This is a genomic window from Pseudoalteromonas sp. NS-SX12, from assembly GCF_057367955.1.
On sequence record NZ_CM170635.1, the window covers coordinates 1,384,117 to 1,441,787 of the forward strand.

Here is a 57,671-nt window from a genome sequence, read left to right on the forward strand (position 1 = left end):
GCCATCACCGTAATTGTGCCTATTCTGGCAATCGCTATGCTTGCACTCTCGCAGGCGAAAAGTGATGGTTTCACTCGGTTTTTAGCAACCACCCATGCTGAGATCCGTCAAGTAGAAAAAGGCTTTAACCTATTTTTTCAACAAGTTAAACATAATGCTGACTTTTTAGCACAGGCCAATGTTGTAAAAAGTGTGCCAACAGATGTCACCACATATATGGGCGCTGAAAAGTCGATGGATCCGCTGGCAGCAGTGGCCGGCGAGGCGGACATATTTACTCTGTATGAAACCTTTGGTAAAACCCATCAAGAGTTGCTGTTTGTTTATTTGGGCACAGAGCAAGGCGGGTTTATTCAATACCCAGCAGAACCACTTGGAAATTACGACCCACGCCAACGCCCGTGGTATAAATTAGCACAAAGCGCCCGAGGCAAAACCGTTATTACCGAACCTTATCAAGGTGTAACAGGGCAAGCCATGGTGTCAGTAGCTAAAGCGATTAGTAACGACAATGGACAATTTGTTGGTGTGCAATCCCTTGATGTGACCTTAGCCACACTGACCGATATTGTATCGAGCATTAATATTGGGGAAACAGGCTATTTAATTTTGGTTGATGGCTCGGGCACTGTGCTTGCTGACCCTAAAAATGCTGATAACAATTTTAAAGCTATTTCTGAATTGTCGTCACCGATTTATACATCGCTCGCGGATAACCTATCAAGCAAATCATTTACCATAGAAACCAGTAACAACACGTTAGAAGCAACCACGTATTTTTCAGATGATCTAAATTGGCGTTTTGTGGCTGTCATAGAGCAAGATGAAATTCTGCAATCTGCATCAGAAATGAAAGTATTTATAGGCATTATCGCATTGATAATGATTGCACTATTTGTCGTGGTTGGCGTTATTTTAGCTAATCGCATTGTTTACCCAATCGAAAAAGTATCCGAAGGTCTTAAAGAAATAGCGCAAGGTGAAGGGGATTTATCGAAACGCCTTGATGTGATTGGCAACGATGAAATTAGCCAGTTAGCAAAGTGGTTTAATCAATTCCTATCTACAATTAACGATCTTGTTAAAGATATAAATCATAAATCACAAATTCTAAATGATGCCGCCACTGTGTCGGGCGCAAAAGTCACAGAGATTATGAACGCAAGTCACGAACAAGAAGGCAGCAGTGAAGAAGCTGCAAAAGGCACGGCGACACTTGCTGACGTAGCAAAACAAGTCTCTGATGATTGCACTATTGCTATGAGTGATATTGTGCAAGCAGAAAACTTTGCTGATGAAGGTAATAATGATGTTAGGCTCGCGGTGAATGAAGTAACTAGTTTAAACGACTCGTTAAGCGAATCATCACAGGCCATGACTCAGCTTGAAAAAGAAAGTGAAAACATCACCAAGATACTTGATGTGATCCGTGGAATTGCAGAACAAACCAACTTGTTGGCACTGAATGCGGCGATTGAAGCGGCGCGTGCAGGTGAACAAGGGCGTGGCTTTGCGGTGGTCGCTGATGAAGTCCGTACACTGGCAAAACGTTCACACGAATCAACCGAAGAAATCGATAAAGTTCTCAACAGCTTAATTGAGCAAACCCGCTTGATGTCAGATAAAATGGCAAGCAGTGTTACGCGCTCACAAGGCGCCATCGAAAAGGCAGAAAAAGCACATAACTCGTTTGATGACATTAGTAGTGCGGTGAGCAAAGTCAAGCAACTGATTTCACAAATTTCAGATGCTGCGCAGTCTCAATATGATGCTGCCGATGAGATTAACCGAGACATCACGGGTATTAGTGATTCGGTAAAATACACTGCTGGCTCTGCCGATGAATTAGCGGAAGGCTCTCAGCAACTCGTTGCATTGTCGGAAGATTTACGCAGTCTAGTAAATCGCTTTCATGTGAAGTAACACGGCTATTGGGCTTGGCAAATACACAGTTGCCAAGCCCTTATCTCCCTTCTAAAAAACCGTCAATCTACCTCTATACTTTACCTTTGTGCACATCATAGGGTGAAAAAGTGGTCTACACTTTAGATGGATCAGCCGTAGGTTAATGCTATGTCACGTTGTGTATTATGGTTTTTTATTATGTGTTGCTTAGCGTTTTTTGTGCATGCCAACGAGGTTTTGCTGCCAAAAAATAACGCCGATATTTCTGACGTGATCCATTTTCTTAAAAAGAATTCCATCAACAGTCCAAAAATAGTCATAAGTTATATAGAAGACAACAAGCTAACGCAAAAAGCGTTTAGCAATGAAGAGAAAATTAAAGTATTAAGCTATTACGCTCAGGCGAATCAATTTATAGGCGAAATTGAAAAAGCCAATGCCCTGCTAGCAGAAGCATTTACCATAATCAGTAATGGCTCAGTATCAGCTGACACACAGGCAATTGCCTTGTTTGTGCGCGCTGTTATTAGCAGTGAAACGACAAAATATACACAAGCACTCAATGATTTAAATGCAGTTATTGCACTTTATCCCAAAGACAGTAATAACAAAAATATTGGTAAGGCTTATCAAACCCTCGCAGATACGTATCTACTGATAAATGACTACAAAAATACCTTTGATGCGCTATACAAAAGCCAATTTGTTTTTAAGGCAATGAAAGATCAAACCATGCTCGCAGTGAGCTATGGTCGCCTTGGTTCGGTGTATCGTTCAATTGGGGATTTCGATAAAGCCCTTGAAAATATGCTTAAATCACTTAAAGCATTAGAAGGTACTCAGGCTGAAAGGCGAGTTGCAATTACTTACAACAATACCGCAATTATCTATAAAGACTTAGGCCGCTATGATGAAGCGATTAACTTACACAAACGATCGCTCAATCTTAAAGAAAAAATTGGTTATCAGCGTGGCATGGTGTATTCCTACAATAACTTGGGCGAAACATATCGACTAAAAGGCGATAAAGTACAAGCGCAGCGCTACTTAGATGAAGCACAAGCCCTTGCGGTAAAGCTTAATAACACTATGTTACTTGGTTCTACTTATTTATATCGAGCACGCATAGCTAAACAAAACAAGCAGTTAGAGCAAGCGTTAACGCATCTAGACAATGCCATGACGATTTACCAAAAACGAAATTCAAAAGCACGTATATCGGAAGCATGGGTTGAATATGGCGATATTTACTTCGCGCAAGGCGATTTTGTAAAAGCTGAAAATAGCTATCAACAAGCGATTGAATTAAGTCAGGCTGTGCAAAAAAATGTCGTGACCTTTGCCGCCTATGAGGGCTTAGTGAACGCGTTAAAACAACAGCAAAATTACCAAAAAGCACTTAACGCGTTAATTGTCTATCAAGGGTTAAAATCGGCCTTATTTGATAAGCAAAGCCAACAACGACTTGAATCATTAATTGTAGAAAATCAATTATTTAATGCCCAGCAGAAACTAAAGTTTGCTCAGCAAGAGGGCAAGTTAAAGCAGGCCGAGTTAGAGCGGGTAGAAACACACCGAAACTGGAGCGCTTTTACCCTGGTTGTTATTTTTGTTATTAGCTGGTTAATTTATCGAAAAGTGCAGCAGCATAATCGTATAAAAGTAGAGATTGAAGCGCGCAAAGCATTAGAAGAAAGCGAACGAAGACTCAACCTTGCACTTTGGGGCAGCGGCGATACGCTCTGGGACTGGGACTTAACTAGTGGCGAAATTACGCGCGAAAACTTACCGACTTACTCGCGCTTTTCATCAAATGCATCCGGGCTTGATGCAAAAGCACTGAAAGAATTTGTGCACCCCGACGACTATTCATCACTTACCGATGCGTTTGACGCCCATATTCGCAATAAAACGCCGTTTTTTGAAGCGAGTTATCGGGTGCTAGACAAACAAGGTGAATGGCGCTGGCTGCTTGATAGGGGTAAAGTAGTTGATACCGATGAGCATGGTAAAGCATTGCGCATTACCGGAACACAACGAGATATTACCAAACTAAAGCAACAAGAAGTTGCGCTATTAGAGTTGAACAGCGAGCTTGAGCAGCGCGTTGCGCAAAGAACGACTGAACTTGCAACTATGAATCAGCAACTGATGCATACAATTGAAAAATTAGAAGTTGCTCAAGAGTACATTATTGAAGCCGAAAAACACGCAGCACTAGGCAGTATGGTTGCGGGGCTTGCCCATGAAATAAATACGCCGCTCGGCACTGCGATCACCGCAGTAAGCCATCTTAAAATGCAAACAGTGACCACAGAGTCGCAATTTAAAAGTAAAACCTTATCAAGCCAAGCGTTTGAGAGTTTCTTAAATGATGTAAATAACAGTAGCGAATTGATTGAAAGTGGGGTTGGTAAGGCGGGCGAACTGGTAGAGCGCTTTAAACTACTTGCCGGTAAAAATAGCGCACAAAAGCCGACTGTGATAAACCTTGCGACCCTACTATTAGAAAGCTTTAAAGTGGCGTTAAACACGTTGCAACGTGACCCCGAAACTGCCAACTTAACCATCAGTGGTGATGTGGAGTTAGTTAGTTTTACGGCAACATTAGCGCAAGTATTTAATATTCTAGTAGAAAATGCGTTACTGCATGCTGAGGTACCGTATGTAGAAATAACCTGTGAACTATCTAAAGTAGGCTCAGGTGCTGAAATAAATTTTTATGATAACGGTAAAAACATTCAGGTTGGCGATGAAAAACGGATATTTGAGCCTTTCTATACACGAAAACGGCAGTGCGGATATGCAGGACTTGGTTTGCACATTGCCTACAATAACGTAACCCAAGACCTTAATGGCAGTATTGAGTGTTACCGCGATGCAAGCAAAGGGCTCGGTTATAAAATAAAGTTACCCTCTATTGAAAGTTAAAAATTTAACTGGCTAGATGTTGAGATTTAATGATGTCTGGACGTCTTTATTGTTTGCCTTAAGTACAAATTGAAACGCGATAATACAAGTAACTTAAACAAAGAATAAATAGTTAAGTTTTAACTTATCAAATGCTTACACCAAAGTTAATGAGGTGCTTTTATCATTTTTAAGCGTCATTATTTACGTTTAAATATCGACAATTTACAACTAACGTTTAATTGCGTTTTAAGCCTTACGCTTTCCTAGTATAAAGTTGCTAATTTACCTCAATATGAAAAGAATTTTAGTACCCGTTTTAATTACATATTGTTATAACTTATTGTTTTACTTGCGGTGTAAAATCACATAATCTGGAGATGGCATTCTTATGACAATTAACTAAAGGACGTTATAAGTGACAAGGACGAAATCTCAAGTTTACTTACAAGTTGCCGCTAATGCGCAACAACAAAACACAACGGAAATTCTACTTAAAGTACTCGAAACATTGTGCTTAAACGTAAAAGTAGAGTCGTTTTTTCCAGCAATAATCGATTCATCGGACAGTGCAGAACTGTATTTAATTTGCGCTAAAGATGCGCCGTGGAATGATATGTTGCCTAGCGCACTTATTAATCTGGCGCGTCATCATAAAGTAGTGATTTATGACGCGCATAAAGATAATATTTGCGAACAATTACTACTGCTCGCTAATGTTAAAGGTGTTTTTTACCAAAACGATACACCCGATGTATTGTTTAAAGGCATACAAAAAGTACTGAACAGCGAGTTGTGGTTTCAACGCGGTGCAATTTGTGATGCATTTTCAAACCTCTTGGCGCTACAGTTACAACGGCAAGATAGCTGCGGGCATAACGAAGCGTTAGATAAGCTTACCAACCGCGAACGCACAATTATTCGCTTGGTGTCGCAAGGCGCACAAAATAAAGACGTTGCTGAGCAGCTGCATATTAGTGATCATACGGTAAAAACCCACCTTTACAGTGCGTTTCGTAAAACTAAAGCGCGAAACCGCATTGAATTGGTTAACTGGGCACAACAGTTTTTGCCTTCGCTGGTTAAAAGCGGCATTGATATTAGTCACCAAAGTTAAATCCAAGAAATAGCGCTTTTGGATAGCTATGGCAATCGCTTAAGTGATTGACATTTAGCATAAAACGAGCAAAATCCGATGTTCTAATGGCATCGGATTTTTTTATGCATATTTCTAGGGCAATACACCAACTTCATGATGTTAAAATTATTACTTAGAAACAAAAAAAGTGTTTAACGGAGGATAGATGAGGTTATTTAAAATAGCGATGACCGTTACAGGTGTTTTGTTACTGTCATCTATGCTTTTTTACAATAAGCATGGGATTGCATGCGAGGCCGCGCCGCTGCTTGGGTTTGAGCAAATTGATGCGGAAATTTATGTTGATGCAACAGTAAGTCAAACAGAACGAGACGCCCTGATAACCTTTGTTGATAAAGCGAAAGAAAGAGTGAGTGCAGCTTTTGGTGATATGAGTTCAACACCTCGTTATATAGTGACAAAAAAGAGTGCTCAATTTGGCTTTAACCCAACAGGCATGGCCAGAAGCTCATTAACACGAGAGTGTGTTTTTATTGGTCCTAAAGGCTTCAATGTCGATGTTATTGCCCACGAAACGTCTCATGCAGAAGTGTTTTATCGCGCAAATTTTATAACTCAAACGTTCAAAATAAAACCATGGTTGCTGGAAGGGGCTGGCACATACGTTGATTACAGAGCCGCCCTAAAGTTAGAAAATATTGCGATCGATAATGCGATAGTTGAAAAAATAACAATGTTATCCGATTTTTCGCCAAGCGACACAAGGGCTTATCAAGCATCACGCGTTGCATTTGAAAGCGTAGACCCTAAAACGTTTTACAAAGGCATTGAGCGGTTAAACGAAGGTGAAAGTTTCGAATCGGTTTTTGGTTATTCCAACTAGCGCGTATTTAGGTCAAGTCAAAAAAGTAGTCATGCCAACTCTTTACCTTGTTTAAGTCGGCATGATGCGTGTTAATTTTCGCCTCGCGCAATTAGCTTGACTTTAAATTTATAATCACACGTCTGTCAAAAAACAAACCTTCGTTATCTGCTGTGTCGTACTGCGCATCATCATCACCACGGGCCATAATGCTGACACGCTCTTTGGCAATGCCGTTAGTAATGAGGTAGTTGGCGATGGCGTTTGAACGAGCAAGCGAGAGCGCATGATTGCTCTGGTCGTCACCACGTTTGTCGGCGTAACCAAATAGTTCAACGTGAGCAGATTTTTGCTGTGATAATAACGCTAATACCTGTTCTAATTGGGTGTTATATAGCGGCTCGATTTCAGCGGTTGCCGTTCTAAATTGCACCATAAATGAAATGCTTGGTGCGACGTTACGTTTTGCACTTTGTGCTTTTTGCTGTTTTGCTTTTAACGCGGCAAGTTGCAGCTGTTTTTGCTGACGGGCTTTAGCAAGGGCAATGCTTTGCTGTTTAGTTGTCCACACCCCTTTATCAATACCTTTATGCACCAATTCAGAGAGTGCTTTTTCAATCGCCTGTTTGACACAAATATGCATTGGTTCGTTTTCACTGAAGCCTGCTTCCGCTTCGGCTAAACGTTTGTAGCTTACATAACGGAAAAAACCTGCACGCATTTCTACGCTGAGTACCTTTTTGGTGGTTGCAACGGAAAGCAACACTTGCCCGGTACGTACATCAACCGCGCGCAGGTAAATTGAAATAATGTCTTCGCGGTATAACTCAGATGCACCAATACCAAAATATTCGGCACCTAAACCACCGGTTTTTACGTTTGAGTCATAGCTAATCACACCGCCTTCAAGAATAATTTTTGCTGTGGTAAGTGGCGGTAATTGTGCTGCTTCATCTTCTTTGTTTGATAGCGCTGCACGCACAATTTTTCGTTCGGTGAGAATGTTTTGCAGGCCCTCACGCTCAACCGGAATAAACCAGTCTGACTCGTGCAGTGCTTGCACTAAAATCGAGTTCGCCCCTTGCGTTACTGCAGTAGAAAATGAACTGACATTGGTTTGCGGTTTGTATTGTCCGGTTTGGTCGCGAAAAGAATAAACCGATACGGGAATGCTGCCAGCAGGTGCAGGAAGACCACTCAGTTCACTAAAAGTTTTTGTTTGAGCAAGCTGCTGTGCCACCTCAAGCTCGGGTGGTAAGGTTTTTTTGATGGTGCTGCAACCTGCTAATAACACCAACACAATACTAATAAATACACGCCAAATCATTCGCCAAACCTCGGTACTTCAACAACCACAACTTCGCCCGTAACCATATTGGTGATTTGCACCGTGATGGTGTCGCTACCACTGGTTAAGATTTGAATTTCATAGTCACCGCTGGTGAAAATGGAGTCTTGATTGAACATGCTGTCTTCTACACCTTCACCAAACGCGAGATCGGTGATTTCACGCACCATGCGGTTAATATAAGAACGCTCTAATGATTCTTGAAATTTTTCGGCGTAGGTTTTTTCGTTGATGGGCGCACGGTGTTTGTTTTGTGATTGTGCTTTGTTCAGCAGCATTGCGCCGTTGAGCGGGCTGCCACCAAAACTTGGATTAACCGGCGTATACACTAACTCGGTGCTGACAACACAGCTTGAAAATACCAATAAAACGCTGCTTACTATTATTTTATTTATCATTTTTATGGTTACCATCCACTGCTTGCTAAGTCTTCACTTTGCTCAGAAAACTTAGATTTAGCGATTGCGTCAATTGTCGCGAAAATCGCTTGTTCTACTTTATCTTTAACTGGCTCGATACGACGACCCATGTAAGTGGCATAAATTGCTTTGCTATTAACTTCAACAAACAATTTAGTACCAGCGCGCGGTACAACCGCTTCTTTTATTACGACATTAATGCCAGTAGTGCTTGGCATGTCTTGCCATAACAAACTGTACGAGTGGTAAAACTCTTTACCCGAGCGACTTAATGTTCTGTCGAGTAACAGGCCACTAATTTCAATATCTTCGCCATTTGCTTGCGGGCTAAAAGAGGCGCCTAAAAGCGTTAGCGTTATGATTAGTTTTATAATTGAATGCATTAGAAAAGGGCCGCGAACGGCCCAACCATTTTGTTACTGCTGAATAATCGTAGCAGTATTGTAATCACCCGTTTGGGTTACAGTTACGCTACCTGATGCACTGTAAATACCACCATCCACTAAGTTGCCATCGCCAACTTGTGATATTGATAGTTCAACATCAGAGCCTTGCACTACAAATCCGCCGGTACCCATACCGCCAATCATGTTGTAGTTACCTGTTTGCGCGATATTAAGCGTGTTGCCACTGCCTTCAATTAGTAGATCAAGCGAGTTGATTTCGCCGTTTTGGGCAATATCAAGCGTGTTGTCATTGCTGTCTACCGCTGTGCTAAATGTCACTGCTGATTCGTTTTGATTACCTAGCTGCTGCACGTTAATGTCGTTGTTGTAGCTAGTAAGTGATTGATCAGGGTAAGACGATTGAACATAGCTGCTATTTTCGTTACCCACTTGCGTGATGTTAACGTCATTATCGCTACCATTGAAATGTGCTAGGTGACTTGCGTTAGCGTCACCGTCTTGGTGTACGATTAGTTCGTTGTTATCGCCAATTGCACCAACATACGAACTATTGTCATTGCCAAGTTGTGTTACTTGGAAATCATTGTTGTCACCAACAATGTCACTGCTTGATTCGTTGCCGTCACCATTTTGCTCAACGATTAATTCGTTATCAGAACCAATAATGTAAGTGCTATCAAACTTGTTGCCTGTGCCTTCTTGGTCGATTGAAACAGTGTTATCTGAACCTTCAACAATGGCTGCTGTGAAATCATTCTCAGCACCTTCTTGTACAATGCTGATGTCGTTATCGTCGCCAGTAACTGAGCCAATTGCAACGCGCTGCACATCGCCTTGTTGATTAACGCTTAGCTCGTTATTGTGGCCAACCAATTCTTGAACGCCAAGCACATTCCAAAAACCAGATTGTTCAACTTCAATATCGTTTACATCGCCTTGCACGCTTTCTAGGTTTGTTTCATTCCACACGCCCGACTGGTTAATGTAAACCGTATTGTCGTTGCCTTCCATTGCTTGGTTATAAGCCCAATGACCACCGTCACCTTGCTCAATTGTGATATCGTTATTATCACCTGTCACAATGTTTACCGCTTCATTAGAAATACCAAAAAAGCCTGCGCCAGATTGATTTACCGTAATTTGGTTTGCGTCGCCTGTTAGCTCAGTTAGCGCAATGTGTGATGAGCCATTTTGGTCGTACGATTCAAGGTTGTCGTTACCTTGTGTGTTTAACAGCAAGATATTAGAAGTGCCCACCTGCGTGGTTTGCGTGCTGTTCGCGCTACCTTGCGTTTCAGTTTTAAGGTAGTTTAAATCGCCTTCTTGCAGTGCAACCAAATCGTTACCAAATGCAGCACCGGTTTCAGATGTTTGGTTTACAACCATAGTGTTTGCGACATTTTGCACAGTGTTATTTGCTTTAACCGATTTACTGTCGTCTTTTGTACTTGCCATTGCCGAAGTAGAGCCAACAGCCAGTGCTACAGCTAAGGCTAATAAAGATTTATTCTTATTCACGGAGTATCTCCTGTAAAATTATTGCTTGTAAAACGTCACATTCACTTCAATACCGTTACCTATTTGCTGAACTGTAAAGGTTTGTTCGCCAGCTTGAGAGATATTGGCGGTATTGCCGTCGCCTTGTTGCAGTATGTGTGCTTGGTTGTTATTTCCTTGTTGTAACAGGTTTACAACGTTATTTGCGCCATACTGAAACAACGCAGCTTCGTTGTTAGTACCGTATTGGGTAACATGCGCTTGATTGGACGTTTCGTTTATTTGATTAACTGTTGCTTTGTTTAAAATCCCGTACTGAGTGATAACCACTTGATGCTGTTGCGCACCTACTCGGTATTGCAGGGAAGTATTTAGACTGAGAGAAAGAGGAGATTCTTGTAGGTCCTTCGCTAATGCTAAGTGAGAATTACTAAGCGCCGCTAAGTAAAATACAGAGGTGCGCAAAACCGTACCTAACGATTTGCATATACCAGATTGAGTTTTACAGAGTTTTGCTTTCATCACAGAATTTTAGAGTAAGAACACGACAGCGATTAAATTACTATTTTTACGAAAGCGAGCGCTATCAGCCAAATTTGTGCTTCTTGAATTTCAGCTAATAAACAATAGCTTATGTTGTTTTTTACGGTGGCGTTAAATATTTGTGAAAGGCCAGCTACCAAAAAAGTGCTAGTCATAAAAAAGTCATATTTAATTGATTAAAAACACCCCAAAGAAATTAATTCCAATAAAAATCAGCTTGTTAAAGGTTTTGTTGATTTTTATTTATATTAACGCTTGCGCCTTTGTTGGGAACTGTGTTTGATAAAAAGGTTGCTTAAAAATTTAGATTGATGAGTTGTTGAGATAGGTGCTCGATTGTCGAGCGTACATTTTATAAAAAATGGAATTTCAATAATGAAAGCGAAACTTTCTGCAATTTCACTTGCTTTGCTTCCTTTGGTGGCAAGCGCATCAGCAACAACGACACCAGCGGTTAAAAGCGCTGACGGTTACAAAAATAATTCAGTTATTGTTGTGTACAAACAACATGCTCGCGCAGCTGATAAAGCAGCTGCACGTAAGCTTGTAGCTGCGACTATTTCAGATGCAAACCTTGATGAAATAGATGACCGTTATAACCACATTCTTAAAGGTCGTATGGCGCAATACACGTTGAACGATAACGATGTAAAAGGCGCAATATCAAAACTGCAAAACCACCCAGCAGTAGAATATGTAGAGCCTGATCATATTGTGTCGATTAATGCACAACCTGATGATCCACAGTTCAGTGATTTATGGGGCCTTCACAACACAGGTCAAACCGGTGGCACCAATGATGCCGATATTGATGCACCAGAAGCGTGGGATATCTCAACCGGTAGTCGCGACGTTGTCGTAGGCATTATCGATACGGGTGTTGACCATACACACGAAGACATTCAAGCAAATGCGTGGGTTAACCCAAATGAAATCGCAGGCGATGGCATCGATAACGATGGCAATGGCTACATTGACGATATTCACGGTATTAATGCAATCACCGATGTGGGCGACCCAATGGACGACCAAGGTCACGGTACCCACGTTGCTGGCACAATTGGTGCAACGGGTAACAATAGCCAAGGTGTGGTGGGTGTTAACCACACTGTCTCTATGGTTGGTTGTAAGTTCTTATCAGCACAAGGCACGGGTTCAACTTCAGATGCAATTAAATGTATTAACTACATGGTTGGCTTAAAAAATGCTGGTGTCGATATCAAGGTACTAAACAACAGCTGGGGTGGCGGTGGCTTTAGCCAAGCGCTATCTGACGCGATCACTGCATCTGAACAAGCTGATATCTTATTTGTTGCCGCGGCAGGTAACGACGCGGTAGATAACGACGCAAACCCTCATTACCCTTCTAGTTACGAGCATGACAGCGTATTAGCTGTAGCAAGTACTGATCACTCAGACAATATGTCGAATTTCTCACAATGGGGTTTAACAAGCGTTGATATGGGTGCACCAGGTTCAAGTATTTTGTCTACTGTGCCAGGCAATGGCTATGCAACTTACTCAGGTACGTCAATGGCAACACCACATGTTGCAGGTGCTGCAGCATTAGTATTATCGTTAAACCCAACGCTGAGCGCATTACAGTTAAAAGAGTTATTAATGAACTCAGGTGATGCAAACGCGGCACTGCAAGGTAAAACAGTTGCTGGTACACGACTAAACGTATACAGCGCACTTGAACAGTCTAATCCAGAGCCTGGATTTAGATTGATCACCAGCCCAACATCACAAACCGTAACAGCAGGTCAAACAGCAACGTATGAGTTTGAAATTGCGTCTGTTGCGAATTGGGATGATGTAGTAACACTTACTTTAGACTCATCAATTGCTGGTGCAGCACTGTCAACTGACACAGCAACACCGGGTCAGATTGTTACGCTAACTGTACCTACTGCCGCTGATACGCAGTGGGGTGATTATAGTTTCATAGTAACAGGTCAAAGTGGCGCGTTAGAGAAATCAAGTACAGTTGGTTTATATGTTAACCCACAAGGGCTCGCTGATTTCACTTACGACAACAGCGACGCAGTATCAATTCCAGACAATGACCCTGCGGGTGTATCGTCTGTCATTACTGTGCCAGATGAAATCACCATCTTTAACACACTCGCGACGGTTAATATTACTCACACCTACATTGGTGATTTAATTGTTACCCTTACTTCACCGACAGGCACTGTGACAACACTGCACAATAAATCGGGCGGTTCGAGTGACAATATTAATCAAACGTATGAAGCGGTTATTTTCAATGGTGAAAATGCAGCTGGCGATTGGACCCTACATGTTGAAGATACCTACAGCGCAGACACAGGCTCATTAGACAGCTGGTCATTAACCTTCAGTGCAATTGGCGATGTTGCGCCAGTAGCACCGGTTGCTGATTTTACCTTTGAGCGTGATGGCTACAATGTGATGTTCACTAACGCAAGTAGTGATCGCAACAATGATATTGTGTCGTATCTGTGGGACTTCGGTGATGGCAATACATCAACTGAAGCAAACCCAGTTCATGCGTATGCGGCGGCGGGCAATTACAGCGTATCGTTAACCACAACTGATGCAGAAGGCTTAAGTGATACTGCGAATAAAGATGTTCAGATCTCAGACGCCAACATCGTAGTTGATGTGAAACGTGCAAACTTATCGCGCACAGGCTTTATGCGTGTTGAGTTATTAATCGATGGCGCAACAGAAGGTACTGTCGACGTTTACCGTAATGGTGAATTGTATGAAACAGTAGAAAATGTGGGTGTTTATCGTGACTTCAGCCGTGGCGTAACTGAAACAAACTTTACCTATAAAGTTTGTCAGGCTGGCGATGTTTGCTCAAATGAAGTAACGGTTAATTTCAATTAATCAATTGTGATTTAATAACCTAGCCGATAAGAGTTATCGTACGCTTTATGTTAAAGTAAGTGCGGTAACTCTTTTTTATTTGAACTTGAGGGCCTTTATTAAAAGTTAATACGTTTTGCCTGCCAAAAAGCGCTTCGCCAATAGCTATTTTTTAACGACGACACAATAACGCCTTGACTGGTCGAGGCATGTAAAAACTGATTATCCTCAATATAAATACCAACATGATAAGTACGAAAACCTGTTTTAAAAAACACTAAATCGCCCGCTTGTAACTCTGTTTTACTCACGTTGTTGCCAAATTCAGCTTGTTTAAGGGTCGTGCGCGGCAATAAAAAGCCAAAACGGTCAATATAGGTGGTTTGCACGAACGCTGAACAATCAATGCCTTTTTGTGATGTACCCCCCAGTTTGTATGGCACGCCCCGCCAAGCATCTAGCTGTTGATAAAGCGCATTCGCCACAGAGTTATTACTTGATTCGTTTACTTTGTTATTAGGCACAGGTGTTGTAGCGTTTGAGGGGGATTTTGCACAGGCAGCGAGTCCTAAACAAAGTGTTAGGCAAAGTAATGGGGCGGTATTTTGGCGTAACAGCATACTGATGCAATATCCTTTTGTAATGCGCTGATTTACTCTAATTGCTCTGGCTTTATGTTGTTACTTGATTTACGTTGATAATCAATAGCGCGACCAAAAGTATCAAATTCGAAATGGCAACATTCGTCAAACAGTTCTCTAAGGGCTTTTCGACTTGTTTGTACACGTGATTTTAACGTGGAGTAGTGAATTCCCATGTGTTCGGCTAATACTTTTTGTTGGGCATTTTCTAAATCAACCGCGATAAGCAACGTGCGCTGTGGTTCAGGTAAGCGTTGAATAAATGGCGTTAAACAATCGATTAAATCTTGTTGTACTGATTCTTCATCATCAGTAATTATAAGCGAATCAGTTATTTCATGTTGTTTTCCGCGGGCACGATAAAAATCAATAATCGTGTTGTTAGCGATTTGAAAAAGCCACGACTTGAGTTTGCTAATATCATTTAGCAAATGCAGGTTTTTATGGGTTTTAATAAAAATTTCTTGCATTAAATCTTCTACATCAGCGCTGTTCGCCACCTTCTTTTTTAAAAAGCGCGTTAATGCGTGCTGATATTCAAGCCATATTTCTTCAATATTCACGACAGTTACTACCATTTTTATCATTACTACAAAGTGTGACAAATAAGACGTTATTTTTCATATAAAGACGAAGTTTATTTCGTCTTTTTTAACAGCCAAGCGTCTTACTGTGTGTAAATTAATTGAATTAGGTAGTAATTATGTCTTTTTTACAAAACGAAACATTCACCTTAACACCTGAAAATAAAGAGATGAGCAGACATAAACCAAAGGTTTTAATGCTTTACGGTTCGTTAAGAGGAAATTCGTACAGTAAGTTCGCTACACTAGAAGCGGCTCGTATACTTGAATATATGGGGGCAGATGTCAGAGTTTTTGACCCCGCCGGCTTGCCTGTATTTGATAACAACGGGTCGGCCGAACATGCGAAAGTGCAAGAACTGCGAGAACTCGCGTTATGGTCTGAAGCGCAGGTTTGGTGCTCTCCAGAAATTCACGGCAATATGTCCGCGGTATTTAAAAACCAGATTGATTGGTTACCTTTGTCATCTGGTGCACGTAGGCCAACACAGGGAAAAACACTTGCACTAATGCAAGTGACAGGCGGTTCGCAAAGCTTTAATGCCCTTAATAATATGCGCGTGTTAGGGCGCTGGATGCGCATGTTTACAATTGCTAATCAATCGTCGATTGCAAAAGCTTATCAAGAATTTGATAGTCATGGCGTGATGAACCCTTCGAGCTTTCGCGACCGCATTGTTGATGTCATGGAAGAGCTAATGCGATTTACTTTTTTATTGCGTGACTATGATGGATTATTGCTAGACCGTTACAGTGAACGAAAGGCCAGCAAACAAAATGTCGATGAGTTAAATCAACAACTAAAAACGCATATTCTCTCGTCAACGTGATAGAGCGTTCGGTAATTACTCATTCGAACGGTGTAAAGCTCACAATATAGTGAGCTTTACACTTATTGTTTAGAAAAAATTTAATGAAATTTTCAATAAAATTAACCACTTTATATTGGTTTAACCTATTGACTCTAAAAGTGCCGCTTTTAGAATGCTCGCAGCTTAATAATATGGAAAAATTTAATGAAAAAATTCGCATGGTTTTTCGCACTTGTTGCGTTAGTGTTTTCTTTTTCGTTTGATGCTGAAGCACGTAAAAAGTTTGGCAGCAAAAGCAAAGGCACAACCAAACAAACCACAACAACACAACAAAAACAGCAAGTTGATACAAATAACCCAACGCTTCCCGCTAAAAAGTCTTCTAAAAAAGGCTTAATGGGTGGCATTTTAGGTGGTTTACTTGCCGGTGGCTTAATTGCAGCAATGCTAGGTGGCGATTTTGAAGGTTTCCAATTTATGGACTTCATTATTATTGCGCTCGTTGCGTTTGTATTATTTAAGTTGTTTAAAGCATTTATGATGAAAAAGGCGCAAAGCCAACCGCAGTTTGCAGGCGTACCGCCAATGCAACAAGCTCCTTCGTCACAGGCTGCGCCGCAACAGTTTAGCAATCAAGGCTTTGCACAACAAAGCCAATCGGTACCTATGAATTTACCGATTAATTTTGACTTAAACGGCTTCTTGCAAGGAGCTCGTGAGCACTACCATACTTTACAAAAAGCATGGAATGATAACGACTTTACGGTGATTTCTGAGTACGTAAGTGAGCAACTGTTAGCTGAACTAAAACAAGAGCGAGCGGAGGTTGAAGAAGTAGCAACTGAAGTTATGTTTATCGATGCAGAACTAGCACGTGCTGATACATCACCTATGTTATGGGAAATCAGTGTACGTTTTCGTGGTAAATATCGCGATTTAGGCGATAAGCAAGAAGAGCCAATTGATGAAATTTGGCACCTAGAGCGCAGCTTGTCACAGCAAGATGCACCTTGGGTTATCGTAGGCATTGAAGATAACGCCGCGTAATTTACTGAACAAATGAAAAGTTAAAAGCAGCCAAATGGCTGCTTTTTTACGTTTATTAAGACTGATTTTTTAACAGTATAGATAAATGTTGTTGTAGCTCTGTAGGACTATCTGGAGTATGTAAAAAGCCACCTAATTTTGCGCCAGATAATTCTTGCCTAATATCGTATTTTAGCGCGTTTAAGCGTGGTACCACGTTGTCGCCTTCAACAAAGTACATGTCCAAATCCATCAAAAATGGTACGCGTAGCGACATAGTAATGCGCGCCATTAAATTGGGATAAAGTGCCATTAAATCCGAAAAGGTGAGTTGAATTTTCTGTTTACCGATTATTTTAAAGCCCGCGGCTTTAATTTTATTGCGAATAAAGTGGTGTTTACCAAACAGGTAGGTTTCGGGTTTTAGTAAGTAAAACGAGACACATTTATTCTTAATGAGTTTTCTCATACGCACACTCCCTTACTTCAAATTATTGGCCACGTTGAGGTTTTAAATTATTTGGCCAATATGCTTACTATAGAAGCAAAAGCACATTGCTAACAAATTGTTTTGTGTAAATGATTATTACCGCACCGCTTTTTACAATTCTCGATTAATTTAGTGCTTTGCTATTGAGCGTATACGGTCAATTTTCTACAATGGCGCAAATTAAATACGTAATAAAGAAATAATTATGAACGATAAAACAGATTTACCAGCATTACCGGATCGTCTTTCAATTAACCCGCGCAGCAAGTTCTACTCTGAAGAAGTGTTAAAGCTGGATATTGGTATTCGTTTCAACGGTAAAGAGCGCTCTGACGTTGAAGAGTATTGCATCAGTGAAGGTTGGATTAAAACTGCTGCGCCAAAAGCGTTAGATCGTTACGGCCAACCTATGCTTATTAAATCAAAAGGCACGGTTGAAGCGTTCTACCGTTAAGCTAAAAAGTGCACCTTTTTAGGTGCACTTTTCCAGTAGCTATCAATCGCTCATTGATTTTGAGTTACTGGGCTGTTCAACAAAGCCTAAACTCAGGTTGTTTAGTAAGCGCAATGCTTACAGCCATTACCACAGCAATAACCGCGTTTTAAATGCGCCCATTTCGTCATCACACGATAACCGTCTTCATTTAAATAATAATCTAACTTTTCAACGGGAAACTGGTTTTGATATTGCGCAGCAAGCGTAACTAATTCGCTATTTGATTTCGTTTCGTAAAGACGTGATAGTTCATCGTTAATTTTATCAATTAAACATGCTTTACATAAACAATTGGCGTCTTTAGTGACTGGTAAAATATTGGGAAGCGAAAAACACCAACAACTGCCTTGTTGGCTTTCGCATTTGAATGGGGCTTGGCAAGAAATACAGTTCATAATTTGGCGCAAAAAAGCGTTAGCATAAGTAAAATACTACACTAACGCAAATTTCAATTAGTGGCGTTTGCACCCTTTACTTTGCTAAATAGCGCTTAACGCTAATCCGCCTAGCATAAAGCTAACAACTAACCAGATAATGGGTAGTTTTAATTGCTTCATAATAAAAAAGCCAATCAATACAAGAGCAATATCTTTTGGCGCAGTTACCGCGCTTGTGAAAATAGGCGTATAAAGCGCCGCTATCAGCAATCCTACAACCGCGGCGTTAACGCCCGCCAGCGCACCACTTACGTTTGGTTTGTTAGCAAGTATTTGCCAGTCTTTTAGCACCGTTAATAACAGTAAAAAGCCTGGTAAAAATACCGCTAAGGTAGCGATTAGCGCACCGATAACTGGCGCATTATCAAATAGTTCATAGCCAATATAGGTGGCAAAGGTAAACATAGGCCCAGGTACCGCTTGCGCCGCCGCGTAGCCTGTTATAAATGCGTCTTGTGATAATTGGTCGCCAACAATATTTTGTAATAAAGGCAGTACCACATGACCACCGCCAAATACCAAACTACCGGCCTGATAAAAGTCATTAAATAGGCTTATTTCAGGTGCAAAAGATGCAGTTAAAGGCAGCCCAAGCAACAAGGTTATAAACAACAGCAATGGCATTAGGTTAGGTTTAAATGTGTGCTGATGTGTCGTCGGTATTTTACCTTTTAATGCAACCGTGCCAATAAGCGCTGCGCCAGTTAACACGGCAAATTGTGCGCTAAGGGTAGGGCTTAAAAGCAACACACACGCTGTGGCGATGCACAAAAATACGGCTTTAGTGTCTTTACAGAAGTTTTTAAACATTCCCCATGTGGCGTCTGCCACTACTAAAACAGCGAGTAGCTTTAACCCGTGAACAATACTTTCAAAAATACTGTTATTAACCAGTGCACTTGAGGTGATAGCAAGCGCCAGCATAATAATCACCGATGGCAGAGTGAAGCCAACAAACGCCGCGATCGCACCTTGTAAACCGGCACGTTTGTACCCTAATGCAAAGCCCACTTGGCTCGAACCAGGGCCGGGTAAAAACTGACTAAGCGCAATCAGTTGGCCGTACTCTTCATCACTTAACCACTTATATTTAGTGACGAAGGTTTGGCGAAAGTAGCCAATATGGGCGGCAGGCCCACCAAAACTGACCCAGCCGAGTAAAAAGAACGTTTTAAAAATACTGAACATACGCGCATAAATATCTGTGTCATCAAATCTGCGCAAAGCTTAAAAAAAGCGATACAATTAATCCAATTAATATTATTTGTAATAAATATGAATTAAATGGGATTTATTGATGATTTCGATTGAAGAAACGAAATGGCGCAATGTCGATTTAAACCTGCTGGTGGCTTTTTCGTATTTGTATCGCTTTGAAAGCGTTAGCTTAGCGGCAGAAAAGAACTTTGTTAGTCAATCGGCAATGAGTCACAGTTTATCGCGCTTACGGATATTACTTGATGACGAACTGTTTGTGCGAGTGGGCCATAAAATGGTGGCAACAGACTTTGCTCATGCGGTTTATCCGAGTATTGAGTCTATGCTGCAATTAGTGCAACAGCAGGTACTAAAGCGTGACACTTTTAATGCCAAAACCTATCAAGGGGTTTGTCGAATTGGCTTAACCGATTACGCTGAGTATATTTTTGCGCCGGCTATTTTCGATTTAATTAGAACGCAAGCGCCTAATGCGCAAATTAGTTTCGTTAACGTAAATAGGGTGAATTACCGTGAGCTTAGTGAGCAAGAATCACTCGATTTGGTGATTGGCAGCATTCCTAACTTACATAATGCGTTTGAAAGCGAGTTACTGTATCGCGAGCAACACATGTGTTTGCTAAATAAAGAGTTTGCTACACGCATTATGCCAATCACAAAGCATACTCTTGCTAATATTGAACATGCGATTGTTAGCCCTGACGGTAGTTTAACCACTCAAGTAGATAATTTGCTGAGTGAAGATGGTTTAACACGCAGGGTGACTGTGGCTAGTCGTAACTTTTTAACCGTACAGAGTTTGCTGTTGGAGCGAGAGCTTATTGCGATTGTGCCAAAGCGCATGGCCGAAATCTCATTACCTAACGATGCACTTCAAAGCGTCACGCCGCCTATTAAGGTACCGGATTTTGATATCTCTATGTTGTGGTTAAAACGTTCGCGGGCTAATGAAAAGCACATTTGGCTGCGTTCAATTATGAAACAAGTCGTAAGTTAGCGCCCGTTGACGGTTGAAGTTCGTTTTTTTACAGCAGTTTGATTTGGTTTTATACCAGGAAAAGGCTAGGTGGAAACGCTATGTTATGTGAGTTTGCCGATAACGTCTTTGGGCCCAGCAAAATCACCTTCCCACACCAATGCGGGCAACACAATAGGAAACTAATCAGGCGTCATAGTTAAATGTTGCTCAAATAGCGCAAAAATAAAACAGCAGCTGAATATTAAGCTTGGATTAAGGGAAATAATTGAACAATACACACTCCACAGAAGGAAAAAGTTATGAGCAATTTAATTTTTCAAAATAAGCTATCTTTTACATTAACACTGTTAGCCGCTATTGGGCTTGGCGTATTTTTATTGCCTGTAGTGTTATTTTTATGGCTAACCATGATGATGTTTATTGGCCTTAACGTGTTAATTGCAAAATTACGTGGCGGTAACCTAACGGGGAGCGGCTTTAAAAAGCCAAAATACGCATTTTATAAAGGCAAAATCGAAAAAGTGATTAACTAGTTTTAATTGTTTAGTTAACCCGAATTCACATAAACCTTAATCGCCTGCTAAAAAGGGCGATGTTTGAATCGATTAAACGTGCTGCTTTTTGCGTAACATGCCATTTGAGCAGCACAGTTATATACGCGGTCAGTTACAAAGATAATTAAACATGTAAAAGGAGAGAGAATATGGGAAAGTTTCTTACACCAATACTGTCACTACTACTTGTTAGCATCAGTGCGTTTGCCAGTGCCGATGAATATCAAACTACGCTACAAAATTTTAAACAATCTCACGAAACCAAGCGCTTTTTTAATAGTGCCTATGGATATGTGGTATTTCCAACGATTGGTAAAGGTGGCTTAGGGTTAGGCGCGGCGTTTGGTAAAGGTCAGGTTTACAAGCAAGGCAAAGCGGTGGGTAAAACAAGTGTTAGTCAATTATCGGTTGGCTTTCAAGCAGGTGGGCAAGCCTACAGCCAAATCATTTTTTTAAAAGACAAACGCGCGTTTGATGAATTTACCTCGGGCAATTTTGAATTTGGTGCAGGGGCGTCAGCGGTTGCTATTACCGCAGCGGTTCAAGCGCAGGCAGGCTCTACGGGCGTTAGCTCAAGTGTCGGCACCGATGCAAATTCCACCAAGCAAAATAAAGCAAAATACCGTAAAGGCATGGCGGTGATGACGTTGGCAAAAGGCGGCTTTATGTACGAAGCCGCACTTGCTGGGCAAAAATATAATTACACGCCGTATAAGCAGTAACACTAAAAACCAGAGGCGACTCTGGTTTTTTTTGTTGTTGCTCTAGCTAATCAGCTTGGCTTAGTTGATGATGAATATTGTTAACTAAGTCGCGTGGTAAACACAGTTGATTAGCTAAAGTTTGTAAATATTGCTGTGATGCACTTTGGTTTAAATCAATTGCGCTGGCGCTTGCGGCATACACTTCAATGCCCGTTTGTGCATTAGGCACGGTTGCAACTAGCTCACTTAAACTCATTGGCGCACGTAATTCATCAAACAACATGGCTTTTTCTTGTGTTGTTAGTGACATTTGTTCTACTTGAGCGAAAATAGTTTGGCGCTCATTTTCATCAATATGGCCATCGGCATACGCGGCGGCTATCATGGCGCGCATTAAAATTAACTGGCCGTTACCCGTTTCGTCTTCTACTACCGCATCAAAGCTTTGTTCTTGCATATGTGTCGGTTCAACGCGGTATTGGCTACTACGATTTTGCATTGCGTTATCAAACGCTTGCCTATCAGCGGCTTGCTGAGTTTGGCTATTTTTTTCGCTGTATTGTTGATAAGCTTTCCAAGCGAGTCCGCCAACGGCTGCCAGTGCGCCATACTTTACCGCTTTCTTACCCACTTTTTTTGACTTCTTACCTGATAGCAAGCTGGTTAAGCCGCCACCTGCTACACCACCTAAAAAGCCACTTAGTGCACCTGATTTATTTAGGCTGCCAACTAATTTTTGTAGATCTTTCATTGCTTTCTCCTAAATTGATAACTTTCATTAGAGTAAAAAAAATGATGCAATAAAGGAACAGCAGAACTGTTACAAAGTGATTCAAACATTTTGTGATAATCGGCAATTAAAATGTGTGAGTTACATTTCTATGCGATAAATTTGTCACATAAAAGGTATAATCTCACACACATAACACAGACAGTAGGAGATGCTATGAGTGATACCAACCAACGCGAAATCTTAGCGGAATTTTTAGCGCAAAGTAAAACAAGCCAATCAGTGTGGGCACTGCAAGATAAAGAAAGTGAAGATTGGGTTGTATTAGATTCTCCTAATTTTGAAAATGCAGAGGTGATGCCGGTTTGGTCAAGCAAGTCGTTGGCCGAAACACACTGTGTACAGGAATGGCAAGCATTTACACCAAGCGAAATTTCAATTAACGACTGGTTAGATTATTGGCTAGAAGATTTAAAAGATGATGACATTGTTGTGGGTGTAAACTGGGCTGAAGAAGGCGATATTGTTGAGCTTGAAGTGACTGACTTTAGCCAAGCGCTTGCCAGCATTCAACCCGTTAAATCATAACTTTATAGCCATTTTAAAGCAGCATTCACAGGCTAAGTGAATTGCTTTAATAAGTCGGCGTAGATTGCGCCGACTTTTAATTTTAAGTGCGTTAATCGTTAACGCCGTCAATATCGCCACGCCTTACCGGATAGCCTTGATTCATCCACCCAAAAATACCTTCCCACAAGACAGCTGTGCGGGTGTAACCACGTTGTCTTAGGCGATTAATCGTGTGATCGGCGGCGGCACGCGGACATGAACAATAGGCAACAATTTGCACGTCTTTTGGAATTCCCGCCACAGTCTCATCTAAATCTGCGTAGTAGGGGAAAGGAATCGCCCCTTCAATGTGCGCGGTTTGCCAAACCGATGTAACTCGCGTATCGAGCAGCACCATGCGCTTTTTGGCCTCAAGCGCTTTGTTTAAGTCTTTTGACAGCACATACATGCCATCTTTTAAATCAAAATTTGGATCGTCGCCGTTTTTGTTTACGATGTAATTTTCTGGCGTAGGCAGTGCTTTGAGTACCGGCGTTTCATCTTTCCAACCGAGCGATTTACTGCGCAAAAACGCAGTAATATTGTCGATATCAGCACTTGAAAGTTTGTCTTTAAACGCTTGCATTGGCGTATCTTGCCTTCCATTTTCAATGGCATAGCGAATAAACTCATCGGTATTATGAGCCAGCGCCGATTGGTTCATTATGGCAGGGCCGGTGATCCCTTGACCTTTATCGCCATGACAGCTAGCGCATTCTTTTTGGTAAACTTGCTCACCTCGCGTAATATCGCCGTGAACAGGGTTAGTGGTAAATTTTAAGCGATCGTAACCCGCTTGTTCAAATAGCCAATAGGTGAGATCCCAGGTTTCATCCAATGTCATTGGACCGCCAACCTCATCTAAATACCCGCCCATTGCTGTACCTACACGTCCGTACTGCATTGGTCGTAAAATTTGATGGGCAATGCCTGATTCCATTAAGCTTTTACTGCGAAGTGACGGTGCGTGATCGTTTTTATGACCTTCGCGGTTTTCGCCGTGGCAAAGAGCACAGTATTTTTGATAATTAGCTGCAGCGACTTTGGCTTGTTGTGTGGTTAATTTGCGCGGAGGTGAACGCAGTTCACGTTCAGCTGAAGTACTGTTAAATGACACAAATGCTAGCATTGCTGAACATGCAATGGTGATTTTTTGAGTAAAGGTTAGCATGGAATTCCTTGTAATTTGCCCCAAAATCCAGAATATCAGGCAGTGGCTTTATTACTAGTGAAAAACAAATTTAGTAACAATTACGTGAAAGTATTTACGTTTATTGTGTATGGCTAAAAGTATGACTATTTATCTAACGGCGTTTTGATTAAAATAGCTGTGATGACCTTATTTACTCCCCTTATCTATAGTTTATTTTTGCTCGGCAGTGTGAGCTGCTACGTGCTGCATTCCTCTTTTGCAGTACCAATTGTGTTAGCGGCGACGTTTCCTGCACTTATTGGCAGCTTTATCCCGTTTAAAACTGAGTTTAAACATCACCCTTATGCTGCAATTTATACGGGCTGTTTCGCCGGAATGTGCTCTACCGCGGCTATTAATTCACTGTGGGAACTAATATTTGTTGCCTTGATTGGCACATTTTTGTACATAAAAAGCATCAGCTTATTTGAAGGGTTTGGCGGCAGATTAGGTGGAATCGCGTTTACCTGTAGTGCTTTGTTTGTATTGATTAAGGGTGTGTTATGAGCCTAGATTTAATGCTTATTTCACTGTTTGGCTCACTTGCTACCTATTTACTCGCCAAGCGCAATCGGTTTGACGGCATAAGAGCATCTACTTCGCTTTCGATTATTGCTTATTTGTTTTTTTACACCTTACAATGGGATGTTGCGCTTTATAGTTTAGTGTTTTTTGGCAGCACCTTTGTTGGCATGAGCGCTCCTAAACGCTTTGGGATTTATACTCAGGTGATTGCGGCGGTACTGTTTTCAGTATTGTTTGAAAACTTGGTACCGTTTATTAAAGATTACGGCGGTGCCCTTGGTTTAAGCGCGTTTTTCTCGGTGTGTGTGTGCCATTTGGGCATTTTACTTGGCGCACCGCGCAGCATTAAAGTGGATAAATAACGCTAAAAGTGAACTAACAGACTCAGCAGCGCGTAAAACTAACTACATCAACACAGTTTAAGAGGTGTGTATGAAGTGGTTAATACTTGGCGCACTACTTTTCTTGCAAGGATGCAGCAGTAACTATTTTTTATATAGTCCAAATGACAAAATTGTCTTTTCAAAAGACGACTTTTCACACCCAGTGAAAGACAGTTTTATTCGTTCTCGCTCTGGCAACACTTTACATTTACAACACCATTTAAGCGACAACCCTCAAGGGCTCGTTATCCACTTCCATGGTAATCGTGGTAATTTGTCGCAAACCGTTGAGAAAGTAGTATGGCTGGTTGATGAAGGTTACGATGTGATGCTGGTTGATTATTCCGGTTACGGCTTATCAAACGGCAAACCGACCCGTGAAAACTTAGCGTTAGACGCACAAACTGTGTTTGAAATCAGTCACGGTCTAGCCCATCAGCATAAAGTGATTGTCGCCACATCTATGGGCGGCGCAATTGCCCTTGATGGTTTAGCTAAAAGCAAACTTGAGCGTTATTTCGACTTGTTAGTAATAGATTCAAGCTTTGAAAGTTATCAAAACCTTGCGCGAGATGTCGTAGCAAATGTACCTATCGCAAAGTGGTTTAGTAGCCGTATTCCTGCGCTTGTGAGTGATGAACGCTCACCTGCCAGTAACATTAAGCAAATTGTGAATATTGATACCATTATTGCCCATTGTAATGATGATAGATTGATCCCCATTACTCGTGGCAAAGCGCTCTATCAAGTAGCTGGCAACAACAGCCAATTTTGGCAATTTAACGGATGCCGCCACGCGCGCACTTTTACCGATGAATTCCCCAATAATCAGCAGCGGTTATTAGCGCATATCAGAAAGAATCGTGGCGCAAGTTTAGTTGCAAGTAATACGTTAACCAGTCCTTAATTGAGTTAAAGGTGCCTTTATTATGCTGCGTTAAGCGCATAAAAAGGCACGACTAGGCGGTTTGAAAACCCAAGTGCGAGTTATATAAAATACCATCCAGTTAGTTCTAGCCCCAGCATTAACGCGAATACTACGCTTAATGGCTGTTTATTTGGAATAACCGGCACTAACGCGTAAAAAGGCTTTTTTTCAAATAACACACTCAATAAACACGCAAGCACAGTAACTAACCCGCAAAGCAGCACAAGTGCGTTTGAAAAGCCATTTTCAAGGGTTAATATGGTGATACTCAAAGCGATTAAAAGCCACGCGCCGAGGCGGAACCAGGTGCTTTGTTGAGGCGACGGTTTGAATTCACGACCGAGTACTTTAGTGTATTTAGGCATCGCCAACATAAATAAGCAAAGCGCCTGATAAATCAATAAGCTTGAAACTAGTAAAATCATGCGACTACCTCGCGGCGTTGCTTTTCTTTTGGTGCTATCTCAGCGTTTACTAAACGGTGTTTTTTCACAAGCATTGCAATACAGACACAAAGCACAGAAGCGGCAAGATTAACTAAATCAAAACCAGCAAAACCCCAATCGTTTTGTTTGATACTGGTAATTAAACCGCGTTCGGTGGTTAGGCCGTTGGTAATTGGTACCAGCGCAAATAAAACGGCAGCCATAAGCCATTGCTGGTACCAGGCAACTGCGCCGCGATTTTGCCAAGAATGCTTACACGCATGCAGCAAAAACACTAACCAAGTTATAAACAAGCAGTGCATTTCCCAATTAGCGCGCGATGCCATTTCTACAGGCAACAAACGATTCGCAATAAAATATACAGCAATAGCGGCGGGCAATCCGACCACTGTACCTATGTTTAACCCTTCGGTTAATTTAAAATTAAAGGGTAAACCAGCAGGGTTTGAGAGCGCTTTTTTGCGGCGTTTTGTCGTCCAAAGTATCATGCCAGAGGCAATCATGGCGCAGCCCGTTAACCCCGTAAAAAAGTACAACCAACGGACCGATAGCGTGGCAAAAATCCCTTCATGCAATTCTAAAAAGATAGATTGCACATGACGCGTGCCTTCAAATTGTGGTGTATATGCGTATGTTGCACCGTTAGTGGCGTTCAAAATAAGTTTTGCACCGTCATCACTTGGTGAGGTTTGTTCAAGGGAAAACACCGCTAAGCTGTTTAGATCGTTAGGGTGATAAATACGCATCGCGTAACTTTGCCGTGTATCGTTATGCTGCGTTAATACATCTTGCGCTTTTTGATAAAGTACAGACAGTGGTAATTGGGCGGCAGCTATTCCAGCTGCATCGTTCGGTGCACCGCGTTGATAATATTCATCAAAAAATTGCTTTTTGCCTTGTTCATCGAGGCCGTAGCTGGCGTTCATAACAAACGGTACATAGGTAAACATAAACATGATCAAGCCTGAGTAGGTAATCATTAAATGAAACGGCAGGCTTACAACACTCATTAAATTATGCCCATCTAACCAAGATGTAGCGCCTTTATTTGAACGAAACGTAAAAAACTCTTTAAAGATTTTTTTATGTACCACAATGCCAGTAACTAGGCCAAGCAGCATAAACATAGTGAAAATACCCACTAAATAATAAGCAAAGCGGGTCGGCAAGTAATGCAATCGATAATGCATGCGATACAAGGCTTGTCCACCACCTGTTTTGCGGTGCTCGAGTACGTCACCGCTTTCACTATCCAGTGTTTTACTAACGCGACTCAACTTACCTTGTTCATTTATTTGCTGGTAATTCACTTGCAGGTGGGGCTCGCTGCGTACCAGTGGTAAGTAGACTCGCCACTCTTTTGCATCTTGCCCGTATTGCTGCAAATGGGTTTGCGCGGTTGTTAACGATGTTTCGATGTTGGCGGTGTTTTTTGGCAACTCGGGCGCCATCCATGCATCTATTTCACTGTCGAAATAACCTAAGGTGCCGGTAACAAAAATAAAATAAAGCAGCCAGCTTACTAAAATACCGGTCCAGGTATGAAGCCACGCCATAGACTGGCGAAATCCACTTCTCATATTAACCTCTCAGCCAAAACATAAGCGCGTTGGCCAGCGCGCTAACGGCGAGTACTAACAGGCTGTTAATGAAAACGCTGCGATAACGTTTTGCTGAAAATACGTACATGATGTAACCCGTATAAAGAGCAAAGCTCAGCATTGAACTGGCAGCAACGGCGTCTTTTTGTGAAAGTGGCAATAGAAAAGAAATTAAAACACTGGCTGAGATGGTTAGTGCATAACCTAAAAACACGGCAATTAAAATGCGGTAGCAGATTTCCTTTTTAAAACTGCTTTTTGACGAAACATGTTCCATAAATAAACGAGAAATAAAATTAGAGACAACAAATGATAACAGTAATTGTTTTCATTATAAATATGGGGAAGGTGTTTGATACGATAAGAGCATAATTATTTGTTGTTGCGTGTGGTGGTGATTGATGTAAAAGAACGTTTTTACTATGTAAATGGAGAGCACAAAGCTTCAGATGTTGAGATATTAGTTTTGGTTAATTTAATTGTGAGATGGTGAAGCGCAAATTCGGTAAGGCAATGGAAATGTGGAAGATTGTACGCGGCGTAAAGGGCGAGACGTCTAAAGCTTGGCTAAAATTAGCGGCGGTCAAGCATTAGACATCAATTCATTGTTACGCTTGTATATGCTTATGACTCAGTATTTCTTGTGAACTTGTACTCACAGGAAACAACTGCTGCACATAATCCACTAACAGCTAAAATACATAAAGAAGCAACTACTCCCCATACGGTAATCAAAATTGCTGGGCCATTACTCCTCTGAATGGTCAAAGTAGCTCCGTTAGCAAGCTCTGTTGTTCCCCCTGGTCCACCGAAAGTAAGATAAAGACCGACAAAAATTGTGCTTATAGCTAATACATAACTTAACAAACCGAGAAACCTAGATAAAATTAGCAAGCCTTTAAGATTTTCTGTTTTAATTTTTGAATATGGATAAAGTTTCATATTATTCCTTTAATTTGAATTAACTCTAATTTAGAGGTGTATATAGCGCTTCGTGTTAGCTAGTAAGGGGCTTAAATCGATAGTCTTTCAATCTTTTCTCGCAAATAACAAGCGCTTCTTTATTAAAAAACGAATGCCAAATTGGAATATCAATTATTAGCGCCTCGACGGTTAAATCTAAACGACCTAGTTGCCATAGAGCGGTATGACCGGAAGAATGAATTAAACGTTTAGCTGTTTCGATTCCACTATGCTCAAGACGCATCTTCAAGAAAAGAATTGCATCATAGTTCACTTCGGATAACGCATGCATATATACTCGCATCATCAAACTTTATTTCAAGATTACGCTGTCAATTTAGATATTCTTTACTAGCTAGCCGCTTTTTAATGGAACTTTATTAGGTCCACTAACTTATCAGGTCAAAGATAACCTTTAGTCACACTAACAAAGCTATAAAAATTCCAGCAAATCATACACTAATCAAAATACCGTTAAATCACAACAAGATGATTATGTTGTAGATCAATTAAATGGATTGAGGTTAGTTTTAGTTAACTCAAAGTAAAAAATATTTGACATGGAAAAGTGTTGGTTTATATTTGTTAATGTTAAATATTTTTAACTTCATGTAAGGAATAACAAACATGACTAAAAATGAGTTACGGGATTTTCTTAATTCGATTAGCTTTCGTGAGTTGACGCTAACGGTGGATTTAGTTGCAACACTTGGCATTTTATATTTCTATTTAACGCGTTTGATTGCTGCGACGCCTGAAATGCAAGCTGATGCTGGTTTTGTTTCAAGCTTATTGCTTAAGGCAATTGTATTTTCGATTGTGGTTGCTATTGCGAGCAGAGTATTACTGCAAGTGGTTAGCGACGGAGAGTTAGAGCAACCACTTGATGAACGTGAGAAGTTAATTGATTTGTTTGGTAATAAACATGCCTTGTGGGTGCTGCAAGCCGGTGTATGCATTGCTATTTTTCAGTACACTGCTGAAGCGCAAAATTGGCTGCCAGCTAAAGGGGACCAACTGCCATTTTTAGCGCTGCATATTATGGTTTTGTCGTTTATTGTGTCGGAGGCGGTTAACTATATAATGCAGCTTGTTAAAGGCCGAATGAGTGCAGTATATGGCTGATCTTCAAATTACTAATCAAATTAAAATGCTGCGTTTTATGAATAGCGAAATGACGCAAAAAGAATTAGCCGATCGTGTAGGCGTTACGCGCCAAACCATTATGGCAATTGAAGCTGCCAAGTATTCCCCCTCGCTTGAGGTCGCGTTTAAAATTGCTGCTGTGTTTGATTTGCCTTTAGAAAGCGTGTTTCAGTATCAGTAACAAGCGACTAAGTTGCGCATTAAATATGCAAATTAGTCATAATAAACACTGACATAAATTACGTTTTAGATTAGGATAAAAATAAAAAAATAAAGGCTAATCAAGCAATGGATTTCTTGTTTAATGGCAAATTCTGGCTCAGTGCCGTGTTTATTGCGGTACTTTTGGGTTTTGCATCACAATTACGCGCCGATGACCGACCTTGGTTAAGTTACCTTATTAATCCGTCGTTTTGGTTCTCTGGTGCGGTCGACGAAGACAAATCAGATTCTTATTATTATTCATACGATAAACAGCAAATTCGTTATTCGCCCATGGGGAATTGGTTTGAACTTGGCAATACCCTAATTGAAGGGGCTGATGTTGAGACATTTGAAGTACTGGCGCGCGATTTCGCTAAAGACAAAAACAATATTTATTACCAATCAGACGTGATCACCCGTTCAGTTGATTACATGACTTTTTCACTTATTAATGAGCTAATTGCGCGCGATAAAAACCACGTTTATGTGCCATCGCGATCTGTTGCTGAAAGTGCCTTAGCTGAGCAATCAGATTCCCCGTTGCATATCATTAGTGATGCAAATCCAGCTAGTTTTGAAATAATAAATGATGCTTGGACGAAAGATGATAAGCAGGCTTATTATTATTTTGTACCGCAAGCAGTTGATGTTGCATCGTTAGCGCTTTTAAATGAATACATAGTGAAAGATGCGCATTCGGTATTTATTAAACACGATGATCGTTTTATTAAAACCCAAGTTGCGGGCCTACATGTTAACGCACTCAATGAACAGTTTATTTATGACGAGCATAAGCTGTATTGGTTTGATGCCAGTTATCAGCAAAACGATAATGGCGATTCGCAATCTAGTGTATGGTTAGAGTCGGTTGCTTATCAAAATATCGATTCTTTTACGCAATTTAATGACGACTATTTTACCCTTGATGACAGCGTTTATTTTGGCAAAAACCGTGTAGCACACGCTGATGCTAAAACCTTTCAGATTATTAATAATGCCGGCTTTGCCAAAGATGCCAGTCAGGTGTTTTATCAACAACACCGCTTATCGAATGCCGATGCGCACAGTTATGCGTTATTGCTAGAGCACGGCAGTTACGGTCGTGATAATTCGCGTATTTACTACAAAAACCAATTACTTGGTGAAAAACAAACACCGTTAAAAGTGCTGAGTAATGATGATTATTTAGTAAGTGGTGGCAAGGTATTTTTTCAAGGTAAAGTAATAGACGGTGCCAATGCTGACTATTTCACCTTATTGGAACGCTTTGCAAGTTATGCAAGTGATGGTAATGCGGTTTATTTTCAAGATAAAAAAATTGAAGGCGTTGATTTAAATACTGTGGTTGTGATTAATCGTGATATGGCAATTCGCGACGCAAATTTTGTTTATTGGCATGGATCACGAGTTGAAGGTGCAGATGTGAACACCTTTATGCGAAGCCATCGCAATTACGAAAAATACGATGCAGAAGATAAACGCTATTTTTATAAAAATGGCATTCGCGTTGCGACAAGGAATGATTAGTTGCGCCTAGTGGGTTTACAACAGTAGAGTTTAACAGCCACTAAGCTACTAACTAAATACATGAAGATGTTGAACTTTTCATATTGGAGATGTTCTTATATTAAAAATAATAATAAGGATATAAATATGAAACGCCTGGTCTTTTTCGCATCTGCATTAGCGCTTACCGGCTGTACGGCCACTATTAAAGAATCACGCTTTATTGCACAAGATGATGAAAAAACGCTTTATAGCGATACCTTTATCAACACCTTGAATGCGCAAACACCGCGCCATAATGTCAACGTGATCTCAATCCCGTCAGAAGATAAAACCACTACCTTGTACGGCATTTTCTTAGATAATGAGAAAACACAAAACACAGTTTTGTATATTCCCGGCAATGGCATGAGCGTTGAAAAAGCGGCCACCAACGCCTTGCTTGAGCTTGCCGAATACGATTACGACATCGTGATATTTGACCGTCGCGGCTTAGGTGCGAGCGAAGGCACTGCCACAATCGCTAATTTAATCAGCGATGCTAATGTTACCTTCGACTATACCAAGCAATCCCTTAAAGCCGACAAAGTGATTGTGCACGGGTATTCACTTGGCAGCTTTATTGCTGCGCAACTTGCCAAAAATAAAACGGTCGATGGGTTAGTCATGCAAGGCTCGGCGACTAATGTGGATGATTGGGTAGACGAAGCGATGCCTTGGTATTCAAAAGTATTTGTTGATGTGCAAATTGATGATGCGTTTTACTCGGTTGATAATAAACAAGTACTTAGTGAAAACTATGTAGGGCCACTGCTTGTGATTGGTGGCGCTGATGATAAACAAACGCCTGCAATTTTGTCAGAGAAACTATTTAACGCAAGTACAAGTACTGAAAAGCAGCTGGTAATTGCAGAAAATGCCGGTCACGGCGAAATGTTCAAAAGTAAAAATGTGCAAGTTGCTTATCAAACCTTTCTTGCAAAATTTTAACCTGTAACTTTTAACCTGTAACTAAGCCCACTCAATAGCAAACGCAAAGTGGGCTTATATTCGTTAACAGCAAATTGACCACCCCAATTTATGACTATACTGAGTGAACGATTATTTTCTCAGGACTTGTTATGAACCATCTTAAATTCCCCGCGTCTAGCGTTACTCTTACGCTAAGCTGTAGTTTTGCCATTGTATTGTTAACTGGCTGTTCAAAGGCCGACCCCGTTCCCGTAACTGAATGTAAAGCAGTGGTAAGCCATGCAAAGCGTGTTTTAGGTGATAAAGCACCGAGCAGTTCACAAATGTTGAAGCAGTGTAAAGCAGCGAGCGATGATGCAAGAGGGTGTGTGATGGCGGCAGATAAGCCAATGAAATTATTAGATTGCGACTTTTAAGTGATCGCCACACCGTGTTGTTCAGTACCCACTTAAGTAAATTTAAAAACTAAGGGAAACCAATCATGATTACAACTTACGCAGCAAAAGAGCCCGGTGGCAAATTAGAAAAACATACGATTGAAGTAGGTGAATTAGGCGATCACGAGGTAGAAATTGAAGTTGAATATTGTGGCATTTGTCACTCTGATATTTCAATGATCGATAATGAATGGGGTTTTTCACAATACCCGCTTGTGGCGGGCCATGAAGTTGTTGGGCGTATTGTAGAAACTGGCAGTCACGTAAATAGTTTACAACAAGGCCAGTTAGTCGGCTTAGGCTGGCATTCAGACTATTGCCAAACCTGTTATTCGTGCAATACCGGTGATGAAAACTTATGCGCGGCGGCAACGCCTACGATAATGAGCCATGGCGGCTTTGCGAATAAAGTGCGAGCTAATGAAAAGGCTGTTGTTGCGCTACCGGATGGCATGGATGCGCAATCTGCGGGGCCGTTATTTTGTGGCGGTATTACTGTATTTAACCCATTGGTGCAATTTGATATAAAACCAACCGATAAGGTTGCGGTAATCGGCATTGGCGGCCTTGGGCATTTAGCGCTGCAATTTTTAAATGCATGGGGGTGTGAAGTTACCGCATTTACATCATCTGAGGCAAAATCAGACGAAGCAAAAAGCCTTGGTGCACACTATACGCTGAACTCGCGAGATAGCAGCGAAATTGAGGCCGCGGCAAATCAATTCGACTTCATGATTTCAACAGTTAATGTAAAGCTGGATTGGAATTTATACCTTTCAACATTAAAACCAAAAGGGCGCTTACACTTTGTAGGGGCTACATTAGAGCCGCTTGATTTAGGTGCGTTTGGTTTAATTGGCGGGCAAAAACAAGTATCAGGCTCACCTGTGGGCAGTCCGGCAACAATAGCCCAAATGCTGGAATTTGCGGTGCAGCACAATATTAAACCGCACATTGAAACCTTTAAAATGAGTGATGTGAACAATGCGTTGGCGCATTTAAAGTCGGGAAATGCGCGTTATCGTATTGTGCTTGAAAAAGATTAATTGGCTAGTAGGGTGTAAATACTTATTTAGCACGCAATACGTTTAAAAGTGATATGGTGCTACCATATCACTTTTAATTTTTGTAACACCGTTTTAATTTCAAGTACCGTTTTAATTAATCAGTTTAATACCAGCCGAAAACGCGTCTTTAATACCATTGTGATGGGGAATTGGTTACACTCTTTGGAATAACATAGCTTTATTAACCATCCATATTTATTCATGAATTACTTAATCTCAGTCACTATTTTGTGGGCATTTTCATTTAGCTTAATTGGTGTGTACTTGGCAGGACAAGTCGACGCTTGGTTTAGTGTGCTAATGCGTGTTGCGCTTGCCGCAGTGGTGTTTATACCGTTTTTAAACATTACCCGTATTGCTAAACCGCTCGCGCTTAAATTAATTGCTATCGGGGCGATTCAATTAGGCGCTATGTATGGCTTTTACTACCACAGTTTTTTGTATTTAAGTGTGCCTGAAGTACTGCTGTTTACGGTAATGACACCGCTTTATATCACGCTATTAAACGATGTTTTAGAAAAGCGCTTTAACGCCCAGTTTTCACTGGTAGCCATTATTGCCATTATTGGCGCGGTGGCGATTCGCTATCAGGGCATTGATGGCGATTTTGTGTTTGGCTTATGCTTAGTGCAAGGCGCTAATATTTGCTTTGCCAGCGGACAAGTATTTTATAAGCGTGTCATGAGCGAACAATCGCTTGATCATAAAACAGCATTTGCCTGGTTTTTTGTGGGTGCTTTAATTGTTGCGGCAACGTGCTTTGCCTTATTTGGCAATATTAATAAATTACCAACAACAGTTACGCAATGGGGCGTTTTAACTTATTTAGGATTAATCGCCTCGGGCTTTGGTTACTTTGCATGGAACAAAGGCGCAGTAGCGGTTGATGTAGGCACACTTGCGGTAATGAATAATGTGCTTATTCCGGCGGGTATTGTTGTAAATTTAGTGATTTGGAATCGCGATGCCGATTTACTTCGTTTATCGCTTGGCGGGGCAATTATGCTATTGGCACTTTGGCTAAATCGGGTTTTTACAAAACGTTTAGCACATTCACAATAATGGTATTTTAAGTACATAAAAAAGGCGCTTATTGGCGCCTTATTTAATTTAATTACTGATTAAAACAGGTAGTTAATACCTAAATTAACCGTAGCGCCTTTGCCTTTCACATTGTAGCCACTGCCTGTGTAAGACTGAGAGCGAGCAGGGTAGTAATCGTTATTAAGTAAGTTTTCTACACCGCCATATACTTTGAAATCTTGGCTTATTTGGTATGAAGTGCTCAGGTTAACAACATTGTAGCTACTTACCGGACCATTGGTGCCTGTGTATACGTCACCTACTTTTTCAAAACGGTCACGGCTGCCAACATGCATCATGGTAAGTGATGCGTGCCAGTCATTTGTGATGGTGACATCGGCATAAGCGGCAAATTTAGGCGGGTTAATTGTACTGCCGTTAAGGTATTCATCGGTATCGGTGTTTTTACCTTCTAACCAGCTGTAGTTAACACCGAGTGTAAGGGGATCGCTTGGTTTTGCTTCAAGTGCCGCTTCAAAACCGTAGATCTCTTGCGGCGAGCGCACGCTTTCGTATTTGCCTGTTGCTGCATCTTCTACAAGGCTGGTACCGATATTTGATTTACTGATGAAAGTGGCAAACTGATAGTTGAAAATGCCGTAGTAGCCGTCAAAACCAATTTCATAGTTTTTAATGATTGACGCATCTGTATCAATTTTATTGATGCTTGGTGCAGATGCGGTGCGTAAGGTACGTCCTAAATCTGTCACATCAAAGCCTTCAGAATAACTTACAAATGGCATAAAGGTGTCAAACGCGTTGTAACGTAAACCAAGGTTGTAGGTTGTTGCGCTGTATTCAATATCGCCGCCAGCGACATTGACTACGTCGCTACAAGTTTTGCGACACACCATAAGAGTTTGAAAATCATTCACCGATACATCAATTTCTTCATGGCGAAGACCCGCTTTTACTACCCAATCATCATTAATTACGAACTTTGATTGTAAATAAAGCGCGGCGTTATCCATGTCCATTTCAGGCGTCCAATCACGACCATCTACCATGGTTTGCGCTGTCACATCGTTGAGTAAATCGATACCGTAAGTGAAGCTGGCCGCAGTGTTATCAAAATCAACTGTAGTATTAAAGTTTGCACGAATACCGGTTTTTTCAGACTCAATCATAGACTGACCGCCCGCTAAACCTAGCTCAGGATCACGGAATTTAGTGCTGTAGAAAAACACATTTTCAAGTTTCTGCCAGTAAACATCACCGGTAAACAAGGTATCGGTAAAGATTTCAGCGTGCTCGTATTGTAACTTTAAGTTGTGGTTACCACGCGGCCCTTGCGGATCGCCCGGCGCTTTGATTCCGCTGGTGTTTTTCTCAGCGTAGCTTTTTTCGCCGTCGTTAACGGTTTTGTTGATGCTGATATAGTCGGTTTCTTGCTGACCTTCAAAATAGTTGTAAGTAAGCGACAGCGCACTTTGATCGGTTAGGTCGTAGCCGATTTTAGTAAATGCATTTTTTGATTCAAAGCCAGACATACCATAAAGCAAACCAAGCGGGTCGCCGTCGGCGTCTTTAATAATGCCGTTATCTTCATAAGCGACATTGGCAACAAAACTTAACTTATCGTTACGACCATCCAGCGTTACATCGGCACGTTTGCCTAAGCTGTCGTCGAAGTCGGTTGCGGAAAAATTAGTTGCAAGATTAAGTTTACCGTTAAAGCCGTCTTTGCTGTCGGCATTTTTAGTAATGTAGTTGATGATACCGCCCGCAGCACCGTTACCATAAATTGAGGTAGCACCTTTAATCACTTCAACGCGTTCAATAACACTAGGGTCAAGAGAGCGAATTGCTAAACGACCATTTCTAAGAGGAGTAGATTGCGGTAAACCATCAATTAATACAAGCGCACTACGGCCACGTAAGTTTTGACCTGAACTGCTGTTAGTGCCAGTGTTTGGCCCCATACCTGGTACCTGAATGGCTAAAATGCTTTGCAATTCATTGGTTACTTCCATGTTTCTTAGTAGTGCTTGCTGATCAACGATCACTACCGATGCTGTTACTTCATCTAAACGTTCTTCAACACGGCTGCCCGTTACGATAATGCGTTCCATATCTTTGGCTTGCTGCTCGGCGTTGGGTGCGTCGGCAAATACGGCACTAGAAACAAAGAGTGCGGTTAGGCTGAGGGAGGTTTTTAACATGGTTTATCCGATACTTGAGTAAAAAATTAGTGCGGATGTTAATGATAATAACTATTAATTGCAATACGTTATGGGTCTGTTGAGTTGCATTTATTGTTCTTTGGCGTAGCTCCGTTGTTTTTTAGAGCAAACTTAACACCGCATCCACCAATAAAAGCTTTGCCTACAGGGACGTAGGTAAGGAGCGTGAGCAGGACGCGGAAGCTTTGCCTACAGGGACGTAGGTAAGGAGCGTGAGCAGGACGCGGAAGCTTTGCCTACAGGGATGTAGGTAAGGGGCGTGAGCAGGACGATAGAACGATGCTTTAACAAGATTTCCCCACCTACTTGTTGAATAAGTTACTGCACGTTAGCACCAGTTTTTGAATGCTTAGTACTAAGGTGTTTGCTTTTTGTGCAAGTCGTGGCATGTTATAAATTATTAGACTAACGCACGGCTGTATTTTTATATTCATTTACAATAAAATACTGAAAAATTCATAGAAACTCCGTTTTTATTAGTTCTTTTGTATTGTTTTTAGGGGTCGAGTTACGTTCAATGAGGTTTTTTTCAGTTACAGCCTTATTAACCACGGTATTTTTCGCGATTTGGTGCATAACGGTATTCGTTATTTTCCGGTTTGATCAGCCGGTTTTGGCACAATTTGGCTATACACTGTTTGCGGGATTTTCTGCGGCAGCATACTTAGCAAAAAGTACCAAACTAAAACAAGCCTTTGCATGTATTTCTCTGGCGAGCATGGTGCTTGTTGGTTCGCTTTTTCAGCTCGATATTGAGGTTATTGAAGAAGTTTACATTCTGATCCCGCTGCTTTATGTGATGACGTTTCCCGGTTCACTGTTTCCTATCTTAGCGGCGTTTTTATTGTTAACCGCTTATATTCCTTCTTTTAGCAGTGCAATATTTGCAGATGTACTTGAAGATGCCGCTGAACTGATATTTATTACGATTTTTGCAACGATTATGGCGTTTTTTCAAAAACGATCTCGCGATCAAATGAAGTTGTTCCGTAAAGAAAGCTACACCGACTACCTCACCGGATTGTCTAATCGTAAACACTTTTTAGAAACACTCGCGCGTTGCATCAGTCAATGTGAACACAATCAACAGTTAAACTTTGCCCTGTTAGTGGTTGATTTAGATGGCTTTAAAAACTTAAATGACCGCATCGGTCACATCGCCGGGGATTCTGCACTTAAACTTGTAGCGAATCGATTTGCTACATTAGCTAATGATGATTATCGCGTTTTTCGAACAGGCGGTGACGAGTTTGCCTTTATTTGTCTGCCGAAAGAGGATGTAAAGCCTTACGCAACATCACTTGCGCAGCAAATTATTGCGCAAAGTAAATCGCGTTATGTGTGTAAAGAAAAGAAATACACGCTAAGCGCAAGTATCGGCATCGCGATTATGCCAAATGATGCGCAAGATTCAGAAACGCTCTGTTCGTATACCGACTTGGCGATGTATAAAGCCAAACGAGAGGGTAAAAATACCTATTATTTTTACCAACCTTCACTTAGCGAAAGCGCTACACGCCGTTACACGCTAGAAACGGACCTTAAAAGTGCAATACAAAATGGCCAAATGTCACTCTATTATCAGCCTAAAGTATGCGCAAAAAACAGCGTGATTATGTCGGCAGAAGCATTATTGCGTTGGCACCATCCGTCATTGGGTTTTATCAGTCCTTGCGAGTTTATTCCAATTGCAGAGCAAACAGGCCAAATAATCGCAATTGGTAATTGGGTGATTAAAGAAGCCAGCATACAAGCGTTAAAGTGGCAACAGGTCGCACATTTTGAACGTATTGCGGTTAATGTATCGGCCATTCAACTGGCACAAGATGATTTTATAGAGCAAACGCTTGCAACATTAAACGAAACAGGCTGCCCGCCATCACTTATTGAAATTGAGCAAACTGAAAGTGCACTGATGGACAATATGCAAGAAAATATTCAAGTTCTTAGCGCATTAAAGCAGGCTGGTTTTACACTTTCTCTTGATGACTTTGGTACGGCTTACTCTTCATTAAGTCAACTAAGTCAGTTACCGATCGACGTACTTAAAATTGATAAAAGCTTTGTTGATAACTGCGCCACTTGTGAAAGAGCGCATATGGTGGTTAAAACCATTATTCAATTAGCCAATAACTTAGGTATGCACACCATTGCAGAAGGCGTAGAAACACAGGCACAGTTAGATGTGCTAAACAGCGAAGGTTGCTATATGTATCAGGGATATTATTTTGCTAAACCTTTGCCACAAAATGAATTTGAACAGATGCTTGAAAGCCAATCCTTGGCGCGAGTAGGTACTCACTAATCTAGGCCTTTTGGCGTGCTAAACGTTTAGCTTTTTATTAATTAAGTAAAAAGCACGGCAAATAAAAAGCTGTGTTTCCCTATCCCAAATTATGTTTACTCGAGACTTTAGTTGCGTCTAATAATTTAGAAAACTCATTACTTGAGCCAAGCAGTGATTCTTTAATTTCGCGCCATTCATGGCGATGATGACCAAATTGGTCTTGCCATAAGGCAATCGTTGGCTGATCTGGCTTAAACACGGTGCAGCCGCGCTTTATAAACTCTTGTTCACAGCTTGATTCGATATGACTGATATTACTTAGCTGAGATAAAAAGGTTTTTTCAGCGGCATCGTTCACAGCTAAACGCAGCGTTCGCGGTAAGGTGTTAAGCCATTTTTGACTGACTACGTTGACCCAGGTATCTGGCACAGAATTAAGTTGCGTAATGGTGGCGATTTCGTCACGTAAATTATTTGGACCTGCATACAGGCCAACTATACCGGGGTCGAGCACGTGAAACTTGCCTACGCGTGCCATTGCTGCCACGTTTGCCCAATTAACTTCAACAATATGTGCATCGGTCATGCTGTAAAAGTGTTTAAGTACCTTACTTGCAGGTATGCGCAGGACTTTATTTTTAAGGTCGGTAGGGACCTTAATAACTGTGTTTGTGCGTTTTGTGGTACTGAGTGTGCGCCCGCCTGTAATGTAGTGATATAAAATAGCTAATTTGCCTTGCTTTACTATTTTTTCAATGACGTTTTGCTGCCAGTATGGTGAGCTGATGAGATTTAACAAGGCTTGATTGTCACCTGCCCAAAACGGAATGTTTAAGATATCTAGAAGTGGTAACGCGCGCGATAAATTAGCAACCGAAATAAGTGCTGCATCAACGCGTCCCCGCGATACCGCAGCCATAAGATCGGTGCCAATACCCATAGCCCCTTGTCCTTGAATATCAACATATATCTTGCCTTGTGACAGGGCTTGAATATTACGTTTAAACTCGATGTGTAAATGTGGAACGAATGAGGCATCTGAGGTGTGATAGGGCGATGCGAATACTAAGGTGTGATCACTGCGCTGTTTAATTTCGTTGTCTTGTGCCAAATCGTCGGTATTTGGCAGCGCTGTTGCTGCGTTTAAATAGCCAACCTGAAAAAGCGAGCTTGCAACAAGCGCGCTCGACGATTTGATAAAATAACGACGTGATATTGGCATACTTCAAGTTTAGCCAAGTTCAGAATGCTTTCAATGCGCGCTAGGGCAGTTGTCTTTGCTAGTCAGATACATCTTTAATCGTAAACGATTCAAAAATCTCCTCTTCTTGCTCTAGTTTTTCTGCCCACGCGGTTACGCCATCAAGTGATAGATTAGGCCCTGCCACATAACGTGACACGCTGTCATCTTCACTGATTGCAAATTCAATTAGGTATCGTTTAGTTGTCATCATATTGCCACCGATGATTTATATGCTCATCTTTTGGTTTACCCGTTTTTGATTACAAATTAATGACACAGTTTGAAGAAATTTTAAACAACTATTTTTACCTTCTGTTTACATTTGTTATCGAAACTGCAAATCCCTTGCTCTGTATGGCCTACAGCAGGCTAAATCGAGATTTAAATAGAGTTTTGACTCTAAATGTAAGGAAATTGTAAAAATAATACTTTAAAGTAGCGCGGCAATAATTTCAAAAAGTTGCACAGGAAGCAGTATACAAAGGATGGTATTGATTTGAATTTTTTAATAAAAACAAATGGATAACCATGAATCTCTCACGCTTAAAAATCGTAACATCAATTATTGTTGCAAGTTATGCAACACAATCGCTGGCAGCAGCACCTGAAAATTACTATCAATCGGCTGATCAATCTTCGCCAACTAACCTAAAACAAAGCCTACATAACATCATTAAAGGGCATACTAAAATTCCGTATACCTCATCAAGCACCGACACTTGGGATGTACTGGAAATTGCGGATCAAGATCCAGCAAATAGTAATAACGTGATTGACGTGTATAAAAACGCGAGCTATGCAAAAGTTGGCGGCGGCAACACTCAGTATAATCGCGAGCACAGTTGGCCAAAGTCGTACGGCTTTCCAAGTGACGGCAGCAATAATTACCCTTACACAGATTTGCACCATTTGTTTATTGCTGATAGCAGTTATAACTCAAGCCGCAGTAATAAACCGTATGCAACGTGCAGCGATGCAGCGTGCATTGTAAAAGCAACGGAGCTTAACAATAATCGCGGCGGTGGCTCAGATGATATTAACTTAACGCTGGGTTCGGGTGCGACGGGAGCATGGCAAACATGGCCTGCACGCCGTGGTGATGTAGCGCGTGCACTTATGTATTTAGTAGTGCGTTATGAAGGTGGTAGTCACTCAGTCACTGGGGTGTTAGAACCTGATCTTATTCTGACCGATGATCGCATGTTAATTGAGGGCTCAAAAACAGGTGGCAATGAAGCGATTGCTTACATGGGACTAAAATCAACCTTGCTGGCATGGCATAAAGCCGATCCAGTAGACAGTTTTGAAACGCGCCGAAACGACGCAATCTTTGAGCATCAAGGCAATCGTAATCCATTTATTGACCACCCAGAATTTGTTGCATGTGTATTTGAAAGCAGCTGTTCAGGTGAAGGCCCTGATACTGGCACACCGACCACTCCGAGTGACAGCACGCCTTGGATTAACGAGCTTTATTATGACAATGACGGCACCGACGTAAACGAAGGTGTTGAAATTGCAGGTGCCGCGGGCATTGATTTGAGCGGTTGGTCGCTGGTGGCATACAATGGCAATGGCGGCAGCGCATATAAAACCATAAGTTTATCGGGTGTACTTGCAGATCAGCAGGGCGGTTTCGGCACGCAATTTTTTGCGATTGCAGGTTTGCAAAATGGCGCGGCTGATGGCATTGCATTGATAAATTCGAAAAACGAAGTGGTGCAATTTTTAAGCTACGAAGGCAGTTTAACAGCAACAGATGGTCCGGCTAATGGATTAACATCGACAGATATTGGTATGGCTGAAAATACCAGCACCGCAGTAGGCATGTCATTACAGCTTAAAGGTACAGGCAAAGTGTATAGTGACTTTAGTTGGCACTTGGCATCGGCTACATCAAATAAAGTAAATTCAGGTCAAACATTTGAAGGTGGTAGCACAACACCAACTGAGCCTGCGCAGTCAGTATTTACCAATACGACAGCAACGGCAATTCCAGATAACGCGTCAGTAACATCAAACTTAGCGGTAACGCGTTTTGGTAGTGCCAACACTATTACGGTTGATGTAGATATAACCCATACCTATCGCGGTGATATTAGTTTGGTGTTAATTGCTCCCGACGGCAGCGAGTTTACGCTTAAAAGTAAAAATGGCTCAGACTCTGCTAATGACGTAAAAGCGCAATACACAGTAACAACCTCATCGGTTGCAAACGGCGAGTGGCAGCTACGGGTAGAAGACAACTATCGTAAAGATACGGGCACGCTAAACAGTTGGTCAATTACCTTTAACTAATGGTACTTATAGTTAGGTAAATCGCAATGTTAAAAAAAGCGCCAATGACATCTGGCGCTTTTTTTGTATTAACTTAATGCATTAGTTTGGTATTTGCGTCACTAATCATGTTATTTAAAAAATCGACCACAGTATAATCAGTACCGCCATTTTTTTATACAGCGTTAGCGCGTGTGAAAACCCCTCTTTTGCTTTTAAGTATTGCCCTGTTCGCATATAAGCGAAGGCTAATAGCGGCAAATATAAGCAAACTTAGTTTAATTAACTTCTATATTTATTCGTAAAGCTTATCTGTTGCTTCTTTGAGTCCAGAGTGCGGTAAAAACTGATCGGTGATGGTCAAAATGGAGTGAAGATTATTTTTTAGTTTATCAAGTTCGATACTTCCTGGTTTCATAGCTGTTTGCAATAAATGAATTGCCATATCTGCTAAAAGAATACGCTGCTTTTCTAGCCACTCTTCATCTCCCTTGGTAGCGGAGTTATTGAGGTAACTATCTTCTACCAAACTATGCAATTGCCAACTTGTTTTTATTAGCTTATTTCTTTCAATATCATTCACTGTTTATCCCTCAAACATATAAAAGTGCACAAATCAGGCTTTACAAAGTTGCTTAGCTTGTAAAATACGAAAAAGCAAAATAACAAAATCTTAATCTATTGAAAAATTAATTAAGTTATAAGAAATAAATTGAATGTATGTGAACGATCGATATTTGCTCATTGTGACTAGATATAAAATAAGTGCTGAAAAGTAGTTTTCTAATATCCGCTCGAAAGAGTCTCATTTTGCATTCCAGATAAATGGGTATTTAGACTAGTTACAAACAGAACATCATTCCACATAAGCTACTCTCATCTTTACACCTACTTCAAGCACAATTCTGTGTTGTATCTAAGGCTGGCACGTTGAGTTTAATGCGTACGCCTAAATTAAACCTTGATGGGTTCGCTAAACATGTAACGTAATCAAACCGACTTCTTTTATTAATTATTCAGTAACTTATTTTTCATATTAACGCGACACCATAGGGCGCGAATTTAATTACCGTCACTTATGGAAAATAAAATGGAACATAAAAAAATAAAAATGAGCGCACTTGCGCTGTCAGTATTACTCGCGCTAACGGCCTGTTCAGATGGCGATGATGGCGCACAAGGCCCAACAGGCGCTGCAGGCCAAAATGGTACTGATGGTTTAGATGGCACAAATGGTAGCGATGGTTCAGCTGGTAAACTAACGCGCCTAGCAACAGTGCCAACAGGCGCTGAAGTGACGGGTATCTTTTTATCACAAGAAGGTGATTTATTTTTCAACGCCCAGCACCCATCAGACAGCAACACAGTAACGAATGCTGCAGGTAAAACATTCCACACAGGTACTGTGGGTGTGCTTGCTGGTGTTAATTTTAATAACCTACCAGAAACGCTGGTTGATTCACCTGTACCTGTGAGCGACGAAGAACGCCAAACGGTGATGAGCGCTTACGGCCAATATCAAATCCTCGGCCAAACGGGCGATACGTACAACGGCAAGTTAGCAAAAGGCTTAGGCCATATTTATTCGATGGTAAGCGATGAGCTTATTCTTGAAAACGACATGCCAGATTTTAACGGCTTTATTCAAACAGGCGCGGGTAAAGGCTATTTATTCACTAACTGGGAAATGTACCCGGGTGGTATGAGCCGTATGGCGCTTGAAAAAGATAATCAAGGTAGCTGGACAGTTACTGATGCCATGATGCTTGATTTTGATGGTGTAAAAGGCACAGCGGCAAACTGTTTTGGTTCAGTAACGCCTTGGAATACACCGCTCACATCTGAAGAGTGGATTGTAGATTCAAAAGTAGACACAACAACTAATCCAAATTGGAACAACCCAGCGCTTGTTAGCAGCGATATGATTGGTTACATGTGGCAACTTACTGCTCCGGATGCGCCAAACCCGTATCGCTATGGTTATATTGCCGAAGTACAAAACCCAACGGCAAATGAGCCAATGGTAGTTAAGCACTACGCATTGGGTCGTTTTGAACATGAAAACGCAACGGTAATGCCAGATGGTAAAACTGTGTACCTATCGCAAGATGATACCGGTGGCGTGTTATTTAAATTTGTTGCCGATACACCAGAAGATTTAAGTGCAGGTACGCTTTACGGTGCTAAATTAACCCAAGATGTTGGTCAGAATGACCCAGCGACAACGGGTTTTGATGTTGCTTGGGTTGAGCTTGGCCACGGCGACAACACAATGATTGAAGCATGGATTGCTGATTTTGACGGTATTGGTACCGATCAATACGTTGACGGCGAGTCAAACTACATGACCATGGCTGACGTGGAAGCTTGGGCAAATGGCGCGGCAACTTACCCAACAGTTGCCAATGGCGGCGGTAAAGTGACTGCAGGTGAGCCGATGGATAACCGAGCGGTATTCCTAGAGTCACGTCAAGCAGCACGTTTAAAAGGGGCAACGGCAGAATGGCGTAAGCTTGAAGGTATTTCAATTAATACCAAGCGTGCACAAGAAGCAATTGAAGGCGTAAACACCATTGATGGTGAAGATGTGCGTGATGCGTACGTGTACCTTGCAATTGCCGATTTAGATAACACGCTAATTGATAACGAAGGTGATATTCAGCTATCAAGCCGTGTTAAAGATTGTGGTGGTGTTTATCGTGCAAAACTAGAAGAAGGGTATAACATCAGCCGCATCGAACCATTAGTAATGGGTTCAACATACCGCAGCAGCTTATCAGGTGCAGCACGTTGTGATGTTGACCAACTTTCACAACCAGATAACGTTATCGTAATGGACGACGGCCGCATCATCATTGGTGAAGACGGTTTCCAAGAAAACAATACGCTTTGGCTTTATGAGCCTGTGAAAAAGTAAGTAATTGTTTTAAGAGAAGTGAATAATACCAATTTACTTAAATAGCGGATCATCCTAGCGGACTAAATATCATGCTAACTGCGTTAGAATTTATCAATGTAGAACAACTACATAAGAAAAATTCTGCCTTGTTAGCATTTCATTTATCCAGTTCTATTCTTGATCACATATTTAACATAATTGGTATAAGCACTTCTCATTTAGTTGGAAGAATGAGTATGAAATACCTAAACCTTGTACTTGCTGCGTTTATAACGTTTGCGAGTTTTTGTGTTTTTGCAAACAAACAAAATGCCAATCATAACGCGCTAGATTACATTAAACACAATGAAATTTATAACCCTGAGGCGGTGATCCCACCGCAGTGTTACACCAAAACCGAAGGCAAAAACAACCCGTGTTATGCCTGTCACCAAACCTATAAGCACAGTGAAAAACGCCCAAATATTATGAATGACGGCGATTTACAGGGCGATTATCAGTTTTCAGATGAAGGCATGAACAACAGTTGGAAAAACCTGTTTATTGATCGCTCTGACTTAATTAAAGGTATCAGTGATGACGCCATTTTGGCCTACGTTAATCAAGATAACTATGGTCAGTTTGCACACACTCATCCTACGTCGCCTCAAGCCAATGCAATGTTTATTAATAATTTGGCGTACCCTGAAAAAGCCTTTAATCAGCAAGGGCTTGCAAAAGATAACAGTCATTGGGTTGCATTTAACTACAAGCCGTTTCCAAGTACCTTTTGGCCCACAAATGGCTCAACCGGTGATGCGATGATCCGCTTGCCTAGCGCCTTTCGTGAAATTAACGGCGAATTTAATCTTGATGTGTATTTTGCCAACTTAAGTTTGGTAGAAATGGCAATTAAAGAGCTGCCAACAATTTCTACCCCAGAAATTGACGAGCGCACTATTAATGTTGATTTAAATAACGACGGCACGCTTGGCAAAGTCACGCAAATTAACAAACAAAGCCACTACTTGGGTGATGCTAAACAAGTGCAACTTCACAGTATGCTGTACCCGAAAGGCACCGAGTTTTTACACACAGTGCGTTATTTAGGGGTTGATGAACAAGGCGAAATTTACAATGCCCCGCGCATGAAAGAAGTGCGTTATATGAAAAAGCACGGATTCAAGTCAGCCAACAAGCTGCGCGGTGCGTACACGCTCGAGGCAAAAGAAAAAGAATTTGAGCAATTACCTAAAACGATTTCGATTGGCGAGCGCGGTATTGATAACGGCTTTAGCTGGACCATTAATGGTTATATTGAAGACCAACAAGGCAAACTTCGCCCACAACATTATCAAGAGCTGATGTATTGTAATGGCTGTCATAAAACCGTTGGCACGACTATCGACCAAACCTTTTCGTTTCCACGCAAAGTGGAAGGCAAACTCGGTTGGCGTTATATCGACTTAAAAGCGCAAAAAGATGTTCCTACGCTAGGCGAATCGCAAGGCGAATTTTTAACGTACCTACAACGCGTTGGCGGCGGTGATGAGTTTAGGCAAAATCAAGAAATGTTACTGCGTTGGTTCGACAGTGATGGCACAGTAAAACGCGATAAAGTTGCTAACCTTAGCAGCATTTATGAACTAATTATGCCGTCAAAAGAGCGCGCGCTTAAACTCAACAAAGCCTATAAAACCATAGTGCAAGAGCAAAGCTTCTTATTTGGTCGCGATGCCAATATCAGCAAAGCCAAAAATGTACTTGAACAGGTTGATGACAAGCAAGCGCCACTTGCGCCGGAGCATCATCATAAGTGGGATATTAGACTTGCTTGGTTAATGGGTGAAGACAATGCAGTTCGCCGCTGAATACCTTATTGCCTGTTTACTGATGGGTGCTGCGATTGGCATGGATGTAGCCCTAGTAACAGCGCTTTACAGTACCAAGCTTACGTGCCGTAAAACACGCACGAAATGGATCACCGGCGTGGTTGGCTCACACACACTTTTACCTATGTGTGGCTATTTACTGAGTTTTTACGGTATCAAATGGCTACCTTGGCTAACGCCGATGTTGGGTATTGTCGCAATTGGCTTTATTGCGGTGTATTTGTATCACGAGATATTTGCCGATGATGAAACCGATCCGCTGGTCGCGACCATTTCGTGGTCGTTGATTGTTGCGGTAAGTTGGGATGCGCTTTGGTCGGGGCCTGCAAAATCGGCACAAGTAGTAGAGTGGCAAACCGTGTTTGTCTGGACATCATTTCTTGTGGTGGGCGCTGTGGTGTATCTATTTACCCTTGCTGGGCTTAAAGTTGGCAAGCGCTTAGGGTGCAGGCAAAACAATACGCCATTTGTTTGGTTGTGGCTGCAATACGCGGCGATTGGTTATTTTGGTTTGCTGGCATTGATGCGCTATACCTTTGCGTTGGATGTACCTGACTGGCAAATCTTTGCGTTAAGCGCGATTATTATTCGTATTGTATTGGTAAAACAACGGCCGTTATTTTCAATTGCTTTATCGTAATTAAAAAAGGGCTCAGGCCCTTTTTGATTTATTAGCAACACCCGCAGCAACAATCGTGCTTGTTAACTTGCGTTAACTAACGCATCACTTAAATGCATTTGACGAAATTGGTTGGGAGTAACACCTGTTTCGTTTTTAAACGCGCGGCTAAATGGCCCTACAGAAGCAAAACCGCTTTCAAGACTAATCACTAATACCGACCAATCTTGTTTAGTCGTATCGGCCAACAGTTCTTTGGCGTGCGCAATACGCAGCCCATTTATGTACTGATTGAAATTTTTATCACTAATGTGCGTTTTTAACGCACGGCTAACACGGTATTCAGGCACATCTAAGTGACGAGCCACATCTGCGACCTTGAGATTAGCTTGTAAAAATAAGGATTCGTTTTCAATTAATTGGCTAATTTGTGCGGCAAGTAACACGTCATTGTCAGATGGTAAAACACGGGGTGCTGTTACCGCCAATACATCTTCAACCGTATTTTCTGTACTAGTGTGTTGTTGCCAATGGGGTCTATTTCGCCAGATAAGCAAAATGTGAGTATTAACAACTACCATTAAAATAATGGCTGTGATCACCCACTGCTTTGCTGCTACATCACCGGCAAAGATGTAGTTACTCAACTTGCTAATACCTACCGCTAATGCAAAGGTTGATAAAAACCACACGCGTTGCAGTTGCTCTTTTTTTGTAGCGCTTTTAAAGCCGCGACAGCCTTCCCAAAATGATAAAACCAACACGCACGATGACAGCAATATGGTGATTTCAGACAGTGCATGGCGAAATAGCGACTGCTCACTTGCATTAATTAACGCGGTGGAGCTTGCAAACAAATAACCTTGTTTAACAAAAATAAGAAATGAAATGACAAGCGCAAAGGCCAAGTGGTGCCGTTCAATGGCTTTTTGTTGGCGAAAAAAGCTACGCGACAATAGCCAATAGCAGTTGCAGGTCGCTACGGTTCCTAAGCCAATTAAATATTTATAAGCGCCAATAGCATCGCCGCTTAGTTTTTGCGTCAGTGTCATGGCGATTGAGCCACAAAATACTGCAAATAAAATGTGCGGTAGTTGCTTTTCACGTACAAACAGTTGCGAAATTAAACCGCCAATGCTGATGCAAAGCACTAAAATATAAAAACTCGAAAGGGTCATAACAACATGTCAAAACCAGAATTAAACTAGCACTAAGTGTAACCAGCCCGCACCTATCAATCAATTTGCTATTTGTAAGTAACTTTTTCGTATTTTTTGTATGCCGAATTTCAAACTCGGCGCGAAATTAAATATTTAGTATGCCAATTTATTAACTAAATCAATAAATTAAAAATTAGGGGCAGTTATGCAAAGTTTACTAGCAGATGGTGTGAAAAACGGCTTATCACCACAACTAATCTTAGATAAAAGCGTTAAAACCTGGTTTGTTACCGCTCTTTTTGGGCAGTGGATGTTCGCGTTATACATTCTTATTTTATATGTCATGCCCACAATCGCTGGTAACAGCGAGGTGACACATAATTTGTTACCAGGGCAAGGGGTGCAAGATAAACGCGTGTTTGATGGCGTGGTGTTTTTCTCTCATGTGGTACCAGCAATTATCTTGGCACTGTGTGGTATTTCACAGTTGGTACCAACAATTAGAAACAACTATCCGCGTTTTCACCGGATCAATGGTCGCATCTTCTTTATTTTGGGTATTAGTGGTGCGGTAACCGGTTTATACCTTACTTGGGTGACGGGCATGCGCTTTAGTGATATTGGTTCAATGGGCATTACGCTAAACGGTATTCTAATTCCTATTTTTATCTATTTTGCGTGGCGTACCGCGTGTAAAAAGCAATTTAACGTGCATCAGCGTTTTGCTGTGCACAGCTTTTTGTTGGTAAATGGAGTTTGGACGTTCCGTTTGTACTTAATGGGCTGGTTTGTAGTAAATCAGGGACCGCTTGGTAATTCACGTAATCTTGATGGGCCTGCGGATATCGCAATGTCTTTTGCTTGTTACTTGTTGCCTATGCTCATTGCAGAACTCGTATTTTGGGCAAAACGTACAAATAATCTTGCAGTAAAATGGCCGGTTGCGTTTTTGTCGATGTTTGGCGCAACGATTACATTAATTGGGGTAGGGGCGGCAACGATGATGATGTGGCTGCCACGCATTGACAAGGTTTTTAACGCGCTTTTTTAACAGCTTTTTAGTGAGCAGTGTTAACACGCTCCGCGTAGCATGCATGATTAGCGAAAAGTAAATTTCAGCCACAAAAAAGCGCAACCAAGGGGCGATTCATTAGTTGCGCTTGCTCACATTGAGCAGTGCGAGGGCACGTTAAACGGTTTTAAGCTACTTTGCTTTGTGCAATATTAATCGTGTTACACTGCAAGCGAATTTCGCCGCGGCGTCTAGCAATAATATCAACGTCTAAATTTAGTTTTTTCGCCGCGGTATGCAGCTGCTTTCTAAAACGATAAAACTGCGTGTTGATATGGGTTTCTTCCATGCGTGTTTGGCGCATTAACAGGCTTTTATCAAGCCAACCCGCTTCGCTTTCGGGTACGTTGTTTTGCTTATCTTCCACGTATTTACGCGCCAGTAATAACACCAAGTAGTGGTGCGTTCTGTCTTCTAAATCAATTGATTGACCGTCAATATTTAAAAGCACACCAACGTGCTCTTCGTTTTGGCTTACTGTAAAGTTTACATCTACTGTGTGCTCGGCGGTCTGTTCGCACTCTTGTGTCGCGTCAATGTCGCTTGGCGCAATTAAAATATATTGATTGCCTTGGTAACGCACTAAATCGCCGTTATGAATGGCTTTAACATTACCTTCTTGCTCAAGTAACCATTGCCCAGAGAGCGTTTGGCTGATCATTTGTTCTTGGTCATCGCAATTAAGCATGTTCACGTGGTGGTTAAGGGCAAAGTCACTCACACTTTCATTGGTGCTTTTTAAAAATGGGCATGGCTGCTCTAAACTCGAAACTTGCCATTTTACGCTTTCACTATCGCCAAACTGCACAACATCATTTATTTTTAAGTCGTGTTTGATGTTTTTAGCAACGCGTTTGCCATTAATGTAAGTACCGTTGGCACTGATGTCTTGTAAAAACCAATTACCTTGTTGCCATTCAATTAAACAGTGGCTACGTGAAACCGCAGTTTCTCTAATTAAGGTGTGTGCTGTTTCTGGGTGACGGCCAATAATGTGGTGGTCTCGCAGCTGAATTGTTTGCTCTGTAACCGAATTTGTAAATGTACCCATTTTTCCCTCATATCAACGCTTGGTATTGGAATCTTTTGCCGTTATTATGTGGTGTAACTTTGCTTAATTACAATCATCAATAATAAAAGCTTTGCACTATGAGTAAATTATGCCATCACTGTGGCAACGCGTTAGATGTTTCAACCGCTACTTGCACTCGTTGTAACGAAACTAACACGGGCGGTGATTTAGAAATAACACAAGTTATTACACCCGCAAGTGATGTAGTAAAAGAAGCTGCTATTGTCACCCAGCGAAACCTCAGTGACTTTGAAGTTTTAGGCACGGTTTCAGGTGGTTTTGCAACAATTTTAAAAGCTAAAGATCCTGTGTTGGATCGTATTGTCGCCCTCAAACTTGTACCAAACAGCCACCAGCAAAGCGACTTAGTGCAAGAAGCCAAACTAGCCAGTAAATTAAGCCACCCCAATATTGTTACCATTCATGAAATTATTCAAAATGATGAACAGCTTGCCATCGTGATGGAGTGGGTTGACGGCGATAACCTAAAAGCAAAAATCGCCACACAGCTACCATTAAAAGAAAAAGCCCATATTGCGCTGCAGCTGTGCAATGCCATTGATTACGCCCATAAAAACGACATTTTGCACTGTGATATCAAGCCAGATAACATTATGTTTGATATACATAACCAGCTTAAAGTACTCGATTTTGGTTTATCTCTTGTACTCGGTGGTGAGTCACAGGCAGCAACAATCGGCTCGCCTGCTTACTTGGCACCTGAGCTGTATTTAGGGCAAAACGCCAGCAAACAAAGCGATTTGTATGCCCTTGGCGCCGTGTTGTTTGAGTTATTTTCGGGTGAAAAAGCCTTTGATGGAAAATCACTTGAAGTAATAAAAGCACAAATCACAACCGGTGAAGCTAAAATTCTAGCTGATAAACACACACAATTACCTGAAACGTTAATCACCCTTATTCAAAACCTGCTGGTGGTTGAGCCTTCAAAAAGACCGCCACTTTCAGATTTAATCGATGCATTTACCGATTTAAACGACGCCTTAGTGCAAAAACCCAATTGGTGGCAGCGACGCGCACCATGGCAAAAAGTCAGTATTTCGGCGATGTTTTTAGGTGTAATGGCAGTACTTTTACAGCCTATTTTATTCCCGCCTAGCAATCAGCAGATACTTGAAAAGCGCATTAGCGAGAATAAACGTATCGCGGTATTGCCACTACAAAATATTAATGACGACCCGCAAGTACAACTGTTTAGCCAGGGCTTAGCGGTAACGTTAAGCACCGAGCTTGGCAAAGTGGGTAGAGAAAAAACCAATAGCTGGGTTATTCCAAGCGCCGAAGTAGCCAAACTTAAAAACTTAACCGTTAACGATGTACATACTCGTTATGGTGCCGATTTAGTATTAACCGGCAGTATTCAGCATTTAGGCTCTCAGCGTTTAATCAATTTAGAATTAATAGACGGCGCATCTGGTGTATCGCTTAATCAGCAGCAATTTAAGGTAAATGCAAAAGATTTATTTGCTTCAAACCAAGCGGTATTTGAAAAAGCCATTACCATGCTGAAGTGGCCAAAAAGTGATATGGCGAGTAAGGGTACTGAGTTTGATGGTGCTTATAAACATTACATAGCGGCGATTGGATATTCGTTTCGCTCTGATCAAAAAAATTATATCGATAATGCCATCGAACAGTTTAACCAAGCCATTGACTTAGATAAATATTATGTTGATGCCTATGTGGACCTAGCTTATGCGTATTTGAATAAATTTCATGACACCAAAAGTGAGCAATGGTTATTACATTATGAACAAACTATTAATCAGCTTGCCAAAATTGAACCAACACACACACAAGTTCGTTATTTGTCACATACGCTTGCATTAAGGCGTGGCGAGGCTGAAAAAGCAAGTAAATTGTTAAAAGCTTTAGTGAATGAAAATCACGAAAATGAATATCTGCATTTTGAATTGGCGCGTGCCTATCAGCAATTAAAAGAAAATACGTTAGCTGAGCAAAGTTATAAGGCAGCACTTAAAATCGTGCCTAATCATTGGAAAGGGCTTAATCAGTTAGGGCGCTTGTACTACCGAACTGCACAATACGATAAAGCGATTGCAACCTATCAACAATTAGTTTCCTTAACGCCAAAAAATAGCAGCGCCTATATTGGTCTTTCGGCAAGTTTCTATGGTAAAGGCGATTTGCAATCGGCATTAAGCTATGCAAAAGAGGGTAATACTTTAAACCCCACGGCTGACGGTTATTCTAATATTGGCGGATTTCACTTTATATTGGGTCAATATTCAGAGGCAATTGCAGCCTATAAAATGTCAATTGCAATAGATAAACAAAATTACGTCAGTTGGGGCAATTTGGCGGATTCGTATTGGTTAACTAAACACCCAGATACAAACTCTGCTTACAAACAAGCGGCTGATTTAGCAGAAAAAGTATTTTCAATTAATAAACAAAACAGCCTTGCTAAACTTGCTTGGGCTTATTATAAAGCACGCATCGGTGAAAGCGCGGATGCGTTACAAATACTAGATTCATTATCGCATCGTGAGAATGCAACCGAGTTTTATCTTGCCGCGCAGGCTTATGATACGCTGAATGATACTAAAAGCGCACTTAAAAAATTAAAGTTGGCGATAGCAAAAGGTTACCCAAAAGAGGAGGCAATAACATCTCCTCTTTGGAAAAACTGGAATGAGCGTGAGCTCAGGTCAATTATTGCGGATTAACATCTTTAACTACAATAATCGGATCCCAACCAATCGTAAACTCTTCTGATTGGCCTTGAATATCAAATTGAGCAATGATAGTCATTGTCACATCTACCGGAAATTGCACATGTGGCAGTGCTTGATAACGAGTAGCATTAGAAGCAACACCTAAACGTAATGCTTTAAGCGCTGGGTCATGGAACCAATCAAAGTAAACTGGTTGACCTGCATGCTCATTTGGGTTGATAACAAAATCGACCGTTGTACCTGCTTTAATCTTAATTGTTGGTGGTTCAAAAGAGCCTGCAGGAGCTTCGATAATTTCGATTAAGTTTTGTGGATCAGTACCTTCTGCAATTTCATAGTTAATGAAAGTGTCACCTACCATTGCAAAATTATCTTTGCAATAAACCGTTTGATTTTGGATATTTGTAAAAATACCATTAAGGTCAACGAGTACGTTAACTGTAGGGTTACTCATAAAATTCGTCCTTATTATTCAATGTTTTTTGTTATATCGTTAAGTTGTTATACAACACCTAACATTAACGGCAATTTATTGATTTTCTTTACTTATATTTGAAAATCAATTCTGATGGTACCAACACTTTGTGACGTTTAAACATTTGCGCCAAGGTTTCAGCTTGCTTTGATGGTGCAGATTGCTGCGTTGATTTATTTGGGAATGTCAGCTGAATAAGGGTGTCGTTAATTACCGTATAATGGGTGTTCATAATGGATCCTAAATGACGTGGTAGCTTAAACGCACTGCAATGTCATCAATGTTTTCAGCATTCACTTTCTTAATAATGCCTTGGTATGGTGCGCTGGCGTTTTTTAGCCACTCGGAATAAAGCCCTGTTAAAAACGCGTCACCGTATTCTTGGTGTTCGGGTTTTAAAATAGCACAGAGCGGTGAAATGTAATGTTCAATTACTAAGCCATTGTCTTTTTCAAAAATATTGCAGTGACCCCAGCGACGTTCAAACCAAAACTGGTTTATGCGTTCATTGAGTTCTACTAATGTTAGCTCAGGGTGAATGTCTAACGAGCGGCTGGCATGTTTGCCCATTTTAGTTAAAAACGAAACTCGCTCTTGTGCGGGATAAGATGCTTCTAAGGTGTCAAATAACGAACTTACAAAAAATTGCCACTGCCCTGAAATATTTTGTTTTACTAATGATTTTAAATGCATAGCGTATTGCAAAGTAACCTACTCACAGACATAAATCTTATGCATTCAAGAATAGGATAAGGTGCGCATTGGGTGTATCACGTGTTATTACACCTAAAAATCACGACTTATTAGGCGTAAAAAAGCCAAGCACAATGCTTGGCTTTGAGGCACATTGGGGGAATGTGTTAATTGGTTGGAAACGGCTTGGTGGTAAATTCCAATACATCAAAACACGCGCCGAGCGTGTGATAGTCGCACTTAGCGCCTGCTTCGCTTTTTTTAGCACTGTATTTTTGATTGTTTTCTTTTAGTACGCGATACCATGCACCATGATCATGGTCGACAAAATACTGCCAGCAATACTGCCAAAGGGCGTTGTAATGGGTTAAGTAAGCATTGTTTTGTGTTACATCAAAAAGTAATGCAGCAGCTGCAAAGCTTTCGGCTTGCACCCAAAAGTATTTGTCGCTGTCGCAGGTGGCGTAATGCGTATCAAAGCCATAGACTAAGCCGCCATGGGCGTTATCCCATGCGTTAGCAAAGGCAACATCAAATAAGTGCTGCGCTTTTTCAACAAACTTTGGTTTTTCTTCAAAATAGTTAATCTGCAGTAATAGTTTTGCCCACTCTGTTTGATGGCCGGGTTGAAATCCCCAAGGGCGATACAGGTTTTTAGCATCGTCTTTGTTGTAATCAAAATCAGGCAAAAGCGAAGGGGTAAAGTGCTCGTACACTAAGCCATTGCTATGCGCTGATAATTCAAAACAAAAACGCTCAGCAAGATGCTCTGCACGTTTTAAATAGCGGCGTTCATTGGTTGCACTGTAGGCACTAATAAGCGCTTCGCAAATATGCATATTGGCATTTTGGCCGCGGTATTCGCATAGTTCACCATTGGCGTACATGGTATCAGCGTAAATGCCTTCATTGGCTTGCCAAAAACGCGATTCGAGCAGTTCAAAGGTTTCATTAATCTTTCTATCAGATGAAACCACACCTGCTTTGTAACAGTGGGCGTAGCAAAGTAACACAAAGGCATAACCATAGGCTTGCTGGGTCATATCCTGTGGTTGGTTATCGTCAAGCGTCCACGCGTATTGTTTGGTTTTTGCAATCCAGTGATGGGTTTCAATGTAATCAAGGCCATGCTTAGCAAAGTTTAAATACTCGTTGTTTTTAAAGTGCTTAGCTGCGCGGCAAAAGTTGATTACCATGCGTGTACTGCTTACTAATTGACGAAACCCTGTATTAAACAAGGTGCCATCGTCTAAATAGTTTTGGTAATAGCCGCCAAGGTCGCTATCGACAGCGCGCTCGGTATAAAAGTTAACAATCGACTGGCTGTGATGTGTTAAAAAATCAGCGTTATAAAAGTTCACGTGCGTTCTCTAAAAAAATGCGCCGGTGAGGGCGCTAAATTGCTGGTTAAAAAGGGTGTCTACCTCGTTTAACGAAGGCAGTGCAGGGAATGCGCCTTGACGACTTACGGCAAGCGCACCGGCACAACTGGCAAATGCAATGGCGCTTTTAAGTGCGTTT

General features: G+C 41.3%; 57 protein-coding genes and 1 pseudogene (2 of these 58 only partly in view). 29 read left to right on the forward strand and 29 right to left on the reverse strand.

The window, feature by feature from the left end; genetic code table 11:
• The 4 genes from AC2IOM_RS20535 to AC2IOM_RS20550 form a co-directional block, all read left to right on the forward strand.
• Positions 1-1,923, forward strand: partial view of a methyl-accepting chemotaxis protein gene (locus tag AC2IOM_RS20535; RefSeq protein WP_486359998.1) — the 3' portion only. It extends 33 nt beyond the left edge of the window; the window shows 1,923 of its 1,956 coding nt (coding positions 34-1,956); the start codon falls outside the window, past its left edge; the stop codon is at positions 1,921-1,923.
• A 150-nt stretch (positions 1,924-2,073) separates the two neighbouring features.
• Positions 2,074-4,836: a tetratricopeptide repeat-containing sensor histidine kinase gene (locus AC2IOM_RS20540; protein WP_486359999.1), complete on the forward strand. Its 2,763-nt coding sequence runs from the start codon at positions 2,074-2,076 to the stop codon at positions 4,834-4,836.
• Positions 4,837-5,233: 397 nt separating this feature from the next.
• On the forward strand, positions 5,234-5,932 hold the full coding sequence (locus AC2IOM_RS20545) for a helix-turn-helix transcriptional regulator (protein WP_486360000.1): 699 nt from the start codon (positions 5,234-5,236) through the stop codon (positions 5,930-5,932).
• A gap of 187 nt (positions 5,933-6,119) precedes the next feature.
• Positions 6,120-6,797 carry a hypothetical protein gene (locus AC2IOM_RS20550; RefSeq protein WP_486360001.1) on the forward strand — a complete coding sequence of 226 codons (678 nt, stop codon included), beginning with the start codon at positions 6,120-6,122 and terminating at the stop codon, positions 6,795-6,797.
• A gap of 91 nt (positions 6,798-6,888) precedes the next feature.
• Here AC2IOM_RS20550 and AC2IOM_RS20555 read toward each other — a convergent pair whose 3' ends face one another.
• The 6 genes and pseudogenes from AC2IOM_RS20555 to AC2IOM_RS20580 all read right to left on the reverse strand — a co-directional run bounded on the left by AC2IOM_RS20555 (position 6,889) and on the right by AC2IOM_RS20580 (position 10,912).
• Complete coding sequence (locus AC2IOM_RS20555) at positions 6,889-7,212, reverse strand: OmpA family protein (protein ID WP_232732411.1); 324 nt, start codon at positions 7,210-7,212, stop codon at positions 6,889-6,891.
• A gap of 120 nt (positions 7,213-7,332) precedes the next feature.
• Positions 7,333-8,103, reverse strand: a pseudogene (locus AC2IOM_RS20560) (CsgG/HfaB family protein); the annotation flags it as partial.
• Positions 8,100-8,522 carry a curli assembly protein CsgF gene (locus AC2IOM_RS20565; protein ID WP_051320898.1) on the reverse strand — a complete coding sequence of 141 codons (423 nt, stop codon included), beginning with the start codon at positions 8,520-8,522 and terminating at the stop codon, positions 8,100-8,102. The gene AC2IOM_RS20565 and the pseudogene AC2IOM_RS20560, both read right to left, overlap by 4 nt.
• An 8-nt stretch (positions 8,523-8,530) precedes the next feature.
• A complete protein-coding gene (locus AC2IOM_RS20570; protein ID WP_010559511.1) occupies positions 8,531-8,926 on the reverse strand; it encodes a CsgE family curli-type amyloid fiber assembly protein in 396 nt (131 codons plus the stop codon).
• 33 nt (positions 8,927-8,959) lie between these two features.
• Positions 8,960-10,468 (reverse strand): curlin, encoded by a 1,509-nt coding sequence (locus tag AC2IOM_RS20575; RefSeq protein ID WP_486360002.1) that lies wholly within the window; start codon positions 10,466-10,468, stop codon positions 8,960-8,962.
• An 18-nt stretch (positions 10,469-10,486) separates the two neighbouring features.
• A complete protein-coding gene (locus AC2IOM_RS20580) occupies positions 10,487-10,912 on the reverse strand; it encodes a curlin subunit CsgB (protein WP_233430573.1) in 426 nt (141 codons plus the stop codon).
• Between the two features lie 453 nt (positions 10,913-11,365).
• Between AC2IOM_RS20580 and AC2IOM_RS20585 the strand changes: the two genes are divergently transcribed.
• Positions 11,366-13,870: a S8 family serine peptidase gene (locus AC2IOM_RS20585; protein WP_486360003.1), complete on the forward strand. Its 2,505-nt coding sequence runs from the start codon at positions 11,366-11,368 to the stop codon at positions 13,868-13,870.
• A 98-nt stretch (positions 13,871-13,968) separates the two neighbouring features.
• On the opposite strand, the gene AC2IOM_RS20590 is transcribed toward AC2IOM_RS20585, so the two are convergent.
• Together AC2IOM_RS20590 and sigZ are read right to left on the reverse strand one after the other, a co-directional pair.
• Complete coding sequence (locus AC2IOM_RS20590; RefSeq protein ID WP_486360004.1) at positions 13,969-14,469, reverse strand: NlpC/P60 family protein; 501 nt, start codon at positions 14,467-14,469, stop codon at positions 13,969-13,971.
• Positions 14,470-14,501: 32 nt separating this feature from the next.
• The gene (gene sigZ, locus AC2IOM_RS20595; protein ID WP_486360005.1) at positions 14,502-15,068 is read right to left on the reverse strand and encodes an RNA polymerase sigma factor SigZ; all 567 of its coding nucleotides are present in this window, start codon (positions 15,066-15,068) and stop codon (positions 14,502-14,504) included.
• Positions 15,069-15,193: 125 nt separating this feature from the next.
• Here sigZ and arsH point away from each other — a divergent pair, with 125 nt between their 5' ends.
• Both arsH and AC2IOM_RS20605 read left to right on the forward strand, forming a co-directional pair.
• A complete protein-coding gene (gene arsH / locus AC2IOM_RS20600; protein WP_486360006.1) occupies positions 15,194-15,904 on the forward strand; it encodes an arsenical resistance protein ArsH in 711 nt (236 codons plus the stop codon).
• 186 nt (positions 15,905-16,090) lie between these two features.
• Positions 16,091-16,933, forward strand: a complete 843-nt coding sequence (locus AC2IOM_RS20605) for a Tim44 domain-containing protein (protein WP_486360007.1) — start codon at positions 16,091-16,093, stop codon at positions 16,931-16,933.
• A gap of 55 nt (positions 16,934-16,988) precedes the next feature.
• Here AC2IOM_RS20605 and AC2IOM_RS20610 read toward each other — a convergent pair whose 3' ends face one another.
• Complete coding sequence (locus AC2IOM_RS20610; RefSeq protein ID WP_100914889.1) at positions 16,989-17,381, reverse strand: hypothetical protein; 393 nt, start codon at positions 17,379-17,381, stop codon at positions 16,989-16,991.
• 226 nt (positions 17,382-17,607) lie between these two features.
• Between AC2IOM_RS20610 and AC2IOM_RS20615 the strand changes: the two genes are divergently transcribed.
• Positions 17,608-17,856 (forward strand): DUF3297 family protein, encoded by a 249-nt coding sequence (locus AC2IOM_RS20615; protein ID WP_010559502.1) that lies wholly within the window; start codon positions 17,608-17,610, stop codon positions 17,854-17,856.
• A gap of 101 nt (positions 17,857-17,957) precedes the next feature.
• Here AC2IOM_RS20615 and AC2IOM_RS20620 read toward each other — a convergent pair whose 3' ends face one another.
• Both AC2IOM_RS20620 and chrA read right to left on the reverse strand, forming a co-directional pair.
• Positions 17,958-18,293, reverse strand: coding sequence for a C1orf53 family protein (locus tag AC2IOM_RS20620; RefSeq protein WP_486360008.1), 336 nt, complete (start codon positions 18,291-18,293; stop codon positions 17,958-17,960).
• A gap of 84 nt (positions 18,294-18,377) precedes the next feature.
• Positions 18,378-19,523: a chromate efflux transporter gene (gene chrA, locus AC2IOM_RS20625; protein ID WP_486360009.1), complete on the reverse strand. Its 1,146-nt coding sequence runs from the start codon at positions 19,521-19,523 to the stop codon at positions 18,378-18,380.
• Positions 19,524-19,632: 109 nt separating this feature from the next.
• Here chrA and AC2IOM_RS20630 point away from each other — a divergent pair, with 109 nt between their 5' ends.
• From AC2IOM_RS20630 to AC2IOM_RS20640, 3 genes are all read left to right on the forward strand, one after another.
• Positions 19,633-20,550 (forward strand): LysR family transcriptional regulator, encoded by a 918-nt coding sequence (locus tag AC2IOM_RS20630; RefSeq protein ID WP_486360010.1) that lies wholly within the window; start codon positions 19,633-19,635, stop codon positions 20,548-20,550.
• A gap of 281 nt (positions 20,551-20,831) precedes the next feature.
• Entirely contained in the window at positions 20,832-21,065 is a 234-nt protein-coding gene (locus AC2IOM_RS20635) for a hypothetical protein (protein WP_486360011.1), read from the forward strand.
• A gap of 170 nt (positions 21,066-21,235) precedes the next feature.
• Positions 21,236-21,808 (forward strand): YSC84-related protein, encoded by a 573-nt coding sequence (locus AC2IOM_RS20640; RefSeq protein WP_105172008.1) that lies wholly within the window; start codon positions 21,236-21,238, stop codon positions 21,806-21,808.
• A gap of 46 nt (positions 21,809-21,854) precedes the next feature.
• Here the strand turns inward: AC2IOM_RS20640 and AC2IOM_RS20645 are convergent, their stop codons facing one another.
• Entirely contained in the window at positions 21,855-22,541 is a 687-nt protein-coding gene (locus tag AC2IOM_RS20645) for a tellurite resistance TerB family protein (RefSeq protein WP_486360012.1), read from the reverse strand.
• 195 nt (positions 22,542-22,736) lie between these two features.
• On the opposite strand from AC2IOM_RS20645, the gene AC2IOM_RS20650 reads away from it, so the two are divergent.
• On the forward strand, positions 22,737-23,108 hold the full coding sequence (locus AC2IOM_RS20650; RefSeq protein WP_010559495.1) for a DUF2750 domain-containing protein: 372 nt from the start codon (positions 22,737-22,739) through the stop codon (positions 23,106-23,108).
• Positions 23,109-23,199: 91 nt separating this feature from the next.
• Here the strand turns inward: AC2IOM_RS20650 and AC2IOM_RS20655 are convergent, their stop codons facing one another.
• Complete coding sequence (locus tag AC2IOM_RS20655) at positions 23,200-24,300, reverse strand: c-type cytochrome (RefSeq protein ID WP_486360013.1); 1,101 nt, start codon at positions 24,298-24,300, stop codon at positions 23,200-23,202.
• A gap of 222 nt (positions 24,301-24,522) precedes the next feature.
• Between AC2IOM_RS20655 and AC2IOM_RS20660 the strand changes: the two genes are divergently transcribed.
• The 3 genes from AC2IOM_RS20660 to AC2IOM_RS20670 all read left to right on the forward strand — a co-directional run bounded on the left by AC2IOM_RS20660 (position 24,523) and on the right by AC2IOM_RS20670 (position 26,136).
• A complete protein-coding gene (locus AC2IOM_RS20660) occupies positions 24,523-24,828 on the forward strand; it encodes a hypothetical protein (RefSeq protein WP_346722482.1) in 306 nt (101 codons plus the stop codon).
• The gene (locus AC2IOM_RS20665; protein WP_138628336.1) at positions 24,825-25,208 is read left to right on the forward strand and encodes a hypothetical protein; all 384 of its coding nucleotides are present in this window, start codon (positions 24,825-24,827) and stop codon (positions 25,206-25,208) included. Before AC2IOM_RS20660 ends, AC2IOM_RS20665 begins: the two co-directional genes overlap by 4 nt.
• Before the next feature lie 70 nt (positions 25,209-25,278).
• A complete protein-coding gene (locus AC2IOM_RS20670; RefSeq protein ID WP_336436687.1) occupies positions 25,279-26,136 on the forward strand; it encodes an alpha/beta hydrolase in 858 nt (285 codons plus the stop codon).
• Positions 26,137-26,216: 80 nt separating this feature from the next.
• Here AC2IOM_RS20670 and AC2IOM_RS20675 read toward each other — a convergent pair whose 3' ends face one another.
• From AC2IOM_RS20675 to AC2IOM_RS20695, 5 genes are all read right to left on the reverse strand, one after another.
• Positions 26,217-26,582 (reverse strand): DUF3325 domain-containing protein, encoded by a 366-nt coding sequence (locus tag AC2IOM_RS20675; protein ID WP_486360014.1) that lies wholly within the window; start codon positions 26,580-26,582, stop codon positions 26,217-26,219.
• Entirely contained in the window at positions 26,579-28,183 is a 1,605-nt protein-coding gene (locus tag AC2IOM_RS20680) for a PepSY-associated TM helix domain-containing protein (RefSeq protein ID WP_486360015.1), read from the reverse strand. The genes AC2IOM_RS20675 and AC2IOM_RS20680 overlap by 4 nt, the downstream gene beginning before the upstream one ends.
• A 1-nt stretch (position 28,184) precedes the next feature.
• Positions 28,185-28,481 carry a hypothetical protein gene (locus AC2IOM_RS20685; RefSeq protein WP_486360016.1) on the reverse strand — a complete coding sequence of 99 codons (297 nt, stop codon included), beginning with the start codon at positions 28,479-28,481 and terminating at the stop codon, positions 28,185-28,187.
• Between the two features lie 347 nt (positions 28,482-28,828).
• A complete protein-coding gene (locus AC2IOM_RS20690; protein ID WP_486360017.1) occupies positions 28,829-29,146 on the reverse strand; it encodes a hypothetical protein in 318 nt (105 codons plus the stop codon).
• Positions 29,147-29,201: 55 nt separating this feature from the next.
• On the reverse strand, positions 29,202-29,459 hold the full coding sequence (locus tag AC2IOM_RS20695; protein WP_486360018.1) for a hypothetical protein: 258 nt from the start codon (positions 29,457-29,459) through the stop codon (positions 29,202-29,204).
• Between the two features lie 335 nt (positions 29,460-29,794).
• Between AC2IOM_RS20695 and AC2IOM_RS20700 the strand changes: the two genes are divergently transcribed.
• The 7 genes from AC2IOM_RS20700 (at position 29,795) to AC2IOM_RS20730 (ending at position 35,561) form a co-directional block, all read left to right on the forward strand.
• Positions 29,795-30,292: a hypothetical protein gene (locus AC2IOM_RS20700; protein WP_486360019.1), complete on the forward strand. Its 498-nt coding sequence runs from the start codon at positions 29,795-29,797 to the stop codon at positions 30,290-30,292.
• Positions 30,285-30,494: a helix-turn-helix transcriptional regulator gene (locus AC2IOM_RS20705; protein WP_486360020.1), complete on the forward strand. Its 210-nt coding sequence runs from the start codon at positions 30,285-30,287 to the stop codon at positions 30,492-30,494. The genes AC2IOM_RS20700 and AC2IOM_RS20705 overlap by 8 nt, the downstream gene beginning before the upstream one ends.
• 107 nt (positions 30,495-30,601) lie before the next feature.
• The gene (locus AC2IOM_RS20710) at positions 30,602-32,044 is read left to right on the forward strand and encodes a DKNYY domain-containing protein (protein ID WP_486360021.1); all 1,443 of its coding nucleotides are present in this window, start codon (positions 30,602-30,604) and stop codon (positions 32,042-32,044) included.
• A 126-nt stretch (positions 32,045-32,170) separates the two neighbouring features.
• Entirely contained in the window at positions 32,171-33,013 is an 843-nt protein-coding gene (locus AC2IOM_RS20715) for an alpha/beta hydrolase (protein WP_486360022.1), read from the forward strand.
• 131 nt (positions 33,014-33,144) lie between these two features.
• Positions 33,145-33,411 (forward strand): hypothetical protein, encoded by a 267-nt coding sequence (locus AC2IOM_RS20720; protein ID WP_138628351.1) that lies wholly within the window; start codon positions 33,145-33,147, stop codon positions 33,409-33,411.
• Positions 33,412-33,476: 65 nt separating this feature from the next.
• Complete coding sequence (gene ahr / locus AC2IOM_RS20725; RefSeq protein WP_486360023.1) at positions 33,477-34,478, forward strand: NADPH-dependent aldehyde reductase Ahr; 1,002 nt, start codon at positions 33,477-33,479, stop codon at positions 34,476-34,478.
• A 222-nt stretch (positions 34,479-34,700) separates the two neighbouring features.
• A complete protein-coding gene (locus AC2IOM_RS20730; protein WP_486360024.1) occupies positions 34,701-35,561 on the forward strand; it encodes an EamA family transporter in 861 nt (286 codons plus the stop codon).
• 59 nt (positions 35,562-35,620) lie between these two features.
• On the opposite strand, the gene AC2IOM_RS20735 is transcribed toward AC2IOM_RS20730, so the two are convergent.
• Entirely contained in the window at positions 35,621-37,744 is a 2,124-nt protein-coding gene (locus AC2IOM_RS20735; RefSeq protein WP_486360025.1) for a TonB-dependent receptor, read from the reverse strand.
• Positions 37,745-38,282: 538 nt separating this feature from the next.
• Here AC2IOM_RS20735 and AC2IOM_RS20740 point away from each other — a divergent pair.
• Complete coding sequence (locus AC2IOM_RS20740; protein ID WP_486360026.1) at positions 38,283-40,070, forward strand: putative bifunctional diguanylate cyclase/phosphodiesterase; 1,788 nt, start codon at positions 38,283-38,285, stop codon at positions 40,068-40,070.
• 79 nt (positions 40,071-40,149) lie between these two features.
• Here AC2IOM_RS20740 and AC2IOM_RS20745 read toward each other — a convergent pair whose 3' ends face one another.
• The gene (locus tag AC2IOM_RS20745) at positions 40,150-41,274 is read right to left on the reverse strand and encodes a TRAP transporter substrate-binding protein (RefSeq protein WP_486360027.1); all 1,125 of its coding nucleotides are present in this window, start codon (positions 41,272-41,274) and stop codon (positions 40,150-40,152) included.
• A gap of 58 nt (positions 41,275-41,332) precedes the next feature.
• Positions 41,333-41,506 carry a hypothetical protein gene (locus tag AC2IOM_RS20750; RefSeq protein WP_158683439.1) on the reverse strand — a complete coding sequence of 58 codons (174 nt, stop codon included), beginning with the start codon at positions 41,504-41,506 and terminating at the stop codon, positions 41,333-41,335.
• A 317-nt stretch (positions 41,507-41,823) separates the two neighbouring features.
• Between AC2IOM_RS20750 and AC2IOM_RS20755 the strand changes: the two genes are divergently transcribed.
• Positions 41,824-43,593: an endonuclease gene (locus tag AC2IOM_RS20755; protein WP_486360028.1), complete on the forward strand. Its 1,770-nt coding sequence runs from the start codon at positions 41,824-41,826 to the stop codon at positions 43,591-43,593.
• 274 nt (positions 43,594-43,867) lie between these two features.
• On the opposite strand, the gene AC2IOM_RS20760 is transcribed toward AC2IOM_RS20755, so the two are convergent.
• The gene (locus tag AC2IOM_RS20760) at positions 43,868-44,155 is read right to left on the reverse strand and encodes a hypothetical protein (RefSeq protein ID WP_054979312.1); all 288 of its coding nucleotides are present in this window, start codon (positions 44,153-44,155) and stop codon (positions 43,868-43,870) included.
• Positions 44,156-44,662: 507 nt separating this feature from the next.
• Here AC2IOM_RS20760 and AC2IOM_RS20765 point away from each other — a divergent pair.
• From AC2IOM_RS20765 to AC2IOM_RS20775, 3 genes are all read left to right on the forward strand, one after another.
• Positions 44,663-46,489, forward strand: coding sequence for an alkaline phosphatase PhoX (locus AC2IOM_RS20765; RefSeq protein ID WP_486360029.1), 1,827 nt, complete (start codon positions 44,663-44,665; stop codon positions 46,487-46,489).
• A 218-nt stretch (positions 46,490-46,707) separates the two neighbouring features.
• Entirely contained in the window at positions 46,708-48,321 is a 1,614-nt protein-coding gene (locus AC2IOM_RS20770) for a hypothetical protein (protein WP_486360030.1), read from the forward strand.
• Positions 48,305-48,982: a manganese efflux pump gene (locus tag AC2IOM_RS20775; protein ID WP_486360031.1), complete on the forward strand. Its 678-nt coding sequence runs from the start codon at positions 48,305-48,307 to the stop codon at positions 48,980-48,982. Before AC2IOM_RS20770 ends, AC2IOM_RS20775 begins: the two co-directional genes overlap by 17 nt.
• 62 nt (positions 48,983-49,044) lie before the next feature.
• Here AC2IOM_RS20775 and AC2IOM_RS20780 read toward each other — a convergent pair whose 3' ends face one another.
• A complete protein-coding gene (locus AC2IOM_RS20780) occupies positions 49,045-50,139 on the reverse strand; it encodes a helix-turn-helix domain-containing protein (protein ID WP_486360032.1) in 1,095 nt (364 codons plus the stop codon).
• 187 nt (positions 50,140-50,326) lie between these two features.
• On the opposite strand from AC2IOM_RS20780, the gene AC2IOM_RS20785 reads away from it, so the two are divergent.
• A complete protein-coding gene (locus AC2IOM_RS20785; RefSeq protein WP_486360033.1) occupies positions 50,327-51,172 on the forward strand; it encodes a DUF2306 domain-containing protein in 846 nt (281 codons plus the stop codon).
• A 148-nt stretch (positions 51,173-51,320) separates the two neighbouring features.
• Here AC2IOM_RS20785 and AC2IOM_RS20790 read toward each other — a convergent pair whose 3' ends face one another.
• On the reverse strand, positions 51,321-52,244 hold the full coding sequence (locus tag AC2IOM_RS20790) for an FHA domain-containing protein (RefSeq protein WP_486360034.1): 924 nt from the start codon (positions 52,242-52,244) through the stop codon (positions 51,321-51,323).
• 98 nt (positions 52,245-52,342) lie between these two features.
• Between AC2IOM_RS20790 and AC2IOM_RS20795 the strand changes: the two genes are divergently transcribed.
• Complete coding sequence (locus AC2IOM_RS20795) at positions 52,343-54,973, forward strand: protein kinase domain-containing protein (protein ID WP_486360035.1); 2,631 nt, start codon at positions 52,343-52,345, stop codon at positions 54,971-54,973.
• On the opposite strand, the gene AC2IOM_RS20800 is transcribed toward AC2IOM_RS20795, so the two are convergent.
• From AC2IOM_RS20800 to AC2IOM_RS20820, 5 genes are all read right to left on the reverse strand, one after another.
• Positions 54,960-55,436, reverse strand: coding sequence for a hypothetical protein (locus tag AC2IOM_RS20800; protein ID WP_486360036.1), 477 nt, complete (start codon positions 55,434-55,436; stop codon positions 54,960-54,962). The genes AC2IOM_RS20795 and AC2IOM_RS20800 overlap by 14 nt on opposite strands.
• An 88-nt stretch (positions 55,437-55,524) precedes the next feature.
• Positions 55,525-55,689 (reverse strand): hypothetical protein, encoded by a 165-nt coding sequence (locus AC2IOM_RS20805; protein ID WP_171043603.1) that lies wholly within the window; start codon positions 55,687-55,689, stop codon positions 55,525-55,527.
• Positions 55,690-55,697: 8 nt separating this feature from the next.
• A complete protein-coding gene (gene bcsD, locus AC2IOM_RS20810; protein WP_010559468.1) occupies positions 55,698-56,150 on the reverse strand; it encodes a cellulose biosynthesis protein BcsD in 453 nt (150 codons plus the stop codon).
• A gap of 167 nt (positions 56,151-56,317) precedes the next feature.
• Positions 56,318-57,511 (reverse strand): AGE family epimerase/isomerase, encoded by a 1,194-nt coding sequence (locus tag AC2IOM_RS20815; RefSeq protein ID WP_486360037.1) that lies wholly within the window; start codon positions 57,509-57,511, stop codon positions 56,318-56,320.
• Positions 57,512-57,520: 9 nt separating this feature from the next.
• Positions 57,521-57,671, reverse strand: the 3' end of a protein-coding gene (locus tag AC2IOM_RS20820; RefSeq protein WP_486360038.1) for a carbohydrate kinase family protein. 842 nt of this gene lie beyond the right edge of the window; 151 of the gene's 993 nt are visible here — the last part of the coding sequence; its start codon lies beyond the right edge, outside the window; its stop codon occupies positions 57,521-57,523.

Excerpts from the sequence above, each read along its gene's own strand:
- AC2IOM_RS20540 (WP_486359999.1), top strand. The coding sequence starts at position 2,074 with ATGTCACGTTGTGTATTATGGTTTTTTATTATGTGTTGCTTAGCGTTT.
- AC2IOM_RS20550 (WP_486360001.1), top strand. The coding sequence starts at position 6,120 with ATGAGGTTATTTAAAATAGCGATGACCGTTACAGGTGTTTTGTTACTG.
- AC2IOM_RS20555 (WP_232732411.1), bottom strand. The coding sequence starts at position 7,212 with ATGGTGCAATTTAGAACGGCAACCGCTGAAATCGAGCCGCTATATAAC.
- AC2IOM_RS20565 (WP_051320898.1), bottom strand. The coding sequence starts at position 8,522 with ATGATAAATAAAATAATAGTAAGCAGCGTTTTATTGGTATTTTCAAGC.
- AC2IOM_RS20570 (WP_010559511.1), bottom strand. The coding sequence starts at position 8,926 with ATGCATTCAATTATAAAACTAATCATAACGCTAACGCTTTTAGGCGCC.
- AC2IOM_RS20585 (WP_486360003.1), top strand. The coding sequence starts at position 11,366 with ATGAAAGCGAAACTTTCTGCAATTTCACTTGCTTTGCTTCCTTTGGTG.
- AC2IOM_RS20590 (WP_486360004.1), bottom strand. The coding sequence starts at position 14,469 with ATGCTGTTACGCCAAAATACCGCCCCATTACTTTGCCTAACACTTTGT.
- sigZ (WP_486360005.1), bottom strand. The coding sequence starts at position 15,068 with ATGGTAGTAACTGTCGTGAATATTGAAGAAATATGGCTTGAATATCAG.
- arsH (WP_486360006.1), top strand. The coding sequence starts at position 15,194 with ATGTCTTTTTTACAAAACGAAACATTCACCTTAACACCTGAAAATAAA.
- AC2IOM_RS20605 (WP_486360007.1), top strand. The coding sequence starts at position 16,091 with ATGAAAAAATTCGCATGGTTTTTCGCACTTGTTGCGTTAGTGTTTTCT.
- AC2IOM_RS20610 (WP_100914889.1), bottom strand. The coding sequence starts at position 17,381 with ATGAGAAAACTCATTAAGAATAAATGTGTCTCGTTTTACTTACTAAAA.
- AC2IOM_RS20615 (WP_010559502.1), top strand. The coding sequence starts at position 17,608 with ATGAACGATAAAACAGATTTACCAGCATTACCGGATCGTCTTTCAATT.
- AC2IOM_RS20620 (WP_486360008.1), bottom strand. The coding sequence starts at position 18,293 with ATGAACTGTATTTCTTGCCAAGCCCCATTCAAATGCGAAAGCCAACAA.
- chrA (WP_486360009.1), bottom strand. The coding sequence starts at position 19,523 with ATGTTCAGTATTTTTAAAACGTTCTTTTTACTCGGCTGGGTCAGTTTT.
- AC2IOM_RS20630 (WP_486360010.1), top strand. The coding sequence starts at position 19,633 with ATGATTTCGATTGAAGAAACGAAATGGCGCAATGTCGATTTAAACCTG.
- AC2IOM_RS20635 (WP_486360011.1), top strand. The coding sequence starts at position 20,832 with ATGAGCAATTTAATTTTTCAAAATAAGCTATCTTTTACATTAACACTG.
- AC2IOM_RS20640 (WP_105172008.1), top strand. The coding sequence starts at position 21,236 with ATGGGAAAGTTTCTTACACCAATACTGTCACTACTACTTGTTAGCATC.
- AC2IOM_RS20645 (WP_486360012.1), bottom strand. The coding sequence starts at position 22,541 with ATGAAAGATCTACAAAAATTAGTTGGCAGCCTAAATAAATCAGGTGCA.
- AC2IOM_RS20650 (WP_010559495.1), top strand. The coding sequence starts at position 22,737 with ATGAGTGATACCAACCAACGCGAAATCTTAGCGGAATTTTTAGCGCAA.
- AC2IOM_RS20655 (WP_486360013.1), bottom strand. The coding sequence starts at position 24,300 with ATGCTAACCTTTACTCAAAAAATCACCATTGCATGTTCAGCAATGCTA.
- AC2IOM_RS20665 (WP_138628336.1), top strand. The coding sequence starts at position 24,825 with ATGAGCCTAGATTTAATGCTTATTTCACTGTTTGGCTCACTTGCTACC.
- AC2IOM_RS20670 (WP_336436687.1), top strand. The coding sequence starts at position 25,279 with ATGAAGTGGTTAATACTTGGCGCACTACTTTTCTTGCAAGGATGCAGC.
- AC2IOM_RS20675 (WP_486360014.1), bottom strand. The coding sequence starts at position 26,582 with ATGATTTTACTAGTTTCAAGCTTATTGATTTATCAGGCGCTTTGCTTA.
- AC2IOM_RS20680 (WP_486360015.1), bottom strand. The coding sequence starts at position 28,183 with ATGAGAAGTGGATTTCGCCAGTCTATGGCGTGGCTTCATACCTGGACC.
- AC2IOM_RS20685 (WP_486360016.1), bottom strand. The coding sequence starts at position 28,481 with ATGGAACATGTTTCGTCAAAAAGCAGTTTTAAAAAGGAAATCTGCTAC.
- AC2IOM_RS20690 (WP_486360017.1), bottom strand. The coding sequence starts at position 29,146 with ATGAAACTTTATCCATATTCAAAAATTAAAACAGAAAATCTTAAAGGC.
- AC2IOM_RS20695 (WP_486360018.1), bottom strand. The coding sequence starts at position 29,459 with ATGCATGCGTTATCCGAAGTGAACTATGATGCAATTCTTTTCTTGAAG.
- AC2IOM_RS20700 (WP_486360019.1), top strand. The coding sequence starts at position 29,795 with ATGACTAAAAATGAGTTACGGGATTTTCTTAATTCGATTAGCTTTCGT.
- AC2IOM_RS20705 (WP_486360020.1), top strand. The coding sequence starts at position 30,285 with ATGGCTGATCTTCAAATTACTAATCAAATTAAAATGCTGCGTTTTATG.
- AC2IOM_RS20710 (WP_486360021.1), top strand. The coding sequence starts at position 30,602 with ATGGATTTCTTGTTTAATGGCAAATTCTGGCTCAGTGCCGTGTTTATT.
- AC2IOM_RS20715 (WP_486360022.1), top strand. The coding sequence starts at position 32,171 with ATGAAACGCCTGGTCTTTTTCGCATCTGCATTAGCGCTTACCGGCTGT.
- AC2IOM_RS20720 (WP_138628351.1), top strand. The coding sequence starts at position 33,145 with ATGAACCATCTTAAATTCCCCGCGTCTAGCGTTACTCTTACGCTAAGC.
- ahr (WP_486360023.1), top strand. The coding sequence starts at position 33,477 with ATGATTACAACTTACGCAGCAAAAGAGCCCGGTGGCAAATTAGAAAAA.
- AC2IOM_RS20730 (WP_486360024.1), top strand. The coding sequence starts at position 34,701 with ATGAATTACTTAATCTCAGTCACTATTTTGTGGGCATTTTCATTTAGC.
- AC2IOM_RS20735 (WP_486360025.1), bottom strand. The coding sequence starts at position 37,744 with ATGTTAAAAACCTCCCTCAGCCTAACCGCACTCTTTGTTTCTAGTGCC.
- AC2IOM_RS20740 (WP_486360026.1), top strand. The coding sequence starts at position 38,283 with ATGAGGTTTTTTTCAGTTACAGCCTTATTAACCACGGTATTTTTCGCG.
- AC2IOM_RS20745 (WP_486360027.1), bottom strand. The coding sequence starts at position 41,274 with ATGCCAATATCACGTCGTTATTTTATCAAATCGTCGAGCGCGCTTGTT.
- AC2IOM_RS20750 (WP_158683439.1), bottom strand. The coding sequence starts at position 41,506 with ATGATGACAACTAAACGATACCTAATTGAATTTGCAATCAGTGAAGAT.
- AC2IOM_RS20755 (WP_486360028.1), top strand. The coding sequence starts at position 41,824 with ATGAATCTCTCACGCTTAAAAATCGTAACATCAATTATTGTTGCAAGT.
- AC2IOM_RS20765 (WP_486360029.1), top strand. The coding sequence starts at position 44,663 with ATGGAACATAAAAAAATAAAAATGAGCGCACTTGCGCTGTCAGTATTA.
- AC2IOM_RS20770 (WP_486360030.1), top strand. The coding sequence starts at position 46,708 with ATGAAATACCTAAACCTTGTACTTGCTGCGTTTATAACGTTTGCGAGT.
- AC2IOM_RS20775 (WP_486360031.1), top strand. The coding sequence starts at position 48,305 with ATGCAGTTCGCCGCTGAATACCTTATTGCCTGTTTACTGATGGGTGCT.
- AC2IOM_RS20780 (WP_486360032.1), bottom strand. The coding sequence starts at position 50,139 with ATGACCCTTTCGAGTTTTTATATTTTAGTGCTTTGCATCAGCATTGGC.
- AC2IOM_RS20785 (WP_486360033.1), top strand. The coding sequence starts at position 50,327 with ATGCAAAGTTTACTAGCAGATGGTGTGAAAAACGGCTTATCACCACAA.
- AC2IOM_RS20790 (WP_486360034.1), bottom strand. The coding sequence starts at position 52,244 with ATGGGTACATTTACAAATTCGGTTACAGAGCAAACAATTCAGCTGCGA.
- AC2IOM_RS20795 (WP_486360035.1), top strand. The coding sequence starts at position 52,343 with ATGAGTAAATTATGCCATCACTGTGGCAACGCGTTAGATGTTTCAACC.
- AC2IOM_RS20800 (WP_486360036.1), bottom strand. The coding sequence starts at position 55,436 with ATGAGTAACCCTACAGTTAACGTACTCGTTGACCTTAATGGTATTTTT.
- AC2IOM_RS20805 (WP_171043603.1), bottom strand. The coding sequence starts at position 55,689 with ATGAACACCCATTATACGGTAATTAACGACACCCTTATTCAGCTGACA.
- bcsD (WP_010559468.1), bottom strand. The coding sequence starts at position 56,150 with ATGCATTTAAAATCATTAGTAAAACAAAATATTTCAGGGCAGTGGCAA.